This window comes from Micromonospora sp. NPDC000089 (assembly GCF_042899365.1).
Lineage (GTDB): Bacteria > Actinomycetota > Actinomycetes > Mycobacteriales > Micromonosporaceae > Micromonospora.
On the sequence record NZ_JBIAZT010000001.1, the window covers coordinates 409704 to 464310 of the forward strand.

Here is a 54607-nt window from a genome sequence, read left to right on the forward strand (position 1 = left end):
GCTGGCCCCGCGTCGAGCACCCGGCGCAGGTCCGCCAGCAGCCCGAGCCGCTCGGCGGAGTTGTGGTCGGACTCGGCGGCGTACACGGCCACGGTGTCGTTGCGGTGCTTGGCGTCGTACATCGCCACGTCGGCGTGGCGCATCAGGGTGGCGTAGTCCTCGCCGTGCTCGGGGAAGAGGGCGATGCCGATCGACCCGCCGACGTCCAGCGGCAACCCGTCCAGCGACACCGGCTCGGCGAGCGCGGCGACCATCCGGTCGGCCAGCTCCCGCGCCTCCTCGACGCCGGTGAGTCCACCCGCGACGATCGCGAACTCGTCCCCGCCCAGCCGGGCCAGCAGGTCCCGCCCGTCGAGCACGTGCGCCAACCGGGCGCTCACCTCGACCAGCAGCCGGTCGCCCACCGCGTGGCCGAGCGCGTCGTTGACGTTCTTGAACCGGTCCAGGTCGATCAGCAGCAGCGCCAGGTGGGCGCGCGGCTCGTCGCGGGCGACCCGTTCGGCGTGCAGGTGCACCTGCTCGGCGACCTCGGCCAGCAGCGCCTTGCGGTTGGCCAACCCGGTGAGCGGGTCGAGCGAGGCGAGCTGCTCCTGCTCGGCGGAGAGCCGGGCCATCCGGTACACGGCGAACAGCGGCACCAGCACCAGCGGCACCAGCGCGGCGCTGGCCCGGGCGGCGGTCACCAGCACCGGGGCGAGCAGCAGCAGCGACCCGGTGGAGAGCAGCTCGTAGGGCAGGCCCTGCCGTGCGCTCGGCCACCACCGGCCGCCGAAGCGCAGCCGCAGCGCGGTGCTGACCAGGCCGTAGTTGACCGCGAACCAGGTGATCGTGGCCGCGGCGACCACCGCCACGTCGGTCCAACGCAGCCGGCCGCCGGCGAACAGCGTGCCCGGCCCGGCCCGCAGCACCAGGCACGCGGCGGCCAACGCGCAGGCGTACTGGCCCGCGTTGAAGGCGGTCCGCCAGACCGAGTGGCGCATCCGCCAGCCGGAGACGGCCACCGCCGCCGCCTGCACGGCCACCGCCGGTCCCAGCCCCCAGCCCAGCAGGATGGCGAAGGTGAAGCAGGTGGAGGGGAACACCGCCGAGGTCTGCCGGCGTCCGGGCGGGACGAAGGGGCGGGCGTCGCAGGCGACGGCGAGCGCCGCCATCGCCCAGAAGGCCGGGGGCAGGTCGGGCAGCCGGTCCGGCAGCCGGATCAGCGGGACCACGGAGACCAGCGCCGCCAGGACGACGACGGCGGCCACGAAGCCGGCGAAGGACCGTTCGCGACCGGGTGGCACGGCGTTGCGGGGGTCGGCGGTCTCCAACGCACCTCCCGGCGGCTGATCGGGCGCGCGCCGCTCGCACGCCGTGCCCCCCATGAAACGCCCTCCGCACCGCCGCACCCGCACGACAGCCACGAATCGGTCGTAGTCGTAATTAAGTTGGTATACGACGCGGAGGCCGCGTACGGGCCACGGGCGCCATCACTCCTGCGTCCGGGCCACCGCCCGGGCCGCCTCCGGGCCGTCGTCCAGCAGCACCCGGAAGCCGTCCTCGTCGAGCATCGGCACCTTCAGGGTGGCCGCCTTGTCGGCCTTGCTGCCCGGGTTGTCGCCCACCACCACGAACCCGGTCTTCTTCGACACCGAGCCGCTGACCTTGCCGCCCCGGCTCTGGATCGCCTCGGCGGCCTGGTCCCGGCTGAATCCGGCCAGCGTGCCGGTGACCACCACGGTCAGCCCCTCCAGCGGGCGCGGACCCTCGTCGACCGCCTCCTCGGTCATCCGTACGCCCGCCTCGCCCCACTTGCGGACCACCTCGCGGTGCCAGTCGACGGCGAACCACTCCTTGAGGCTCGCCGCGATGGTCGGCCCGACCCCGTCCACGGAGGACAGCTCCTCCTCCGACGCCCGGTCGATCGCCTCGATCGACCGGAAGTGCCGGGCCAGCGCCTGCGCGGCGGTCGGGCCGACGTGCCGGATGCTCAGCGCGACCAGCACCCGCCACAGGTCCCGTTCGCGGGCCACGGCGAGGTTGTCCAGCAGCTTGGTGGCGTTGCTGCCGAGGGTGCCATCCTTGTTGACGAAGAACGGCGAGGCGGCGAGCCGGTCGGCGTCCAGCGCGAAGAGGTCCCCCTCGTCGTGCACGATCTCGGCGTCGAGCAGGGCCGCGGCGCCCTTGTAGCCCAGCGCCTCGATGTCGAAGGCGCCCCGGCCGGCCAGGTGGAACACCCGTTCCCGCAGCTGCGCCGGGCAGCTGCGGGTGTTCGGGCAGCGGATGTCGACGTCGCCCTCCTTGGCGGGCGCGAGCGGGGTGCCGCAGGACGGGCAGCTGGTCGGCATGACGAACGCGCGGGCGTCGGCCGGGCGCAGGTCGACCACCGGGCCGAGCACCTCGGGGATGACGTCGCCGGCCTTGCGCAGCACCACCGTGTCGCCGATCAGCAACCCCTTGCGCTCGACCTCGCGAGCGTTGTGCAACGTGGCCAGCGCGACCGTGGAGCCGGCCACCCGCACCGGCTCCAGGACGGCGAACGGGGTGACCCGACCGGTCCGCCCGACGTTGACGTCGATGTCGAGCAGCTTGGTGGTGACCTCCTCGGGCGGGTACTTGAAGGCGATCGCCCAGCGGGGCGCCCGGCTGGTCGAGCCGAGCCGGCCCTGGATGGAGACCGGGTCGACCTTGACCACCACGCCGTCGATCTCGTGCTCGACGTCGTGCCGGTGCGCGCCGTAGTGGGCGATGTACTCCGCGACGCCGGCCAGGTCGGGCACCACCCGGACCCGGTCGCTGGTGGGCAGCCCCCACGCCTTCAGCGCCGCGTACGCCTCGGACTGCGCGGCCGGCTGGAAGCCCTTGCGGGCGCCGATGCCGTGCACCACCAGGCGCAGCGGTCGGGACGCGGTGACCCGCGGATCCTTCTGCCGCAGGCTGCCGGCGGCGGCGTTGCGCGGGTTGGCGAACGGCGCCTTGCCCTGCTCGACCAGGCCGGCGTTGAGGTCGGCGAAGCCGGCCACCGGGAAGTAGATCTCGCCGCGCACCTCGAGCAGGGCCGGCGGGTCGCCGAACTCGTCCGACGGGGTGAGCCGGTTGGGCACGTCCCGGATGCTCCGCACGTTGGGGGTGACGTCCTCGCCGGTACGCCCGTCGCCCCGGGTGGCGGCGCGGACCAGCCGCCCCTTCTCGTAGGTCAGGTTGATGGCCAGGCCGTCGACCTTGAGCTCGCACAGGTAGGGCACCGGGCCGCCGGCGTCCCGCTCGACCCGCTCGGCCCAGGCCGCCAGCTCCTCGTCGGTGAAGGCGTTGTCGAGCGAGAGCATCCGCTCGGCGTGGGTGACCGCGGCGAAGTCGGTGGAGAAGGTGCCGCCCACCCGCTGGGTCGGCGAGTCCGGCGTGCGCAGCGCGGGGAACTCGGCCTCCAGCGCCTCCAGCTCGCGCAGCTGTCCGTCGAACTCGGCGTCGGCGATGATCGGCGCGTCGAGGACGTAGTAGCGGTACTGGTGCTCGGTGAGCTCCTGGCTCAGCGTGGCGTGCCGCTCCCGCGCCGCCGGGGTCGGCTCGGCGCCGGCCGCCGCCTCCTGCGCGGCGCTGACCCGCTGGGGGATGACTTCCTCGGACACCCTGCCGCCTCCGCACACTGTCAGGTCTCCCCGTGATCGGGTATCCCCAGATCACGCTACCGAAGCACGGTAACCGGCCGGTGGGACAATCCTCCGCCTCCCGGCGACGTCGCCGACGAGCGGTGGGCGGCCGGCCGTGCGAGGATCGCCGCACGCCGGCACCGCGCCGGTGCCGAGAGGCAGGGGTACGGATGCCTGAGTGGGTGCTCTGGGCGGTGCTGGTGGCGCTGGCCGTCATCGCCGGTTGGGCCTGGAACGAGTGGCGGCGCCGCGCCGGCCGGCCGGCCGGTGGCGAGCGCGTCCGCCCCGAGCGGGGCACACCGCCACGGGACCGGGCCCGTCCGACCGCGCCGCCCCGCCCCCGCACCCCCACCGGTACGCCCCGCCCGGGCGACATCTGGTGGGCCGACGTGCCGTACCACGACGGCAGCGGCTCCAAGGTGCGGCCGGCGCTGGTGCTGCGCGCCGACGACCGGGGCGCCGAGGTGCTCAAGATCACCAGTCAGGACAAGAGCAACCGGGACGACCACGTCCGCATCCCCACCCGGGAGTGGGACCCGGACGCCGAGCACGACAGCTGGCTCGACCTCGCCGAGCCGGTCCGGATCCCGCTGGACGCGTTCAGCGACCGGGCGGGCAGCTGCGACCCGGAGCTCTGGCGCCAGGTCCGCCAACTGCACGGCCGCCGCAGCCCCGCCTGACTGCGGCCGCCGAGTCCGGCATGCCGGCCTGGGCGGTCCCGTGCCGTGCTCTCGTCAGGACGAGGGCGGCTCACCGGGCGCTCGGTCCCAGGCGGCGCCGAGGGCGGTGAGCTGGTCGGCGTACTCGATCCGGCCGGCCCACTCCGCCGGCCAGGCCGGCATCCCGTACGCGGCGCCGAGGAACGCGCCGGCCAGCGCGGCGATGGAGTCCGAGTCGCCGGCCGTGGTGGCGCCCCGGGCCAGCGCGGCCACCGGGTCGTCGACGTGCCGCAGCGTGCAGAGCAACGCGGTGGCCAGCGCCTCCTCGGCGATCCAGCCCTCGCCGGTGAGCCGGCACGGGTCACCGCCGTCGTCCGGCGCGGCGAGCGCCGCGTCGAGCCGGCCCAGCGCGTGCAGGCACTCGTCCCAGCCCCGGGCGATGAACTCGGTCGCGCTGCCCGCGTCGGACCGCCGCCACAGGTCGCCGAGCCAGTCCGCACGGTAGACCGGCCGTTGCTCGCGGGCCCGGTCGGTGAGCAGGCCGGGCAGCCGCGGTAGCGTGACGCCGTCGCGCAGCAGCCGCACCGCGTACGCGGTCAGCTCGCTCGCGGCCAGCCCGGTCGGGTGGCCGTGGGTCAGGCCGGCCTGCAGCTGGGCCAGCCCGGCCAGGGTGTCCAGGTCGACGTCGAGCAGGCCGACCGGGGTGACCCGCATGTTGGCGCCGCAGCCCTTGGAGTCGGCCACGGTGGCCTCCTGCCAGCGCCGGCCCAGGCTCAGCTCGGCGCAGGCCCGCAGGCAGGTCATGCCGGGGGCGCGGTTGTTCTCCGGGCTGACCGCCCAGTCGGCGAAGCGCCGCCGCAGCAGCGGCTCGACCACCTCCGGGGCGTACGCCGACGCGTCGCGCAGCGCCCAGGCCACGGCGAGCGCCATCTGGGTGTCGTCGGTGACGAGGGCAGGGTCGCCGGTCAGGTCGCGCGGGCCGGTCGGGCCGTACCGGCGGACGATCTCGGCGACGGTGAGGAACTCGGTCGGCTTGCCCAGCGCGTCACCGTAGGCGAGACCGAAGAGCGAGCCGGAGGCCCGCCGGAGCGAGGAGTCGATCACGATCGCGATCATGCCGCCCGCGCGCAACCCCCGCCACCGGCGGCCGACAGCTCCCCCCGCGACCGGCGGCCGACAGCTCCGCCCGCGACCGCCGAGGCGTGGCGGCCGGTCAGGGGGTGGGCCGGTCAGCCCCAGCAGAGGCAGAACGGGTGGCCGGCCGGGTCGGCGTAGACCCGGAAGCTCTCCTCCCCGCCCGGCAGCCGGGTGGCGCCCAACGCGAGCGCCGCCTTCTCGGCGGTCTCGATGTCGTCGACCGTGACGTCCAGATGGAACTGCTGGGGACGCTCGGGATCCGGCCAGGCCGGCGGGCGCAGGTCGAGCGCCTTCTGGAAGGCGATCCGGGGCAGGTGGCCGGGCGGGCCGCCGAGCACCACCCAGTCGTCGCCGTCGGAGTTGTCCTCGATCAGCGGGAGCCCGAGCAGCTCGGCGTAGAAGCCGGCCAGGGCGCGCGGATCGGGGCAGTCGATCACCACGGAACGCAGCTGTCCAATCATGCCGGCCATCGTCCCCCGCCGGTACGACAGGAAAACCTCACTCCTCGGCCAGCCGCCGCCCGGCGTCCAGGCAGGCGGCCAGCGCCGCCCGGGCGTACTGCGGGGTGACGCCGGCCAGCCCGCAGGCCGGGGCGACCACCACCTGCTCGGCCAACCGGCGACGCGGGAAGCCGAGCCGGTCCCAGAGCGTGCGTACCCGGTCGGCGACCTCGGCGGAGGTCGGCGCGCGGGCGGGCAGCGGAGTGAGCGTGGGCACCGCGCCGGCCAGCAGCCCGAACCCGGCGTCCAGCGCCTCGCCGAGCGGGTCCAGGTCCTTGACCAGGCCGAGGTCGAGCGCCACCCCGACCGCCCCGGCGGAGCGGATCAGCTCCAGCGGCACGTCCGGCGCGCAGCAGTGCACCACGGTCGGCACCCCGGCGGTGGTGATCACCGATTGGATCAGCGCGCGGGCCGTCTCGGTCTCGACCGGCCGGTAGGCGCCCAGGCCGCTCTCGGTGCGGACCCGGCCGGCCAGCACCGCGGGCAGCGCCGGCTCGTCGAGCTGGAGCAGCACCGAGGCGCGGGGCAGCCGACGGGTGACCGCCTCGACGTGCCCGCGCAGCCCGTCGGCGAGCGAGCCGGCCAGGTCGCGCACCGCGCCGGGGTCGCGCAGCAGCTTGCCGCCGATCGGCAGCTCCACCGCGGCGGCCAGGGTGAACGGGCCAGCGGCCTGGATCTTCACCGGACCGGCGTACGCCTCGGCCTGCTCGGCGAGCTGGTCCAGGTCTCGTTCCATCAGGTCCCGGGCCCGGCGCAGGTCCCGCCCCGGGCGCGGGGCGATCCGCCACCGGGCCGCATACAGCTCGACCGGCAACTCCACCAGCAGCCCGCCGGTCCGGCCGATCATGTCGGCGCCGGGCCCGCGGGCGGGCAGCTCGGGCAGGTGGGGCAGGTCGGGCAGCTCACCGAGGACGATCCGCTGCGCCTCGGCGATGTCGGTGCCGGGCAGCGAACCGATGCCGGTCGCCGCGCCGGTGGGCCAGGGCCAGGACTGATCGGTCACGGCCGAAGGCTACCCGCCGGTGGTCGGTCAGCCGGTGATGGTGGCGGAGCCGAGCACCACGTCGCCGGCCGGGTCCGGCCGGTACGCCACGATCGCCTGCCCGGCGGCCACCCCGCGCACCGGGCGGCGCAGCTCGGCGTGCAGCGTGTCGCCGTCGAGCGCGACGGCGGCGGGCACCCCGTCGCCGTGCGCCCGCAGCTGCACCTCGCACTCGATCGGGGCGGTCGGCCGCTCGCCGCCGGTCCACACCAGGCGGGTGGCGCGCACCTGGGACGCCTCCAGCGCCTCGGCCGGCCCGACCGTGACGGTGTTGGTGACCGGGGTGATCGACAGTACGTAGCGCGGGCGCCCGTCCGGCGCCGGCCGGTCCAGGTGCAGGCCGCGTCGCTGGCCGACGGTGTACGCGTACGCGCCGGTGTGGCTGCCGACCACCGCGCCGGTGGCCGCGTCGACCACGTCGCCGGGCGTCTCGCCGAGCCGGGCGGCGAGGAAGCCGCGGGTGTCGCCGTCGGCGATGAAGCAGATGTCGTGCGAGTCGGGCTTGTCGGCGACGGCCAGCCCGCGCCGGGCGGCCTCCGCGCGCACCTGCGCCTTGGTCGAGTCGCCGAGCGGGAAGATCGACCGGTCGAGCTGCGCCCGGGTCAGCACGGCGAGCACGTACGACTGGTCCTTGGCCTCATCGACGCTGCGCCGCAGCAGGCCGTCCGGGCCGAGCCGGGCGTGGTGGCCGGTGACCACCGCGTCGAACCCCAGGGCCACCGCCCGGTCCAGCACCGCGGCGAACTTGATCTTCTCGTTGCAGCGCAGGCACGGGTTCGGGGTACGACCGGCCGCGTACTCGGCGACGAAGTCGTCCACCACGTCGGAGTGGAACCGCTCGGCCATGTCCCAGACGTAGAACGGGATGCCGATCACGTCGGCGGCCCGGCGGGCGTCCCGGGAGTCCTCCAGGGTGCAGCAGCCGCGGGCCCCGGTGCGGTAGGTCTGCGGATTGCGGGCCAGCGCCAGGTGCACCCCGGTCACGTCGTGCCCCGCCTCGACGGCGCGCGCCGCCGCCACGGCCGAGTCCACCCCGCCCGACATCGCCGCCAACACCCTCACCGCCACACCCCCTTCACACCCCCAGCCTAGCCACCCCGCCGCGCCCCCTCCCCCGCCGCCGCTCCCCACGCGCGATCTTGCACTTGCTGACCCGGCATATTGGACGTATAGGGCAAGAGGAGGGCCGAAAGTGCAAGATCGCGGGGGTGGGGGTGGGGGCGCGGGGTGGGGGTGGGTCAGCGGGGGGTGCGGAGGGCGGCGGCGCGGCGGGCGCGGGTGACGGCGGCGGGGAGGGCCTCGATCAGGGCGTCGACGTCGGCGGGGGTGCTGGTGTGGCCGAGGGAGAAGCGCAGCGAGGAGCGGGCGCGGTCGTGGTCGGCGCCCATCGCGATCAGCACGTGCGACGGCTGCGCCACCCCCGCCGAGCACGCCGAGCCGGTGGAGCAGGCGAGGCCCTGGGCGTCGAGCAGCAACAGCAGCGCGTCGCCCTCGCAGCCGGGGAAGGAGAAGTGCGCGTTGCCGGGCAGCCGGTCGTCCGGGTCGCCGTTGAACACCACCTCGGGCACCGCCTCGCGGACCCGGCGGACCAGGTCGTCGCGGAGCGCGGCGACCCGGGCGGCGTACTCCTGCTGGCCCTTGACCGCGGCCTCCACGGCGACCGCGAAGGCCACGATGCCGGCGGTGTCCAGGGTGCCCGAGCGGACGTCCCGCTCCTGGCCGCCGCCGTGCAGCAGCGGGGTGGCGGCGACGTCCCGGGCCAGCAGCAGCGCGCCGACCCCGGTCGGGCCGCCGAGCTTGTGCCCGGTCACGGTGAGCGCGGAGACGCCGCTGGCCGCGAAGTCCACCGGCACCTGGCCGACCGCCTGGATCGCGTCGGTGTGGAACGGCACCCCGTGCTCGGCGGCGACGGCGGCCAGCTCCGCCACCGGCTGGACGGTGCCCACCTCGTTGTTGGCCCACATGGCGGTGACCACGGCGACCCGGTCGGCGTGTGCGGTCAGCTCCCCGCGCAGCCGCTCGGGGTCGAGCCGGCCGGCCGCGTCCACCGGCAGCCAGCCCACCGCGGCGCCCTCGTGCGCGACCAGCCAGTCCACCGCGTCCAGCACCGCATGGTGCTCGACACTGCTGGAGACCACCCTGGTCCGCCCAGCGGCCGCGCCGCGGCGGGCCCAGAAGATGCCCTTGACCGCGAGGTTGTCGCTCTCGGTGCCGCCACCGGTGAAGATCACTTCGGAGGGGCGGGCGCCCAGCACCGCGGCCACCCGCTCGCGCGACTCCTCCACCCGCCGCCGGGCGCGCCGGCCCGCCGCGTGCAGCGACGACGGGTTACCGACCTCGCGGGCGGTGGCGACGTACGCCGCCAACGCCTCGTCGAGCATCGGGGTGGTCGCCGCGTGATCCAGGTATGCCATCACCATTCAGCGTAACGGCCGCTCGTCGGACCGCCGGACGCCGGACCGCCGCCCGGGGCGGGGAGGTCGCCTCCCCGCCCCGGCGGTCGTGACCCGGCGGATGTCCGAGCCGGTCGGGGTGTCCGGGCCGGGCCGGACACCCCGTCGGTGACGGTCACCGCCACGCCGCTCAGGCCGGTACGGCGGTGACGACGATGTTGTCCCGGTAGTGCCGGGTCTTCGCGTCGAACGGTCCACCGCAGGTGATCAGGGTCAGCCGCGGCTTGCCGTCCCGGGCGAAGTACCGCTCCAGCGGGATCTTCGTCTTGACGTACTCCTCCCGGGCCACCACCCGGTACGCCCGCGGCTTCCCGTCGGCGCCGGTGGCGGTCAGGGTGTCCCCCTGGCCCACCTCGCGCAGCCGGAAGAACGCCCCCTTGCCCTGCTCGGCGCTGTCCACGTGGCCGGCGATGACCACCGAGCCGGCGGTCGCCTCCAGCCCCGGCCCGTACCGGTACCAGCCGATCGTGTCGACGCTGGGCGGCACCTCGAACTCGTTGGTCCGCTGGTTGATGCCGACCGGGTTCACCGTGGCGGTGACGTCGATCGACGGGATGGCCAGCTTCACCGGTGGCACGGTCTCCGCGCCGTTCGGCAGGTCACCCGTGGTCACCGGCACCCCGGAGCCGCCGGCGGCCGTCGCCGTCGGCGTCGGGGCGGCACTCGGGCTGGCCAGCGCCGCCGCCTCGTCGGTGCCGACGTCCTCTGCCGGCTGGGAGCCGCACGCCACCAGGGCGGCGACGGTGAGCGCGGCGGCGCCGGCGGCCATCGCCGCCAGCGCCCCGCGGTTGCGCACCGTCACTTGCGACCGGTCCGGGCGGTGGCCACCCGCGCCCCGCCGCCGACCAGCAGCAGCGCGCCGGCGCCGGCCAGCACGTACCACCAGGTGTCCACGCCGGTGCCGGCCTGGCCGCCGGTGCCGCTCGGCACACCGTGCGGCGCGGAGTGCAGCCCGGTGATGGTCTGCGCGACCAGGGACAGGTTCTTGTCCTTGGCGGAGCCGATCGCGTAGACGATGGTGGCGGTGCCCTCCTTGAGGTTCAGGTCGGCCGGGCCGATCGCCACGGTGTCCGTGCCGGCCAGCACCACGTCGGCCTTCACGGTGCCCGCGTCGACGTCCGCCTTGACCTCCTTCGGGTTGGTCAGACCCTTGAAGACGGGCTTGCCGCCGGCCCGCACGTCCACCGCCGGGGCGGCGGCGGTGTGCCGGACGATCAGCCGGGCCTTGCCGGCGCCGACCTTGGAGGTGTCGTTCACGAACGGGGTGATCTCCGGCTTGCCGTCGGCGCTCAGGTGCGCGGCGAGGCTGATGTTGGCGCCGCCGGGCACCTTGGCGTCGTCGACCTTGAGGATCGCCTTGCCCACCGGGTCGCCCGGCTTGGTCAGCGCGATGTCGTAGTCACCGGCCGCGAGGCTCAGCGGGCCGGCCACGTCGCCCGGCTTGAAGTTGTCCAGCGTCTTCTTGCCGTTGACGTAGACGTCGACCGGGGTGTTCGGAATGCCGTGCACGACGGAGACCTTGGACGACGCGGCGTACGCCGGGCTCACGGTCGCCGCGCCGACGCCGGCGAAGGTCAGGGCGGCGACCGCGCCGCCCACGGCGACCCGACGGAAAAGGGAAAGCTGCATGACTGCCTCCTGCTGGTTCGTGCTGATTCGTCAGGCCTGGCTTGCAGAACGGGATACGCCGCGCCGGATTCCCACGGATGCAGTCGGACCAAGTTTCTTTTTTTGGGTTCTGGGCGCATCCGGAAGCCCCCGTGGCGACGAAGAAAGGACAGAAGAGGGGCGGCACACACCGGCCGGGGGAGTGAAGCGATGACGGCGGGAGTTACAGTCGGGCATGCCCCACGGAAGGCGATCAGCCTCATGACGGCGATACGGCAGGAACCCGATCCCCCGCCGCCGGACGACCTGGCGGATCGGTTCCGCGCAGGCGACGAGCGCGCGTTGCGGGAGGCTTACGAGCGGTTCGGCAGGGCGGTGCTCCATCTGGCCACGAGTACGCTGGCCAACCGCAGCGACGCGGAGGACGTCACCCAGGCGACCTTCGTGGCGGCCTGGGTCGGACGGGACACCTTCGACCCGACCAAGGGGTCGCTGATCGGCTGGCTGCTCGGCATCGGGCGGCGCAAGGTCATCGACCGGATGCGTGCCGCGGCCCGGGAGACCCGGGTGGTCGAGACGGTGCGTCAGCTACCCGAGCCGGTGTCCACCGGCCCCGACCCGGACGCGGTGGTCGACCGGCTGGTGGTGGCCGACGAGCTGGCCCGGCTCCCCGACGACCAGCGACGCATGTTGGAGCTGGCCTTCTACGACGACCTGACACACCAGCAGATAGCCGCGGTGACCGGGGTCCCGCTGGGCACGGTGAAGAGTCACATCCGGCGCGGCATGGCGAGTCTGAAACGCAGATGGGAGGTGGACGGTGCAGCACCTGGAGCACGACCGGCTGGTCTTTCTGGCGCTCGGTGAGAGCGAGGCGGACCTGGGCGAGACCGACCACCTCGGCGCGTGTGCCCTCTGTCGCGGCGAGATGGTGACCCTTCAGCACGTCGCCGGCATCGGTGCCGGCACGCAGGGACTGGACGAGTTGCCCGCCCCGCCGGAGCACATCTGGCAGGGCATCGTGGCGGAGCTCGACGCCGCCCGGGAGCTGCCGTCGCTGGCCGACGCCCGCCGGCAGCAGCCGCCGGACCAACGCGCCGGGTCGGGCGACGGCGCCGGGCAGGCCCCGGTTGGGCGGGCGGTGCGGACCGGCCGGTCCGGCCACCGGCGGCGCTGGCCCCGCTGGGCCACCACGGCCGTCACCGCCACGGCCGCCGCGGCGGTCGCGGTGGCCGGCACGGTGGCGCTGCTCGGCGGTACGGACCGGAGCGCGCCGCAGCAGGTGCTCGCCGCCGCCCCGCTGGCCGCGTACGGCACGACGCCGAAGGACGCCAGCGGCGACGCCCGGATCCTCTCCGACGGGCGGTTGCACCTGCACGTCGCGAATCTCCCGAGCGTTCCGGGGTACTACGAGGTCTGGCTGATCAATCCGAAGACGATGAAGATGTTCTCGGTGGGCGTGCTGGGCAACAGTTCGGGCGATGCTCTGCTGCCGTTGCCACCGAACGTCGATCTTCGGTCATACTCGGTTGTCGACGTCTCCGCCGAGGCGTACGACAACAAGCCCGCCCACTCCGGCGACAGCCTGCTGAGGGGCGCCCTGACGGGCTGATCGGCGGGCCGGCTCAGCTCCCCGGCCCGCCGATCAGCTCCCTTCTTGGCAACGAACGAGGCCGCCATCCGGATCCGGATGGCGGCCTCGTTCGTGGCACGACGGTTCACTTGCGCTTGCGGATCTCCTCGGCGGCCTGCGGGACGATCTTGAACAGGTCGCCCACCACGCCGAAGTCGGCCAGCTCGAAGATCGGGGCCTCGCCGTCCTTGTTCACGGCGACGATCGTCTTCGAGGTCTGCATCCCGGCCCGGTGCTGGATCGCGCCGGAGATGCCCAGCGCGACGTAGAGCTGCGGGGAGACGGTCTTGCCGGTCTGACCCACCTGGAACTGGTGCGGGTAGTAGCCGGAGTCGACCGCCGCGCGGGACGCGCCGACCGCGCCGCCGAGCAGGTCGGCGATCTCCTCGACCAGCTTGAAGTTGTCCGCGTTGCCGACGCCGCGACCACCGGAGACCACGATGCCGGCCTCGGTCAGCTCGGGGCGGGAGCCCTTCTGCTCGGCGACCCGCTCGACGACCTTGGCCAGCTTGTCCGCGTCGGTGACCGAGACGGTGAGCTGCTCGACGGCCGGGGTGGCCGGCGCCGGGGTCGGGTTGACCGAGTTCGGCCGGACGGTGACCAGCGGCAGGCCCTTGGTGACCTTGGACTTGACGATGGTGGAGCCGGCGAACGCGACCTGGGTGGCGGTGCCGTCGGCGGCCAGGCCGACCACGTCGGTCAGGATGCCGTTGTCCAGCTTGACGGCCAGCCGGGCGGCGATCTCCTTGCCCTCCTGGGCGGAGGCCAGCAGCACGGCGGCGGGCTGGACCCGCTTGACCAGCTCGGCCAGCACGGTGGCCTTGGGCGCAACCAGGTAGCCGTCGATCTCCTCGCCCTCGGCGGCGTAGATCTTCTCCGCGCCGTACTCGCCGAGCTTGCCGCTCAGCGCCTCGGCCGCGCCGGCGCCACCGAGCACGACCGCGCTCGGGGTGCCCAGCTCGCGGGCGAGGGTGAGCATTTCCAGGGTGACCTTCTTGACGCCGAATTCCTTGGTGGCTTCGACGACGACGAGAACCTCAGCCATGTCCAGACCCCTCACACGAACTTCTCGGTGGCGAGGAACTCGACCAGCTGCACGCCGCCGGAGCCCTCGTCGGTGATCTTGGCGCCGCCGGAACGCGGCGGGCGCTTGGTGTGCTCGACCACGGCGCTGGTCGCGCCGTCGAAGCCCACCTCGGTCGGGGCGACGCCCAGGTCGCCCAGGGAGAGCGTCTGCACCGGCTTCTTCTTCGCCGCCATGATGCCCTTGAAGGACGGGTAGCGCGGCTCGTTGATGGTGTCCCAGACGGAGACCACGGCCGGGGTCGAGGCGGTGACCACCTCGTAGCCCTCCTCGGTCTGCCGCTCGACGGTCAGCGTGCCGCCGTCGACGGTGAGCTTGCGGGCGCCGGTCAGCGCCGCCACGCCCAGCCGCTCGGCGATCATGTGCGGCATGACCTGGACCCGGCCGTCGGTCGACTCGGCGCCGCAGATCACCAGGTCGGCGCCCAGCTGCCCGAGCGCGGCGGCGAGCACCTTCGAGGTGGCCACGGCGCAGGACCCGTGCAGCGCGTCGTCCACGATGTGCACGGCCTTGTCCGGGCCCATGGAGAGCGCCTTGCGGATCGACTCGGTCGCCCGGTCCGGACCCATGGTCAGGACGGTCACCTCGCCGCCGTGCGCCTCCTTGATCTTCAACGCCTCCTCGATGGCGTACTCGTCCATCTCGTTGATGACGTTGTTCGCCGAACCGCGGTCGACGGTGTTGTCGTCAGCACGCAGGTTGCGGTCCGCGCCCGAATCGGGCACCTGCTTGACGAGTACGACGATGTTCATCGCGCTTCGACGACCCTCCTGTATTGGTGGTGCGATTCCTCGCCCGGTCTCGGGCGCAGCCTCCCGCGTACTTAACGGTCGGTCAACCGCGGGCTGCTGTGCACTTCCCCACGAGGCAATGTTACCTGCCAGTAGCTTGGCCTTCCCGGGCACCCGCAGTGACACAGGTCACCGCCGATTGTGCCGGCCGGAAGCGGCCCGCGCCGCACCGGCTCGGCGGCCGGAAGTACGCGCGGGCGGACGGCTGACGGGCGAACAGCGCACTGGCGAACGAACCACGGGCGACCGGCCGGGCCGCGGTCAGGTCAGGCCGCGGTCAGGTCAGGCCGCGGTCAGGCCGGGCCGCGGTCAGGTCAGGCCGGCTCGGCCAGCGCACCCCTGATCCGGTCGAGCATCGCCGCCTCGGCCGGCAGCACCTCGCGGCTGGCCTGGGCCACCCGGTCCGCGGCGGCCAGCACCAGCGCCCGGTACGCGGCCACCTCGTCGGGCGACTTCTCCCGCAGGATGTCGACCGCCCGGCCCAGCGCCGGCAGCACCACCGACTCCACCTCCAGGGCGGAGTCGCGCGGCAACTGCGGCAGCGGGCCGGTGGTCAGCGCCTCTTTCACCAGTCCACTGGCGCCGGCGAGGGCGTCGGACGCGGCGATGCTCTCCCGGATCAACGCGAACATCCCGGGATCGGCGTTGGAGACCAGGAACACCGCGCCGAAGGCGCCGGTCTTCAGGGTGAGCCGCTCGTCGTCCGACAACCGCTGCATGATTACGGAGTGTAGATGTACGGGGTCGTCGTGGTGACCGCTACCAGGCCGAGCCGCTCCAGGATGGGCCGGCTGTCCGGCGAGCAGTCCACCTGCAGCAGGCTCTTGCCCCGCTGCTGCGCCAGCCGCGCCCGGTACGCCACCAGCGCCCGGTAGATCCCCTTGCGCCGCCACTGCGGCAGGGTCGAGCCGCCCCACAGGCTGGCGAAGCCGGTGCCGCGCTGGTAACGGATCCAGCCGGCGCTGACCACCTCGTCCTCGGCCTCCGCCACCACCACGGTGATCGACTGCGGGTCCGCCTCGATCTCACGGCTCAGCCCGGCGACGAGGTGACCGCGGTCGTCGTGCCAGACCTGCTCCTCCATGGCGGCGATCCGGGCCAGGTCCTCCGGCGTGGTCACCTCGCGCAGGCGTACCCCCTCGGGTGGCACCGGCACGGCGGCGGCGAGGGCCGCGACCGGGCCGACCACGACGGTCTCCTGGTCCTCCGGCACGAAGCCGGCGGCGCGCAACCGGTCGGCCAGGTCGACCGGCTGGTCGTGGCCGGTGAGCTTCCACTCGACCGCCTCGCCCCGAACGCGGAAGAACTCGACCTGCCGAGCGATCAGGGCGTCCACCTCGTCGGCGGGCAGCTCGCCCAGGTCGCGGTAGGTGAGGAAGCCGCGCCGGTCCAGGCCCAGGACGCGGAACAGCGGACCGTCCCGCTCGACGGTCACCCCCGCCGGCAGCGGGTCGGGAAGCTCGGGACGGACCTGCTGGTCGTAGGCGTCGCGCAGGGTGGTGGCATCAAGATCGGTCATCGCCTCAGCCTAGGCCGCGGGTAAAGCGGATAATGACCGCCGTGTGGCAGGGGATCAGGCGGTGGTTCGACCCGTCCGAGGTGCGATCGGTCGGTGACCAGCCGGACTACCGGTTCTCGCTGGCCAACGAGCGGACGTTCCTGGCCTGGCTGCGCACCGGGCTGGCGCTGATCGCCGGCGGGCTGGCCGCGGCGCAGTTCCTGCCCCCGCTGCCGCTGCGCCACCTGCGCGAGGTGATCGCCGTCGCGCTGCTGCTGCTCGGCGGCACGGTGGCGATCCGGGCGGTGGACCACTGGGCCCGTACCGAACGGGCCATCCGGCTCGGCGACGAGCTGCCGGTGTCCCGCTTCCCGGCCGTCCTCGCCCTGCTGGTGGCGCTGGGCGCGGTGCTGCTGGTGATCGCGGTCGTGGCCCGGGCCGCCGGCCGATGACCCGGGATCCCGGGCTGCAGCCGGAGCGGACCCGGCTGGCCTGGCGGCGGACCGCCCTCGCGCTCACCGTGGTGACCGTGCTCGCGATCCGGCTGGCGCTGACCGGCGACACCCACCGGGCACTCCTCGCCGTCGCCGCGCTGATCCTCTGGCTGGCGGCCCTGGCGGTCTCCTGGGAGCGGGCCACCGGCCGGGATCCGCTGCGGGCCGGGTCCCGCGCGATGCCGGTGGTCGCCCTGGCCGCCGCCGCGATGGCCCTGCTCGCCGTGCCGCTGGTGCTGCACGCCCCGCACTGACCGACCGCCACCCCGCCCCGCCGGCACCCGTCGGGCCGCCTTCCCGCCTCGCGCCTTGATCGTTTACACCTGACCGACTCGACACGCCGCGCGGCCGCCGGTGAGGCGTATCCGATCACCGTGGACCCGCCGGTGGACGCGCGGGTGCGCCGGATGCCCTCCCGGGTGGACGGTGCGGGCTGCGGCGGAGGGCATCGGTAGGCCATGATGTCCGGCATGGTGCGGCTCTACGGGCTTCTCTTCCTGGTCGAGATCGTTCTCGGCATCTGTGCGTTGATCAGCTGTCTCTCCGCCGAGGAGGGGCAGATCCGCGCGCTGCCCCGGGTCGCCTGGGTGCTGATCATCCTGCTCTTCCCGCTGGTCGGCTCCGTCGTCTGGTTCGCCGCCGGGCGGGAGCCCGGGCCGGCCCGGCCGCGCACCGCCTGGCCGATGGGCGACGGCTTCTCGGAGCGGGACCGGGCCAACCGGGTCGCGCCGGACGACGATCCCGAGTTCCTGCGCTCGGTCGCGGAACGCTCCCGCCGGCAGGACGAGGAGATGTTCCGCCGCTGGGAGGACGACCTGCGCCGGCGCGAGGACGACCTGCGCCGTCGGGCCGGCGACGCGCCGCGCGAGGAGGACCGGCCCGACGCCAGGTGACCGGGTTCGGGCGGCGGCGCGGCAGAATCGGGCCGTGCGGATCTGCCTGCTCGGGCCCTTGGAGGTCCACGCCGACGACGGGTCACCCGTCGAGGTCGGCGGCGCCCGGCTGCGCCGGCTGCTGATCCTGCTCGCGCTGGAACCCGGGCGCTGGGTGCCGGCGCCCCGACTGGTGGACCTGCTCTGGAGCGGTCAGCCCCCGGCCGGCGCGGCGAACGCGTTGCAGGCGCTGGTGTCGCGGCTGCGTCGGGCCGTACCGGGGCTGCCGGTGGAGGCCGGGGCCGGCGGGTACCGGCTGGTCCTCGGGCCGGACGCGGTGGACCTGCACCGGTTCGAGGCGGCGGCGGCGCGGGGCCGGGCGCTGCTGCCCACGGACCCGGCGCAGGCGTGCCACCGGCTCGACACGGCGCTGGCGCTCTGGCGGGGGCCGGCGCTGGCGGACGTCGCCGACGCCGACTTCGCGGCCGGCCCGGTGGCCCGGCTGGAGGAGCTGCGGCTCGCCGCCACCGAGGACCTCGTCGAAGCCCGGCTGACCCTGGAGGATCCCGCCGCCCTGCTGCCCCGGCTGCGCGAGCTCGTCGCCGCCCATCCATTGCGGGAGCGGTTCACCGGCCAGCTGATGCGGGCGCTGCACGCCGATGGCCGCTCGGCCGAGGCGCTCGCCGAGTACGAGCGGCTGCGGGGCACCCTCGCCGGGACGCTCGGCGTCGACCCCGGCCCGGAACTCGCCGCGCTGCACCTGGCCGTGCTGCGCGGCGACGGCCGCCCGCCCGATCCCGGCCCCGCCGCGCCCGCCCATCATCGACCGGCTACGACCGGGCCCGGCCAGCCTCGGCCGGTCACGACCGGAACCGGCCCGACCGGCCCGGCCAGGATCGGAACCGGCCCGACCGTCCGGCGCCGAGCGGTCCCGACGGATGCGGCGGCCGGCCCGGTGGGCGGGCGGCGGGACAACCTGCCCGCCGGGCTGACCAGCTTCGTCGGGCGAGCGGAGTCGGTCGACCAGGTACGCGAACTCCTGGCCGTGGCCCGGCTGGCCACCCTCACCGGCCCCGGCGGGGCGGGCAAGACCCGACTGGCGGTGGAGTCCGGCCGGGCCGTGATCGACCGGTTCCCGGAGGGGGTCTGGCTGGTCCAGCTCGCCCCGGTGACCGATCCCGGCGAGGTCGTCCAGACGGTGCTGTCCACCCTGGGGCTGCGCGAGCGGGCGCTCGTCGTGTCCCGGACGACGCCCGCCGAGGCCACCGACCCGCTCGACCGGCTTCTCGGCGGGCTCGCCTCCCGGCGGGCGCTGCTGGTGCTGGACAACTGCGAGCACCTGCTGGACGCCGCCGCCGACCTGGTCGACCGGCTGCTGGCGGGCTGCCCCGACCTGCGGGTGCTGGCCACCAGCCGGGAGCCGCTGGGCATCACCGGCGAGGTGGTCCGCCCGGTCGGCTCGCTCGCCCTGCCGCCGCCGGACGCGACGCCGACGGTCGCGCTGGCGTACCCGGCGGTGCGGTTGCTCGCGGACCGGGCCGCCGCGGTCCGACCCGACTTCACCGTGGACGCCGACACGGTGGGCCCGGTGGTCCGGATCTGCCGGGCGCTGGACGGCATGCCGCTCGCCATCGAGCTGGCCGCGGCCCGGCTGCGGGCGATGACCGCGGCCCAGGTCGCCGCCCGGCTGGACGACCGGTTCCGGCTGTTGACCGGGGGCAGCCGGACCGCCCTGCCCCGGCACCAGACGCTGCGCGCGGTGGTGGACTGGAGCTGGGAGCTGCTCACCGACGGCGAGCGTGCGCTGTGGCGGCGGATGTCGGTCTTCGCCGGCGGCGCCACCCTGGCGGCGGTGGAGCACGTCTGCGCCGGGCCCGACCTCGCCGACGCGGACGTCCTCGACGTGCTCTCCGCGCTGGTGGAGAAGTCGCTGGTGCTGGCCGGCGGGGACGGCGAGCCGCGCTACCGGATGCTGGAGACCATCCGGGAGTACGGGTTGGACCGGCTGGTCGAGGCCGGCGAGGCCGAGCCGCTGCGCCGGGCGCACGCCGCCTGGTGTCTCGCCCTCGCCGAGCGGGCCGACCCCGAGCTGCGCGGCCGGGACCAGTTGCCCTGGCTGGGCCGGCTCGCCGCCGAGCAGGACAATCTGCACGCCGCCCTGCGCTGGGCGATCGGTGGGCAGGACGCGCCGACCGCCGTCCGGCTCACCGCCGCGCTCGGCTGGTACTGGTGGCTGCGCGGGCAGCGGGCCGACGGGGCGAACCTGGCCGAGGAGGTGCTCGCGCTGGCCGACCGGGCCGGGCTGCCGGCGAGCCGGTCGCTGGTGGTCGCGCACACCGTCGGCGCGATGAACGTGCTCAGCGCGCGGGCCGATCTGGAGTTGAGCGGGCGCTGGGTCACCCGTGGCGCCGACCTCGCCGCCGGCCTCGACGACGACGACCCGTTCCTGCGCCTGGTCCGCCCGATCGCCGGGATGACCAGTCTGGACCGGATGGCCGAGGCGCTGCCGGTGATGGCCGAGCGCTTCGCCGACCCGGATCCGTGGGTGGCCGCGGTGGCCCGGGTGATGCACGCGCACATGGAGCTGAACACCGGCCGTCCCCCGGCCGGCGCCCTGGCCCGGTTCGGTGAGGCGCTGGAGCTGTTCGCCTCGGTCGGCGACCGGTGGGGCACATCGACCTCGCTGTCCGCGCTGGCCGACCTGCTCACCCGCGACGGCGACCACCGGGCAGCCGTGGACCACCTGCACCGGGCCGTGGCGGCGGTACGCGAGCTCGGCTCCGCCGAGGACCTGCCGCAGATGCAGTCCCGGCTGGCCCACCAGCACTGGCTGCTCGGCGAGCGGGAGCGGGCCGTGGAGCTGCTGGCCGAGGCGGAGCGGGAGGCCGAGCGCACCGGCGCGGAGGAGGCGCTGGCAGTCGTCGCCGCGACCTGGTGCGAGGTGCTGCGGGACGCGGCCGACTGGCCGGCGGCGCTGCGCTGGGCCGAGCGGGCCCGGCGGCTCACCGGCGCGCGCACCGTCGTCCCACAGTGGCGGGCGATGGTCGAGGCCGCGATCGGGCACGTCGAGATCGGCGTCGGAGAGCTGCCCGCCGCCCGGGCCCACCTGGATCGCGCCCTCGACCTGGCGATCGGGTCGATGGACGCGCCGGTGGTGGCGATGGTGGTGGTCGGCTACGCCGACCACGCGCTGGGGGCCGGGCGGCCGGACGCGGCGGCCCGGCTGCTCGGGGCCGCCGACAGCATCCGGGGTGGGCCGGACCTGAGCGCGTTGGACGCGCTGCGGGTGGCCCGGGACGCCCGCGGGGCGCTCGGCGAAACCGGGTTCGCCGAGGCCCACGCGAGCGGCCGGGACACCCGGCTGGACGACGTGCGCGAGCTGGTCCGGGTCACAGCCGACGGGTGAGCGCCCGCAACGACAGCGGAGCGAAGATCACCAGCAGCGCCGCCCCCCAGAGCACGGTCTGCAGCACCGGCCCGGCGACCGGGCCGCCGACCAGCAGCCCGCGCACCGCGTCGGCGACGATGGTCACCGGGTTGACCTCCACCCAGTGCTGCAGCCAGCCGGGCATCCGGTCGGTGGGCACGAAGATGTTGCTGGTGAAGGTGAGCGGGAAGAACACCATGAAGCCGAAGATCTGCACCTTCTCCGGCTCGCTGACCAGCACGCCGACCAGCACCGAGATCCACGACGCGGCCAGCGCGAAGGCCAGCAGCAGGGCGAACGCCGCCAGCACACCGAGCAGCCCGTTGCCGACCCGGAAGCCGAGGACCATCCCCACGGCGAGCAGCAGGGCGATCGACCAGGCCTGCTTGACGGTGTCGGCCACGATCCGGCCGGCGAGCGGCGCCCAGCGGGCGATCGGCAGCGTCCGCAGCCGGTCGAAGACCCCCTTGGTGAGGTCGTTGTTCAGCCCGAAGCCGGTGGTCATGGTGGCGAAGAGCATGTTCTGCACCATGATGCCGGGCAGCATGAACCGCAGGTAGTCACCGGACGAGCCGGCGATCGCGGTGCCGAAGACGTACGTGAACAGCAGCACGAACATCACCGGCTGGATGCTCAGGTCGAGCAGCTCCATCGGGTTGTGCTTGATCTGCACCAGACTGCGCCAGGCGAGGGTGAGGGTGTGCCGCAGCCCGGCGCCCGGCCCGAGTCGGCGGGCCGGCGCGAGCGGCGCGGCGGCGTTGGCGGTGGCGGCGGTCATGCCGGGCTCCCTTCCAGGACGGGGTCGGCGGCGGTCTCCTGCTCGGCCCGGTGCCCGGTCAGCGAGAGGAAGACCTCGTCCAGGCTGGAGCCGCGCAACGCCAACTCGGCGACCGCGACCTCGGCGTCGTCGAGCCGGCGCACCACGGCGGGCAGCACCGCCGGGTCGTTCACCGGCACGGTGACGGTGGTCTGGGCCACCTCGGGGGCGGCGCCGGCCACCTCCCCGGCGACCTGGACCACGGTCGGCAGGTCGGTCGGGTCGACCGGCCGCACGGTGAGCACCTGGCCGCCGATCTTGGCCTTCAGCTCGTCGGGCGTGCCCTGGGCGATCACCCGCCCGTGGTCGACCACGGCGATCTCGTTGGCGAGCTGGTCGGCCTCGTCGAGGTACTGCGTGGTCAGCAGCACGGTCACCCCGCCGGCGACCAGGCCCCGGACGATGTCCCACAGCTCGTTGCGGCTGCGCGGGTCCAGGCCGGTGGTCGGCTCGTCGAGGAAGAGCACCTGCGGCCGGCCCACCAGGCTGGCGGCCAGGTCGAGCCGGCGCCGCATGCCACCGGAGTACGTCTTCGCCGCTCGACCGGCGGCGTCGGTGAGCTGGAAGTCGGCGAGCAGCTGCGCCGCCCGGCTGCGGGCGTCCGCCCGGCTCATCCCCAGCAGCCGCCCGATGAGCAGCAGGTTCTCGGTGCCGGTCAGGGTCTCGTCGACCGAGGCGTACTGGCCGGTGAGGCCGATCAGTTGGCGCACCTGGTGCGCCTCGCGGCGCACGTCGTACCCGCCGACCTCGGCGTGCCCCTCGTCGGCGGCGAGCAGGGTGGCGAGCACCCGTACCGCGGTGGTCTTGCCGGCGCCGTTCGGCCCGAGCAGCCCGAAGACCGTCCCGGCGGGGACCGTCAGGTCGACTCCGGCGAGGGCGGTGGTGGCGCCGAACCGGCGCACCAGCCCCTCGGCGCGGATCGCGTGTGTCATCTCGAAAGAACTCCCGTCGTTCTCGCTGGTCACCCCACGATGAGCGACGGGTCTGACGGTACGGCGACGGCCGCTGACATGCCGCTGATTTTGGCTGCGGGAAGAAGCGCGCGCCGCCGCCGGTCGGCGGGCGCCGGCGCGCGGTCGGCTCAGGCCAGGTTCGACGACCGGGGGTACGCGTCCGTCGGGTCGGTCAGCACGTTCACCAGGTACGGCACCCCGGCGTCGAACGCCCGGGCCAGGGCGGGGCCGAGGTCGGCGGCCTTAGCCACCGTCTCGCCGGCGCCGCCGAGCGCCTCGACCACCTTGTCGTAGCGCAGCTCGGGCTGCAGGTCGGCGGCCACGTCGTAGCCGTACATGGCCCGCATCGGGTGCTTCTCCAGCCCCCAGATGCCGTTGTTGCCGACCACGATCACCACCGGCAGCTTCTGCCGCACCAGCGATTCCACGTCCATCAGGGAGAAGCCGGCCGCGCCGTCGCCCATCAGCACGCAGATCTGCCGGCCGGGGTGGGTGACCCGGGCCCCCATGGCGTAGCCCATCCCGGTGCCGAGGCAGCCGTACGGGCCGGGGTCGAGCCAGGTGCCGGGCTGGGCCGGCTCCAGGTAGCGCCCGGCGTACGAGACGAAGTCGCCGCCGTCGCCGATGGTGATCGCGTCGGCGGCGAGCACCCGGCGCAGCTCGCCGTAGACCCGGGCCGGGCGGATCGGGTCGGTCTCGGCGGCCATCTCTTCGGCGTCCCGAGCCTTCGCCGCGTCCTCGGCGAGCCGCAGCTGGGCGATCCAGTCGGCGTGGTCGGCCCGGTCGCCGGCGTGGTCGGCCAGGGCGGAGAGGATCAGCCGCAGGTCGCCGGCGGGGCTGGCGGCCGGCGCGACGTGCCCGGCGCGCTGGGTCGGGGCGTCCACGATGTGCACCACGGCGGCCTCGCCGAAGTCCCCGAAGCTCAGCCGGAAGTCGAGCGGGGTGCCGATCACCACCACCACGTCGGCGCCGCCCAAGGCGGGCCGGCGGGCCTTGGCGAAGGCGAGCGGGTGCCCGGGGGGCAGCGCGCCGCGCCCCATGCCGTTGGTGAAGACCGGCACCTGCAGGGCCTCGGCCGCCTCGCGCAGGGCGGCGACCGCGTCCCCGGCGTACACGTCGGAGCCGGCGATGATCACCGGGCGTTCGGCGGCGGCGATCAGCCGGGCGGCGCGGGCGACCTCGTCCGGGTCCGGCTCGATCGGGTCGAGCGCGGCCGGCGCGGGCACCTCGGCGTCGCCGACGGAGAAGATCGCCTCCAGCGGGAAGTCGAGGAAGGCCGGCCCGCGGTGCGGGGTGAGCGCGGCGGTCAGCGCGGCGCCGATCGCGCGCGGGATGTCGTCGGCGGCGAACACCGTCTCGGCGTGCTTGGTGACCGGGGCGACCAGCGGCAGGTGGTCCATCTCCTGCAGGCTGCCCGAGCCCCAGCGGAACTGCGGTGCCCGCCCGCCCAGCACCAGCACCGGCGAGGCGTTGAAGTACGCGCTGGTCAGCCCGGAGATGCCGTTGGTGACGCCGGGCCCGGCGGTGAGCACCGCCAGGCCGGGGCGGCGCTGCAGCTTGGCCACCGCCTCGGCGGCGAAGACGGCCGACTGCTCGTGCCGGACGTCGTAGATCGGGAAGCCGGTCTTGTGGGCGGCGTCGTAGAGCGGGAAGACGTGCCCGCCGGAGAGCGTGAACATCTCCCGTACGCCGTGCGCGCGCAGGGCGGCCAGCGCCAGCTCACCGCCGTGGCCCTCGACCCGTTCCGTCATCGCCGCTCCCCTCGCCGCCTGACCATCGTCGCCCGGCCGGAGTCACACGCTACTGGCCGGTACGGGCAATGTGAACCGCTCTCGGGTCACCGCCCGGTGAAGCCCGGCTTCCGCTTCGCCACGAAGGCGGCCATGCCCTCGCGCCGGTCGTCGGTGGCGAACAGCGCCGCGAAGAGCTGGCTCTCCCAGGCCAGGCCGGAGGTCAGGTCCATGTCCAGGCCGGCGTCCACCGCCAGCTTGGCCGCGCGCAGCGCCTGCGCCGGGCCGGTCAGGAACGGCGTCACCAGCTCGACCGCGGCGGTGTACACATCCGTGGCCGGCACCACCCGGTCGGCCAGGCCGATCCGCAGCGCCTCCTGGGCGTCGACCATCCGGCCGGTCATGATCAGATCCTTGGCGCGGGCCGGCCCGACCAGCCGGGCCAGCCGCTGGGTGCCGCCGGCGCCGGGGATGATGCCCAGCTTGATCTCGGGCTGGCCGAGCTTGGCGTCCTCGGCGACGATCCGCCAGTCGCAGGCCAGCGCCAGCTCGCAGCCGCCGCCGAGGGCGTACCCGGTGATCGCGGCGACCACCGGCTTTCCGATCCGGGCGATCGCGCCGAGCGCGCTGGACAGGTCGGCCGCCCGCTCCGCCATGTCCACGTAGGACATGTCGGCCATCTCCTTGATGTCCGCGCCGGCGGCGAAGACCTTCTCCCCGCCGTACACGATCACGGCGCGGACGCCCGGGTCGGCGGTGGCCGCCGCCGCGGCGGCGCGCAACTCCTCCTGCACCTGGGTGTTGAGCGCGTTCATCGGCGGCCGCTCCAGCCGGATGGTGCCGATGCCGTCCCTGGATTCCAGCCGCACGAACTCGCTCACGCTGCCCTCACTTCCTCGTCGAAGTCGCGTGCCAACCTTACGGGCGGTCTCGTTGGGGTACACAGTCGAGGTGTCCGCCCCCGGGCCGGGAGTGCAGCGATGATCACGTACTACGACGACCGGACCGTCCAGGTCACCTCCGCCGCGATCGAGGTCGACGGGCGGCGCTTCCTGGTGACCGAGATCGGCGCGGTGTGGCACCAGCGGGGCAGCCGCTCCTGGCGGGTGCTGGCCGGTCGGGGCGCGATCGGCGCCGCGCTGGCCGGGCCGCTGGTCGCCGCCGTGCTCGGCGTGGCACTGGCCTGGTGGCTGCGCCCCTCGACCACCGTCACGATCGCCATCGTCGGCGGGTCGGTGCTGGTCGGGTTGGCCGTCGGCCCGCTCGCCGACCTGCTCTTCGAGCACCTGGACCGCTCGTACGCCCGGGGCAGCCGGCAGTGGGAGATGTGGGCCCGCTGGCGGGGCCGGTCGGTGCTGCTGCTGCGCACCGGCGACGCGCTGCGCTTCGGGCAGATCTACCGGGCCGTGCAGCGCGCGGTCGACGGCGCCCCGACGCCCGCGCCGGGCCGCCGCGGGGCGCCGGGCCGCCCCGGCTGACGCGGACCGATTCCGGCGTCGCGCGGTGGGCGTTCCTTGCCCGCGGGTGGTTAAGCTTAATGATGACCCTCTATTACCGGGACGACCGCGTCCAGGTGACCTCGGAGTCGATCACCGCCGGCGGCCAGGCGGTCAGGATCGCCGACGTGTCGTACGTCTGGCACGCTCGGGGCGCCACCACGCTGGCCGTCCGGGGTCGGGTGCTGGGGCGGGGCGTCCTGGTGCTGCTGCTCTCGCTGCCGCCGCTGGTGGCGCTGATCTGCGTGATCTCGCTGGCCTGGTCGGCACAGGACCGGGGCAACTGGAAGCTGGCACTGATCATCCTGGCCGCCTGCGCGGTCGCCGCGCTGGCGCTCAGCCCGTTCCTGGAGCTGCCGCTGAGCTGGCTGGACCGCTCCTACGAGCGCGGCAACCGGGTGCACGAGCTGTGGGTGCAGCACCGCGGCCAAGAGGTGATGCTGCTGCGCACGCCCGACGCGCTACGGTTCGGGCAGATCTACCGGGCCGTGCAACGCGCCGTCGAGCAGCAGGGAGACCATCGGTGAAGACCCGTGGCGGGAACGCCCTCGCACTGGCCGGCCTGCTGGCGTCGGCCGGCGTCACGCACTTCGCCCGGCCCCGCTACTACGACGCGATCGTGCCGCGCGCGCTGCCCGGGCCGGCCCGCTTCTGGACGTACGCCAGCGGGGTCGCCGAGCTGGCGGTCGCCGCGGCCGTCGCCCATCCGGCCACCCGGCGGCGCGGTGGGCTGGCCGCCGCCGCGCTCTTCGTCGCGGTGCTGCCGGCCAACGTGCAGATGGCGGTGGACTGGCGCGACGCCGGGCCCGCCCGTCGGGCCGTCGCCTACGGCCGGCTCCCGGTGCAGGCGCCGCTGATCTGGTGGGGGCTGCGGGTCGCCCGCGGCCGCGGCTAGCGGGCTCGCCCCTGGGCGTGCCGGTGGTCATCGGCACGCGGGGTCAACCCAGCGGCAGGGTGGTGGCGACCGGCCAGGCGAGCAGGGCCGCGCCGACCAGGGCCGGCAGCCAGGGCGGCGCCCCGGCCCGGCGCAGCACCGCCGCCCAGGCCGCCTGCCAGCCGACCAGCACCGCGAACAGCGGCACCACCAGCAGCACGAAGCCGGGGGCCCGCCCGAGCACCGCGGCGGCGGCGAGGACCAGCACGGCGATCCCACCCACCGCGGCGTACCGCCAGCTGCGCCCGTCGGCCGCCCGCTCCGCGCCGAGCAGGAAGACCAGGCAGCCGGCGGCCACCACCGGCAGCAGCCACCATCGGGCGCCGACCGGCGCCGCCGAGGTCAGTCCCAGGTGGATCGGCACGGCGACGGCGACCAGCGCGTACCCGGTGAGCAGAGCCGCCGCGACCGGAGCCGGCACCGGGGCGCGGACCGGCTCCGGGGCGCGGACCGGCTCCGGGGCGCGGACCGGCCGCGGCGTACGGAGGACGGTCGGCGCGGCGGCCAGCAGCACGCCGGTGAGCAGCAGGAAACCGGTGACGTAGCCGCCGACGGCCAGCGGCAGCCGGGTGGTCGGCAGGACGCCGGCGACGGCCACGCCGAGCACCGCCGCGGCGGACGCCACCAGTGGCCACCGCCAGCGGGGCCCCGCCCGGGCCCGATCCCGTCGGCCCGGGCGCAGGAGCACCCCGGCCAGCGGGACGAAGCCCACCATGAGACCGAGCAGCAGCAGCCCCGCCGCGGTGAGCCGGTCGGTCGGCCGGGGCGGCGGCCCGTGCGCCCCGGGCACCGCGCCGGCGGCCGTCTCGTGGGTCCGGCGGGCGAAGAGCACCGAGATGTGCTCGGTGGCCGGGACGACCACCACCGTCCGCTCCCCCGCCGGCGCCGCCCGCGCCGCCGCCTCGGCCGCCGCGCGGAAATCCGGAAACTCGGCGCCGCCGACCACCAGCACCAGCGACCGGGGGCGCCCGTACGGCAGGTCGCCCGCGTCGGGCAGCGAGATGGCGACGGTACGGGCGATCTCCGGGTGCCCGGCGGCGTACCGGGTGACGGCGCCGGCACCCATCGAGTGGCCGACCAGCACGATCCGTGACGGGTCGACGTCGGGCAGGGCGCGCAGGTGGGCGACGGCGACGTCCAGGTCGTGCTCCAGGGTGGCCCGGGATGAGCCGGAGTCGCGCCCCGCGCCCGGCAGCCGCGCCGGGTTGGCGCCGTGCCCGGCGAAGTCGAGCAGCAGCGCCACGGCGCCCTGCCGGGCCACGGTGTCGGCCAGCGGGCGCATCAGCCGGGCCGACCCGGCGAAACCGTGCGCGATCACCACCCCTGGCCGGCGCCCGGTCGCCGGTCCACCGCGTACCTCGGTCAGCGGGACGCCGTCGACGGTCAGGTGCCGGGTGGTCAGCCCCGAGCCGGCCCGGGCCAGGCCGAAGCCGCCCAGCGCCAGCGCGAGGGCCGCCACCACGGCGAGCACCGTCGTCCTACGGACGGACGGCGCGACGCCGAGGGGGCGGACCGACATGCCGACACCCTACCGACCGGGTCCGACAGCGGGTGCTCGACGACGGCCCCGACCCGACCGGGACGTGACCGCCACCGCGCCACCCGGCAACCCTGGCGCACCCGACGCACACTGGGTGACATGGCTATTCCGCTGCCCCGCCCGACCGCCGTCCTCGGCGCCACCCGATCCGCCGTCGACCAGGCGTTCGGCTCGGCCGCCTCGTTCGCCGCCGTGCCCGCCCGCGCGTTCGCGCTGCTGGACGGGGTGGAGGCGCTGCTCGGCCGGATCAACGGCGTGGTGGACCGGATCGAGACGACGCTGGACCGCACCGACCGGGTGCTCACCGACGCCGAGGCGGCGGTCCGCGAGGTCGCGGTGATCAGTGCCGCCGCCACCGACGCGATCGACACCGCCACCGAGGTCGCCGCCGCGGCGGCCCGGGTGGTCGGTGAGGCCGAACGGGTCTCCGCCGCCGCCGCGGTGGTGGTCGGCGAGGCCGAGCGGGTGTCCGGCGCCGCGGCCGTGGTGGTGGGCGAGGCCGACAAGGTGGCCCGGGCCGCCGGCGCGGTGGTCGCCGAGGCGGACGCGGTGGCCGGCCGGGCCGCCGGCACGGTGGTCGTCGCCCAGGGCGCCGCCGCCACCGCCGGCGAGCTGCTCGAGGCGTACGAGCCGGCGCTGCGGCGGGGCGCGCCGATGGCCGCCCGGTTCGTCGCCGAGCTCAGCCAGGAGGAGGTCACCGCGGCGATCCGGCTGGTCGACGAGCTGCCGAAGCTCAAGGAGCACCTGACCGGCGACATCCTGCCGATCCTGGCCACCCTGGACCGGGTCGGCCCCGACCTGCACGACCTGCTGGACGTCACCCGGGATCTCAATCTCGCCGTGGCCGGCATCCCCGGCCTGGGCATGCTGCGCCGGCGCGGCGAGCGGCTCAGCGACGACGCGGCGGAGTGAGCCGGGTCAGCGGGAGTACAGCTCGTCGATCTCGGCCCGCCGAGGCAGCGCCACCGAGGCGCCGAGCCGGCGTACGCAGGCCGCGCCGGCCGCCGCGGCCCAGCGCACCGCGTCGCGTACCTCCCGGCCCTCGCCCCAGCCGACTGCCAGCGCGGCGGTGAAGGCGTCGCCGGCCGCGGTGGTGTCGACCACCTCGACCGGCACGGCCGGGACGTGCAGCCGCTCGCCGTCCCGCTCGACGTACCAGGCGCCCTCGCCGCCGAGGGTCAGCACCGCCCGGGGCACCAGCCCGAGCAGCGCCGCGGGGTCGTCCCGGCCCCGCCCGGTCAGCGCCTGCGCCTCGGGCTCGTTGACCACCAGCAGGTCCACCGCGGCGAGCAGCTCGGCCGGCACCGGCCGGGCCGGCGCCGCGTTGAGGATCACCCGGGTGCCCGCCGCGCGGGCGGCCACCGCCGCGGCGGTCACCGTCTCCACCGGGATCTCCAGCTGCGCGACCAGCACGTCCGCCTCGCGTACGGCGTGCAGCTCGCCCTCGGTGAGCCCGGTGAACGCCGCGTTGGCGCCCGGGGTGACCAGGATCGCGTTCTCGCCCCGCTCGTTGACCAGCACCAGGGCCACCCCGGAGTCGCCGTAGACCACCCGCAGCTGGCCGGTGTCCACCCCGGCGGCGGTGATCCGGGCCCGCAGGGTGACGCCGAAGGAGTCGGAGCCGAGCGCCCCGAGGAACGCGCAGGAGGCCCCGGCGCGGACGGCGGCGACCGCCTGGTTGGCGCCCTTGCCACCGGGCACCATCACGAACTGGCTGCCCAGCACCGTCTCGCCCGGCCGGGGCAGGGTGGGCCCGGTGCCGACCAGATCCATGTTCGCGCTGCCCACCACGACCACCCGGGTCTGCGACACCGCCACCTCCTGCACGTTGCGGCCGGTCCGCGGGACCGCGCCGGTGAGCTCGACCGCGTCAGGCGGCGCGGGCGGTGAAGCGGTCGCCGCGGCGCTCGACCACCAGCGGCAGGCCGAAGGTCTTGGCGAGGTTGTCGCCGGTCAGCGTGTCGGCGAGCAGCCCCTGCGCGACGACACCGCCCTCGCGCAGCAGCAGCGCGTGGGTGAAGCCGGGCGGGATCTCCTCGACGTGGTGGGTGACCAGCACCATGGCCGGGGCGTCCGGGTCGTACGCCAGGTCGGCCAGCCGGGCCACCAGGTCCTCGCGACCGCCCAGGTCGAGCCCGGCGGCTGGCTCGTCCAGCAGCAGCAGCTCGGGGTCGGTCATCAGCGCCCGGGCGATCTGCACCCGCTTGCGCTCACCCTCGGAGAGGGTGCCGTACGTCCGCTCGGCGAGGTGCCCGACGCCGAGCTGCCCGAGCAGGGCGCGGGCGCGCGCCTCGTCGCCGCGGTCGTAGCTCTCCCGCCAGCGGCCGACCACCGACCAGGCGGCGGTGACCACCACGTCGGACACCCGCTCCTCGGCGGGCACCCGCTCGGCCAGCGCGGCGGTGGAGAGGCCGATCCTGGTCCGCAGCTCGTTGACGTCGGTCCGGCCGATCCGCTCGCCGAGCACATGGGCGGTGCCGGTGGTGGGGTGCAGCCGCCCGGCCGCCAGGTTGAGCAGGGTCGTCTTGCCCGCGCCGTTGGGCCCCAGCACGACCCAGCGCTCGTCCAGCTCGACCTGCCAGCGCAGGTCGTGCAGGAGCGCCGTGCCGGCGCGCCGGACGCCGACGTCGTCCAGGCTGACCACCAGATCCGCGTCCACGGGGGCTTCGGCGGTGGCGCGCGCGGCGCCGGGGATCAGGTCACCAGTCACGGGCCCATCCAATCACGCGCCCCGCGAGGTGCCCCCCACGGGCAGCGGCGGCGTCCTAGGGTGGGGCACCGTGTCGTTGGTCACCAGCCCCGGAGGACGCATGCCCGACCGTACCCACCAGGATCGTCGCGGATGAGCGCGGTCATCGAGATCGAGGGGCTGCGCAAGACGTTCCACACGCTGCGGCGCGGGCGCCGGGTGGCGGTGGACGGCTTCGACATGCTGGTCGAGTCCGGCCAGGTGCACGGCTTCCTCGGCCCGAACGGGTCGGGCAAGACCACCACGCTGCGCGCCCTGCTCGGCCTGGTTCGCGCCGACGCCGGCCGGATGAGCGTGCTCGGCGCCGCCGCGCCGGAGCAGCTGCCGACGGTGTCCGCCCGGCTCGGCGCGATCGTGGAGAGCCCGCAGTTCTTCGGCAACTTCTCCGGCCACCGGACGCTGCACCTGCTCGCGGTGGCCGGCGGCGTGCCGACCGCCCGGGTGGACGAGGTGCTGGAGCAGGTCGGCCTGGGTGACCGTGCCGACGATCGGGTGAAGGGCTACTCGCTCGGCATGAAGCAGCGGCTGGCGGTGGCCTCGGCCCTGCTGAAGTCCCCCGAGCTGCTGATCCTGGACGAGCCGGCGAACGGGCTGGACCCGGCCGGCATCCGGGAGATGCGGGACCTGATGCGCTCGCTGGCCTCAGCCGGCGTGACCGTGCTGGTCTCCAGCCACATCCTGGCCGAGATCGAGCTGATCTGCGACCACGTGACGATCATCTCGCGCGGGCGCCGGGTGGCGGCCGGCCCGGTGAGCGAGGTGCTGGCCGGCTTCGACCAGCACGAGTGGCGGGTCGGGGTGGCCGAGCCCGCTCGCGCCGGCGAGCTGCTGCGCGCGGCCGGCCTGCGGGTGGCCGACCACGACGGGACGCTGGTGGTCGGCGGCGCGCAGGAGCCCGAGCTGATCAGCCGCACGCTCGGCGAGCAGGGGCTCTGGGTACGCGAGCTGACCGCCATCCGGCCGGATCTGGAGAGCGTCTTCCTGGAGCTGACCGGCGGCGCGGCGCAGTCCACGCTGCCCCGACAGGGCGGCGGGCCGCTCGGGCCCGGGGAGGAGACCGACCAGCAGATGATCGACCTCGACGTGTGGGCGGGCCGGGGGGCGGACGCGTGAACCTGATCCGGGCCGAGCTGGAGCGGCTGGCCGCCCGTCGCTTCGTCCAGCTGATGGTGGTGCTGCTGGCGTTGGCCTTCACCGTCACCGCCGCGACCACCCTGGGCGGGTCGCACCGCCCGTCGCCGGTCGAGGTGACGCGGGCCCAGTCCCTGGCCGCCGAGGAGGTCAGCCGGATGGCGGCCGACCACGACCGCTGCCTGCGGATCAAGGCCGGCGAGGTGCCGGTCACCGAGGCCACCGGGTACGTCCCGGCGGACTGCAGCGAGCTGGACCCGGTGCTGAAGGACCGGCTGCCGATCGCCTCGGACTACCTGCAGAACGTGTTCGTCTTCGAGCGACAGGCCCGCCCGCTGGTCTACTTCCTGATCGCCTTCCTGGCGCTGTTCGGCTTCCTGGTGGGCGCCTCGTACATCGGCGCGGACCTGAACTCCGGCGGGGTGGTGAACCTGCTGCTCTGGCGGCCGCGCCGGCTCACCGTGCTCGGGGCGAAGCTCGGCACGCTGCTCACCGTGGTGGCGGCCCTGTCGGTGGTGGCGACGCTGGTCTACCTGCTGACCTTCTGGACCATCGGGCAGAGCGCCGGCCTGCCCGGGGCGCTGACCGGTCAGTACTGGCGGGATCTGGGCGCCATCTGGGGCCGGGGCATGCTGGTGGTGCTGCTGGCCACGGCGGCCGGCTTCGCGATCGCCACCCTGGGCCGGCACACCTCGGCGGCGCTCGGCGTGCTGGCCGCGTACGCGGTGGTCTGGGAGCTGGGCGCCCGGTTGGTGCTGGAGATCCTCCAGGTGGCCCGGCCGGACCAGCTGATGCTCTCCAGCTACCTGACCGCGTGGCTGCGCGGGCGGACGGAGTTCTGGGACGACAGCCTGCCCTGCCCGGGCAGCTCGGCGCAGTTCTGCAGCGGTGGCAGCTACGCGATCACCTGGGCGCCGGCGCTGGCGGTGCTGGTGCTGCTGACCGGCGCGGTCACCGTGGCCGCGTTCGGGGTGTTCCGCCGGCGCGACCTGATCTGACCGCCGTCCGGTGCCCCGCTCCCCCGCGGGCGGGGCGCCGGACGAGGCGAGCCGGCGACGGGATCTTGCGGCGTTCGACTCGGTCGTGAAAGATTCCTTCACATGGGGGACGGCGGCGGCAACCGGTCAGCCGACGGTCGACCCGAAGACCTCGTCCCGGACGGCGTCCAGCGCGGTGCGCAGCGCCCCGCGCAGGATCGGCTCCTCGGTCAGCCCGGTGGGCACCACCCGCGGCCGGACCAGGGTGATCGCGGCGACCTCGTGCTGGACCCGGTCGGCCAGCGCCGCCCCGCCGGCCTGCCCGACCTCGCCGGCCAGCACCACCAGCGGCGGGTCAAGCACCACGCAGGTGCTGGCCACCCCGAGGGCGAGCCGTCGGGCCAGCTCGTCGAGCAGCGGGCCGCCGGCGGTGCCGGCCGCAATCGCCGCCCGCACCGCGTCCGCCGCCGTGTCGGCCCCGAAGCCGTGCTCGGCCGCCACCTCGCGGACCGCGTCCGCCCCGGCCAGGCGCTGGAAGGCCGGCTTGGCCCGGCGGGAGACGTCCCGCGGGATCGGCACCCCGGGCACCGGCAGATAGCCGATCTCGCCGGCCGCGCCGCTGCTGCCGTGGTGCAACCGGCCGCCGAGCACGATCGCCAGGCCCACGCCGGCGCCCACCCAGACCAGCACGAAGTCGGCCACCTGCTGGGCGGCGCCCGACTGCGCCTCGGCCACCGCCGCCAGGTTGACGTCGTTCTCGAAGACCACCGGGGTGTGCAGGTCCTCGCGCAGCGCGGCGAGCAGCCCCCGGTGCCAGCGCGGCAGGTTGAAGGCGAAGGTGATGTCACCGGTCGCCGGGTCCACCAGGCCGGGGGTGCCGAGCACCACCCGTCGTACGCTGTCCAGCCGGGCGCCGGCGCTGCTGGCCGCCCGGACCACCGCGTTGTGCACCACGCCGACCGGGTCGTCGGTGTCCCTGGTGGACTGCTCGACCCGGCCGATCACCGCGCCGGTGATGTCGGCGCACGCGGCCACCACCCGCTCCGCGCCCACGTCCACCCCGACCACGTGCGCGCTGCCCGGCCGGACGGCGTAGAGCTGGGCGTTCGGCCCGCGCCCGCCGGCCTGCTCGCCGACCCGGGTGACCAGACCGCGCTCCTCCAGCCGCTCGACCAGCTGGGACGCGGTGACCTTGGACAGGCCGGTCAGCTCGCCGAGCCGGGCCCGGGTCAGCGGGCCGCGTTCCAGCAGCAGCTCCAGCGCGGCACGGTCGTTGAGCGCCCGCAACAGGCGGGGCGTGCCGGGCAACCGGGTCGCACTCATGCCACGTCCTTCGCTGTCCATGAACGTCGTCAACCGACTCGACCAGATGACGGGTGTCCGTAGCGTATCGGCCACCCGGTGGCGCGAAATCTCCGACGACCGGACGGACGCGCTGCCACACTCGCCAGAGGGGGAAACACCATGGGGCTCGATCCGGGGCTGCGCCGGTTGGCGCTGGGCACGCTGCTGGCCGCGTACCCGGGGCCGGTGCCGCCCGACTGGGCCGTCGACCTGGTCGCCGAGGGGCTGGCCGGGCACACCCTGTTCGGCACCAACGTGCACGACCCGGGGCAGGTGGCGGCCGGCACCGCCGCGCTGCGGGCCGCCCGGCCGGACGTGCTGGTCGCCATCGACGAGGAGGGCGGCGACGTCACCCGGCTGGCGCACGCCACCGGCAGCCCGTACCCGGGCAACGCCGCGCTCGGCGCGGTGGACGACCCGGCGCTGACCCGGACGGTGTACGCGGCGATCGGCGCCGAGCTGGCCGCCCTCGGCATCACGGTGAATCTGGCCCCGACCGTCGACGTGAACACCGCCGACGAGAACCCGGTGATCGGCACCCGCTCGTTCGGCGCCGACCCGTCCCGGGTGGCCGCGCACACGGCGGCTGCCGTGGCGGGCCTCCAGTCGGTCGGGGTGGCCGCCTGCGCCAAGCACTTCCCCGGGCACGGCGCCACGGTCGCCGACTCGCACTACGAACTGCCCACCGTGGACGCCTCGCCGGCCCTGCTGCGCGAGCGCGACCTGCCGCCGTTCGCCGCGGCGATCGAGGCGGGCACCCGGGCGATCATGACCGCGCACATCCGGGTGCCGGCGCTGACCGGCGACGGGCCGGCCACCTTCAGCCGGGCCGTCCTGGTCGGCCTGCTCCGCCGGGAGTACGGCTTCACCGGCGCGGTGGTCACCGACGCGCTGGAGATGCGGGGCGCCGCGCTCGCCGCCGGCGGCGTCGGCCCGGCCGCGGTCCGCGCGCTGGCCGCCGGCGCCGACCTGCTCTGCGTGGGCGCGAAGGTGGACGCCGAGCTGGTCGAGCGGGTGGTCGCCGACATCGTCGGGGCGCTCGCCGACGGCCGGCTGGACCGGGCGCGGGTCGAGGAGGCGGCCGGTCGGGCCGCCGCGCTCGCCGCCTGGACCCGGGCCTCCGCGCCGGCCACCCCCGGCCCCGCCGGCCTCGGGTACGACGCCGCCCGCCGGGCGGTCCGCGTGGAGGGCGACCTGACCGGCCTGGACCGGCCCCTGGTGGTACGGCTGCAGGCCACCACCACGATCGCGCAGGGTCGGGTGCCGTGGGGGCTCGGCCCGCACCTCGCCGACGCCGAGGAGCTTCAGGTGGTGGCCGCGGAGGCGGACCCGGCGGCGCTCGGCTCGCTGGCCGCGGGCCGCCCGATCGTGCTGGTCGCCCGGCACCTGCACCGGTTGCCCGGCGGCCCGGCGCTGGTCGACGCGCTGGCCACGGCGTACCCGGTGGTCGTGGTGGAGATGGGCTGGCCGGGAAGTTGGCGCCCGGCCGGCGTGCGGGCCTTCGTGGTCACCTACGGCGCGAGTCACGCCAACGGGCGGGCCGCGGCGCAGGCGCTGGGCCTGGCCGGCTGAGGCGTCCTCACCAGCGGCGACGGTCAGCGGCGGCGGCCAGGGCGACAGGGGGTCGCAGCGGCGGCGACGGTCAGCGGCGGCGACCGGGGCCGCCGGGCCAGGTGCCCTCGACGCCGCCGTCCGGGAGCCCGAGCAGGGAACCGACCGCGGTGATCCGCAGCACCCGGGCCACCACCGGCTGCGGGTGGACGATCCGCAGCGACGCCCCCCGACCGACCGCCTCGGCGGCGCCGCGCAGCAGCGCGGCCACTCCGGTGGAGTCGACGAAGGTCACCTCGGCCAGGTCGACGACGATCTCGACCAGGCCCGGCCGGGCCAGGACGGCGTCGAGCACGGTGTCGAAGGTGCCGACGGTGGCCATGTCGAGCTCGCCCACCGGCCCGAGCACCACGTGGCCGCGATCCGCGTCCGGCGTCTCCACCTGTCTGCCGCCCCCACCGTCCGGCCGTGCCGGCGTCTCTCGCCGCGGCCCGACGATACCGGTAACGCGCCACTCCGCTCGGTGACGATGACCGGCGGGTCGGGCGGCGGCACACGCTGCGTCACCTCGCGGCGCACCCGCCCGGATTCGCTTCTCCGCAGCTCAAGTCCACTATTGGACAGTGCGAAACGGCTCGTCGACCCTTGCCCGGAGGACCAACCGTACGTAGCGTGACCATCGGCACCTGCCGGCGTGTGCCGGCTCACTCAAGGGGCCTGGGGGAGAGGCTGCGGACCGTGGCATCCGGCCCGGGATCCACGGTCCGCGCCCCGCCGTCCCCGAGCCGCGCGTCGCGTGGCTCGGGGACGGCGTCGTGTTTCAGCGGGGGGCGGGGACCCGGGCCGCCGGCTCGGCGACCCGGGCGTCGGCCTCGGTGCCGTCGTCCGGCGCGCCGTGCGCCTCGTCGTCGAGCATGGTGGCCTCGTCGAACGGGTGGTCGCCGGCGAGCACCGCGCGGGCCCGGTCCCGGTCGAACTGGTTGGTCCAGGTGCCGACCAGGACGGTGGCGACCGCGTTGCCCGCGAAGTTGGTCAGCGCCCGGGCCTCGGACATGAAGCGGTCGATGCCGACGATCAGACCGACGCCGTCGACCAGGTCGGGCCGGTGCGACTGCAGGCCGCCGGCGAGGGTGGCCAGCCCGGCGCCGGTCACGCCGGCCGCGCCCTTGGACGCGATCACCATGAACACCAGCAGCGAGATCTGCTCGCCGATCGCCAGCGGCTTGCCCAGCGCGTCGGCGATGAACAGCGACGCCATGGTCAGGTAGATCGCGGTGCCGTCGAGGTTGAACGAGTAGCCCGTGGGCACCGTGATGCCGACCACCGGGCGGGCGACGCCGACGTGCTGCATCTTGGCGATCAGCCGGGGCAGCGCCGACTCCGACGACGACGTGGACAGGATGAGCAGGAACTCCCGCCCGAGGTAGCGCAGCAGCGAGAAGATCGAGATCCGGGCCACCAGCCAGAGCAGCGTGCCGAGCACCAGGAAGACGAAGATCAGGCAGGTGGCGTAGAAGCCGAGCATGATCTGGGCGAGGCTCTTCAGCGCGTCCACGCCCGTCGCGCCGACCACCGCGGCGATGGCGCCGAACGCGCCGATCGGTGCCAGCCACATGATCATCGCCAGCACCTTGAAGACCACCCGCTGCAGCACCGCGATCGCGTTGATCACCGGCTCGCCGCGCCGGCCCAGGCTCTGCACCGCGAAGCCGACCAGGAGCGCCACCAGCAGCGCCTGCAGCACGTCACCCTCGGTCAGCGAGGAGAAGAGCGTGGTCGGGATGATGCCGAGCAGGAAGGCGACGGTGCCCTCCCCCTCGCCGGAGGCCGCCTTCTGGCCGGCTCCGGCCAACGCCTCGTTGAGGTGCAGGCCCGATCCCGGGTGGATCAGGTTGCCGACCACCAGGCCGATCGCCAGCGCGACGGTCGACATGAGCAGGAAGTAGCCCAGGGCCAGCCCGCCGACCTTGCCGACCTGGGCGGCCTTCCGTACCGACCCGACGCCGAGCACGATGGTGCAGAAGATCACCGGGCCGATCATCATCTTGATCAGCGCGACGAAGCCGTCGCCGAGCGGCTTGAGGGACTTGCCGAAATCCGGAAAGAGCAGGCCGACGGCGATGCCGGCGAGCACCGCCAGGATGACCGCGAGGTACAGGTAGCGCGTCCGGTCCCGCCGGCCGCTCGGCTCGGCGGCCGGGTCCGCGCCCGGCGGGTCGCCGTCGGCCCCGCTCGCCCGCCGGCCGGGCGGGGCGGCGGGGATCGGGCCGGCGGGGGCGCCGGGCTGGGGATCCGGTTCGGGAAGGTCGCGCTCTGCCATGGCGGGTACCCCTACCCCGCCGCGTCACCCGCCACACCCACCCCGCCCGATCAGGGCGGATAGACCCCGAACGATCGCCAGCCGCGGTCCGGGAAGCCGGCCGCCTCCGCCACCCGGGCCGAGGCGGCGTTGCCCTCGTCGTGCCGGTACGTCGGCACGGCGCCCTCGTCGAGCACCCGGCGCGCCGCCCGGGCGACCAGCCGGCGGGCCAGCCCGCGACCCCGGGCGTGCGGCACCGTGCCGACCGCGAGCTCGTGCCCGTGGGCGTCGTGCCGCTTGATGCCCACCCCGGCCAGGTAGCCGCCGCCGTCGTCCCGCACCACCAGCACCTCCCGGTCGAACAGGCGCAGCCAGGGCGGCAGCCCCGGCCCGGTGGGGTCGACCCACTCCCCCGCCTCGGGCAGCGGCGCCGGGGACAGGCACCACCGGAAGACGTCCCGGTGGGTTTCCCAGTCCGGCTGGCCGACGGCGATCGGCAGCGCCCGGAACAGATCGGCCCGGGGGCCGCGGGCCAGCGCCCGGACCGGCTGCACCCGTTCCGGGGGCACCGAGAGCACGGTGCTGCGTTCCGCGGCGGCACCCCCCGGGGCGGCCACCGCGACGGCCGGGCGCAGCCGCCCGTCCCAGGCCGGCAAGCCACGCCGTCGGGAGCCCACCACGTGCAGGCCGGGGCCGGCCGGCCACTGGCCGAGCCAGGTGACCAGGTGCCGGTAGAGCCGCCGGTCGAGCACCGGTTCGCACCTCCTGTCGCCCGCGTGGGCACGGCGGTTCCGTCGTGATCACCGTACGCCGGGACGGCCCGCGTCACCCGCGCTTCCGGCGGTGGATTGGATCACCGCGGCGAGGGGTAGACATACCGACGGGCACCGATGGCTTGACCGGCAGCCGCCGCCCACCGGCGGGAACCGCGGACAGGGATCGAGCGTCATATGTATTTCCATACCTCGACACCTTTGTCTGGGACGGTGGTTGCCATGGCGAATCAACCGAGTGACCGGTATCAGCAGGACACCGCGCGGGCCTGGCGGGCGGCGGAGGCGGCCGGCCGCTTTCCGGCCCAACCGGCGTACCGCGGGGGGCGCGGCGGACGGGACGCGGACGCCCCCTCCTGGGGCGAGCTGAACAGCCTGCCCGCCGGCAGCTCCTCCCCGCGCGGCCTGACCGCCCACTGACGCACCAGCCGGCAGGTGACCGCCGCGGCGGGGTGTCCAGCCGGGGGTTCGCACACCTGTCGGGTAACGTCTTGTGGTCCGAAACCGGTCCACGACAGGAGCAGCTCCGCGCATGGGCAAGAAGACGATCCACGTCTCCGACTTCACCGGCACCGTGCTGGGCACCGACGACGAGGTGGTCAAGGTCGTCGTGCTGGAGCACCCTGACCTGGTCGCCGGTCCCGTGCAGTTGGACGCCACCGCCACCGAGGTGGAGGCGATCGACGACGCCTCCCTGGACGTGGCCGTGGTGGAGATCCACGACCGGCACGGCGACGGTGAGCCGCGCCGGGTGGTGCTGACCGCCAGCGAGTTCGACGCGATGGCCACCGACGTGCCGATGGCGCAGCTGCTGCGGACGGCCGAGCGGGTCCGCCCGCCGAAGGCCCGCCGGGGCCCCGAGAAGGTCGACTACGGCACCATCGAGCACGCCGGCCGGCCGCACCGGGGCCGGGTCACCGAGCAGGAGGCCCAGCTGGTCCGCGACCGGCTCGACGAGGTCAACAAGCGGCTCGCCGACGCGGGCGTACGCCAGGTGGACCCGGCCGACCCGGAGCACGCCGCCCGGTACGGCTTTCCCACCGCCTGACCGACCCGCTGGCCGGCGGGGTCGGGACGCACCCCCGTGCCGCGCCCCGCCCCCGACGGCGTAACCGCCGACGACGCCGGTACGCCACGGGACAACGCGGCTCGTTCGGTCCAGCGAGGGCACCGATCGGCATGGCCATCAGGCTCCTCGCGGTCGTCGGTACACCCACGACCCTGCCGACCGGAGCCGCCGCGCTCATCCCCGGCGCGGGGGAGGCGCCTCCCCCGCCGGGGTCACCGCACTGCGCTGATCTGCGCCAGCACGGCGACCAGTTTCTCCTCGACGACGTCCTTGGCCAGGCCGAGGCCGGAGAGCAGGCCGTCGCCGTCCTCCTGCTCCAGCAGCGCGAGCAGGATGTGCTCGGTGCCGACGTAGTTGTGCCCGAGCCGCAGCGCCTCGCGGAAGGTGAGCTCGAGGGCCTTCTTCGCCTGAGCGTCGAACGGGATCAGGGCGGGCACCTGGCCGGCCGGCTGCGGCAGCGCGGCGACGGCCGCCTCCCGCACCCGCTCCAGCGGCACGCCCTCGTCGACGATCGCCCGGGCGGCGAGCCCCTCCGGCTCGGCGAGCAGGCCGAGCACCAGGTGCTCCGGCCGGATCTCGGCGTGCTGGCGGGCCCGGGCCTCCTCCTGGGAGGCGACCACCACGTTCCTGGCGCGCGGGGTGAACTTGGCGAAGCCGGCGCTGGGGTCGAGGGCGGCGGCCGCGTCGGCCTTGGCCGCGGAGCGCTTCTGGGCGGCCTGCTTGCTCACCCCCATGCTGCTGCCGATCTCCGTCCAGGACGCGCCGGAGCGGCGGGCCTGGTCGACGAAGTGGCCGATCAGGTGGTCGGCGAGCTCGCCGAGGTGGTCGGCCGCGATCACCGCGTCGGTGAGCTGGTCGAGGGCGTCGGTGTGGGCCTTCTTGATCCCCTGGATCAGGTCGTCGAGGCGTACCTGGCCGGTGATCCTGCTGGGTTCCGTCATGCGTCAACCATAGGTTGACGGCCAGCCAGCGTCAACCATTAGTTGACGCCGGCTGGCCGTCGAGCAGGACGAGGGTCAGCGGCCGATCGGGACCGGCGCCAGCTCGCGTACCGGCTCGGGGGTCACCGTCGGCCCCGCGGCCGGCCGGCGACCGGCGGACCCGCGCCGGGGCGACGGGACCGCGAGAGCGGCGATCGCGGCGGCCAGCGCGATGCCGGTGAGCACCAGGAAGCCCAGCGTGAAGCCGGCCTCCCGGGGCAGGCCGCCGGCCTGCGGGTGGGCGGTGATCACCCCACTGACCACGGCGGCGCCGACCGCGCCGCCGATGGTGCGGATGTTGGCGTTCATCCCGGTCGCCACGCCGGTCTGGCCGGCCGGCACGGCGCCCACGATCAGGTTCGCCATCGACGCGAAGGCCAGGCCGATGCCCAGGCCGACCAGGCCGCCGGCGACGCCGACCTCCCAGCGGGTGTCGTGCGCGACGGTCAGCATGGCCGAGGCGAGCACGTTGAAGGCGGCGCCGGTGGCCAACTGCGCCTTGGCGCCGAACCCGCGGGACTCCAGCCGACCGGCGAGCAGCCCGGCCACGAACATGGCCACCAGCATGGGCAGCATCAGCAGGCCGGCCTGGGTGACGCTGGCGCCGAAGCCGTAGCCGGCCGCCGTCGGGATCTGGGCGAACTGCGGCAGGAAGGCGTACACCGAGAACATCGAGGCGCCGTAGAGCAGGGCGACCAGGTTGGTGGTCCAGACGCCGGGCAGGCGCATCATCCGCATGTCGATCAGCGGGTTCGTCGACCGCAGCTCGACCACCAGCCAGCCGGCCAGCAGCACCACGGCCAACGCCAGCAGGGCCAGCACGCGACCGGAGGTCCAGCCCCAGGTGGCGCCCTTGCTGACCGGCAGCAGCAGCGCCACCAGCCAGCCGGAGAGCAGCAGGGTCGCCCGCCAGTCGATCCGGCCGGCCGTACGCACCGGCGACTCCGGCACGAACAGCTTGGCGGCCACGGCGGTCAGCCCGACCACCACCATCGGGATCCAGAACAGCCAGCGGTAGTCCAGGGCGGTGACGATCGGCCCGGCGAGCACCACGCCCAAGCCGCCGCCGACGGCGACCACGGCGGAGATGCCGGCGACCGCCGAGGAGACCCGGGCGGCGGGGAACTCGTCCCGGATGATCCCGAAAGAGAGCGGGAAGACGGCGCCGCCGATGCCCTGCACCGCCCGGGCGACGATCAGCACGCCGATGTTCGGCGCGACGGCGGCCAGCAGGCAGCCGAGCGCGAGCGCGGCGAGCGCCACGACCAGGGTGCGTTCCTTGCCGATCATGTCGCCGACCCGCCCGAGGATGGGCGTGAAGATGGACGCGGACAGCAGGTACGCGGTAAGCACCCAGGTCACGGTGTTCTGTGAGGTGTGCAGGTCATGCGCGATGGTGGGCAGCACCGGGGCGATCAGCGACTGCAGCAGCGAGAAGAAGCCGGCGCCGGCCGCCAGCACCCCGAAGGTGAGGCGGCGGGAGCCGCGTCGGAACGACATTGCGGGAACTCCAGGATCGCGTCCGAACGGACGAGGCGTGGCGGTGGCGCGGGTGGACTGGGCGACGTCGGGCATGAAAGAGCTCCTCGGTCGAGATCGGGCGGAGGCTCCGGAGGCCCGCTCTTGGGGCCGGCGTCGGAGACCGGGGTAAGCTAACCGGAGGCAAGGCTCCGTACGGAGGGGTGCCTCCACCAAGCTAGCGGAGGGGTGCCTCCGGTTGCAACCGAGGTGAGGTGACGTAGGTCATGACGGGCGCGGGACAACCCACCGACGTCTTCGCCCGCCGGCCGAAGCGGGCCGACGCCCGGCGGAACTACGAGGCGCTGATCGCGGCCGCCCGGGAGGTCTTCGCCGAGGCCGGCGCCACCGCCTCGCTGGAGGAGGTGGCCCGGCGGGCCGGCGTCGGCATCGGCACCCTCTACCGCAACTTCCCCACCCGGCGGGATCTCTTCGAGGCGCTCTACGTGGAGGAGGTCCGCGCGCTCAGCCAGTCCGCCGGCGACCTCTCCGGCCTGCCTCCGTGGGACGCCCTGGTGGCCTGGCTGCACCGGTTCGTCGGCTACGTGGCCACCAAGCGCGCCCTGGCCGAGGAGCTGGTGCACGACTCCGAGGTGTTCCGCAGCTGCCGGACGGAGATCTACGCCGCCGGCGAGCCGATGATGCGGCGCGCCCAGTCGGCCGGGGCGGTCCGCGACGACATCGGCTTCGACGACGTGATCCGGCTGATCAGCGGCCTCACCATGGCGCAGTTCCCCGACCCCGCCCAGCGGGACCGGGTGCTCGGCGTCGCCCTCGACGGCCTGCGCCCACCGGCGGCACGCTGACGCCCGAGGCGTCCCCGGCCGCCGGCCCGATCAGCGGCGCAGGGTGAGGGTCACCGCACCGGTCGCGGTGTCGCGCGGGTCGACCACCAGGGTGTACGTGCCGGTGACCGGCAGCACGGTCGCCCCGATGTCGCCGACCCCGTTGATCACGCAGCCCTCCGCCAGCAGCCGACCGCCCGAATCCCGCAGCTCCAGCGGCCCGCACTGGTCGGGCAGGGTCGCCGCGGTGGCCGCCACGGTCACCGACGTTCCCGCGGTGCCGGTGAACCGGTAGCGGACGACCCCGCCGGCCCGGTCGACGGTCGCGACGACCGGCGGCCCGCCCACGGCGATCTCGCCGGTCACGTCCCGGCCGACGGACAGCCGCAGCGCGACGTCGCCGACCGTCCGGTCCTTCGGGTCCACCAGGACGGTGTACGTCCCGTCCGCGGGCAGCAGGGTGCCGTCGACCTCACCGGCGCCGTTGATGACGCAGCCGGTGTTCAGCAGCCTGCCGTCCGGGGCGCGCAGGTCCAGCGGCGAGCACTGGTCGCTCAGCGTGCTCTCCGGCACCTCGACGAACACCCGCTCGTCGGCGTGGCCGGGAAACGAGTAGCGGGCCACGGACCCGGGCCGGTCGAGCGTCGCGGACAGCGTCGGCCCGTTCGGCTCCAGGGTGCCGGCGACGTCCCGGGCGGCGTAGACCCGCACGGTCGCGCTGCCCGTGCCGCCGATCGCGTCGACCAGCACCGCGTACGTGCCGGCCACGGTCAGCTCGGTGCGGTCGACGTAGCCGACGCCGTTGACGTTGCAGCCGTTGGCGACCTCCTGCCCGGCCGGGTCGAGCAGCCGGTACGGCGAGCAGCGGTCGGGCAGCCCCGGCGCGGTCACGTCGACGAACACGGCGTCGCCGGCGCGGCCGGGGAAGGTCAGCCGGCCCCCGGGAGCCACCGCGCCGGCGGCCAGCGGTGGCACGGCGATCGGCGTGGCGGGGGGCGGGGCGATCCGCTCGGTGGCGGCGCCGCTGACCGCGAACTCGGGCCGGCCGGTGGCCCCGACGTCCAGCACGCACTCGGCGAGCGCGAAGGCGTCGGTGAGGCCGGCCCACCGGCACACCTGTTCGGCCTGCGCGCGCCGGTTCGCGTCCAGGTCCGCCACGGTCGCCGGCTTGTCGGGGAAGGTGCGGTCGGTGAACGATCGGGTGTCCTGGCCGTCGGCGTAGCTGAACAGCGAGTCGCCCTGGCCGATCCGCCAGGCGTCCGCGTACGCCGGGTAGAGCTTCTCGAACGGCACCGGCTGGGCCAGCGCGGTGCCGGCCGGCGGGGCGATGTCGTCGGCCGGGTCGCCGTCGAAGTCGCCGAGCAGGCCGTGCACCTTGCCGGCCCGGCCGGGCGCCAGCTTCAGCAGCAGCCGGTAGCCGTAGTGGCCGATCTGGTCGACCGCGGCGGCGGAGCCGTCGGGCCAGGTCAGGTCGTACCCGTCGGCGGCGCCGGTGTCGGAGGGCCGCCGGTCGAGGGCCCCACCGCCGGGCAGGCCGGTCCGCTCGGGCGGTGCCGGCACGACCGTGCCGTCGACGCGTACCTCGGTGCCGCCGGGAGTCAGGGTGAGGCCGACCCGGTGGGCACCGAGCCGGAACGCGACCGCCGAGTTGACCGACACGTTCCGGGCGGTGCCCATCGGCGTCTGCCGGACCTGCACCGCGAGGGGGTCACCCGAGGTCGAGGCGACCAGCACGAACTCGCCCACCGCCTGGAAGTCGTAGTACGCCCGGTCGAACGTCACCAGGTGCGGGTCGCCGTTGGAGCCGCCGCAGCTCGCCGAGTCCTCGCAGAGCTTCACCGGACCCTTCGGCGGGGGTGTCTTCTTGGCCGGCTTCTTGCACTCGTCGAGGCTCTTCGGCAGCTTCTTGCCGTTGTACTCGGTGCGCGGATTCAGGCCCTTGGCCACCCGGTAGCGGTTCTCCGCGAACGTGGCCTTGACCTCGGCGGTCCTGATGCCGGTGCTGCCGCAATCGCCCTGCGGCACGGCGTCGCGGGAGATGTCGTCGGCGTGGTTGAGCTCATGGTAGAGCGCCGCGCAGGGATCCCGCGGCACGCCCGGCTCGTACGGCTCGGTGGAGGTCGGGTTCCAGGTCACCGTGGACGAGCCCTTGCCGTCCCGGCCGGTCGGCGTCTCGAAGGCCCCGGACCCGCCCGGCGTCGGGATGATCCGCACCCGGGGTGTCTTCTTGTCCTTCAGCCGGGGCAGGATGCCGGCCGGGTCGCCGCCGGGCGCGGCGAACCCGGCCAGGCAGCTCTCGACCAGCGCCGGGAAGTCCACCCCGTCGATCGGCACGCCCGCGTTCGGGTCCACCGTGTAGTCCGCGCGGGCCGGCCGGGCTCCCCCGCCGAACAGGCCGGCGCCGACCAGCAGCAGGGCGACGGCCGCGGCGCCGCCACGGCGACCCCGTAGCAGGAGCAGCACCACCAGCGCGACGACCGCGAGCGCCAGCACCGCGCCGCCCAGCAGCCACGGCCACCACCGGCGACCCCCGGTCGCGTCCCCGACGGTGAACGTGGTGGTCCGCAGGGCCGTCGCCCCCGGGCAGAGGGTGGCGGCGCCGGTGACCGGCAGCGCCGCGTAGCCGGCGGTGACCTCGTACCGGCCGGGGGCACCGACCGGCCAGAGGCTGTCCAGGCCGCCGCCGTCCGGGGTGGCGGCCACCGATCGCAGCACCACGTCACCCGGCTCGGCGCCGTCGGCCAACCGGATGCTGGTCAGCGACACGGTCGCGCTCGCCCCGGGCGCGACGGTCGTCAGCCCGGCGGTCGCGGCCGCGCCGATGCCGTCGTCGTGGAAGCTGCGGCCGAGCGCCGGCACCAGATCCTGCCCGTCCCGGCGGACGGCGGCGATCTGCACGGTGCCCTCGGCGGCCGTGGCCAGGCCGCACGCCGCGCCGGTGGAGTTGGTGACCGCGAGCGTCAGCCGGACCGGCCCGCCCGCCGGGTGGCTCGCCTGGGTGGTGCGCAGGTCCAGGCCGAGGCCGCCGTCGGCCGGCGCGGCGGACGCCGCCGCCGGCCACGCCACCAACACCGCCGCCAGTACGGCGAGGCCACCGCCGAGTCGCGTGCACAGCTTCATGGACCGGACTCTAGGGCGGCGGTACGCGGATTCCGCTGCACTGTCGTGGACCGGTCGCAGCGGGCCCGGGGCGACAGCGTTCACCTGCCGCCCGGACCGGCCGCGCGGCCGTGGGGGTCAGGATCCGCCCGCCCGGTACCTGCGGACGGCGGCTTCGGCGAGTCGGGAGAGATATCCGTCGCCGCCCGAGTCGTCGCCCATCTCCTGCGCGACCAGCAGGGTGGTGCCGAGCCGGACCAGAATGGTGTCGCAACCCAGCGTGCCCGATCCGGAGGTCATCCGGCAGCTCAGGTGAAGACTCTCGTCGCCCAGCCGGGGTCCCGGGCCCACCGCGTAGCGATAGCTGGCGCGGCCGCCGATGGACGCCACGGCGGTGGGACACCGACCGACGAAGGTTCGCAGGTCGTCGATCGCCCGGCGGGCGCCGTCATCGGCGTAGGTCCGGAGGACCTCGTTTCCCACCCAGAGCTGATCGGGACCCGCGTCGTGGCTGACGGTGGCCGCGGCTATCGCCGACGGGGTCCCGGTCAGCCGGGTGGCCGACAACAGCGGGATCATGTCGTCCGAACAGGACGCTCCGGCACCCGGTCGTCGATCACCGGCGTCCGGTGCCATGACCGTCGCCACGTCCACCCTGGAGCCCGATGGCAACAGGCCGGTGGACACCAGACGCGCGGACAACGTCGCGGAGTAGCCGGCTCCGCCGGTCGCCGGGACCGAAGGCAGAGACGGCCCGATGGCCGAGCTCGTGGCCGGCGCGGCGGAGGGGCGGGCGTCGGCCGTGGACCGATCGGCGGTCGGGGCGGACGGCGAACCGCACCCGGTCATCGCACAGACGGCTGCCAGCGCGACCCAACCACGCAGCCCCATCACTCCACCTCTCAAGCGAGGCGTCAGGATATCGCGCGTCCCACCCTGGCCATGTGCCCTGCTGACCGGCCTCATCGTGATCGACCTGCCCGGACAGCACTGGCGGCCTGGCGCGGGGGGCCCGAAACCCGGCTGCTGCGCCGGAAACGTTGAGTTACCGTGCTCCGATGCAGGCGTACGCGGCCCGGCGGGCAACCCAGGCAGCCATGGTGAGCGCCAGGTCGCTCGGCCTGACCGCCGACGACGCCGTCGTCCTGCAGAACTCGAACAAGCTCACCCTGCGGCTGCGGCCCTGCGACGTGCTGGCCCAGGTGGCACCGACGGCACACCAGTGCGCCCAGCTCGAAGTGGACATGGCACGGCGACTGTTCGAGGTCGGGAGCCCGGTGGCCGCGCTGGAAGCGCCCGAGGTCTTCGTCCGGGACGACCACGTGGTCACCCTGTGGACCTACTACGAACCGGTGACCACCCAGGCGGTCCCGCCCGCGGACTACGCCAGAGCGCTCGAACGTCTGCACGCCGGAATGCGCCGGGTCGACCTGCCCACTCCGCACGTCACGGACCGGGTCTCCGAGGCCCGGGCGCTCGTGGCCGACCAAGACCGGACGCCGAGGCTGGCCGACACGGACCGCGCCCTTCTCGCCGACACACTGGACCGCCTACGCCGGGCGGTCGGCGACAGCGGCCGACCCGAACAGGTCCTGCACGGCGAACCGCACCCGGGCAACCTGCTCGCGACCCGGATCGGCCCGCTCTTCATCGACTTCGAGACGTGCTGCCGAGGGCCGATCGAGTTCGACCTGGCCCACGCCCCCGACGAGGTCGCAGACCACTACCCGGGCGTCGATCACCACCTGCTTCGAGACTGCCGGACTCTCATGCTGGCGATGATCACCACGTGGCGCTGGGATCGCGACGACCAGTTCCCCGACGGCCACCGGCTCGGCATCGAGTGGCTGAGCGAACTCCGGCAGGCGGTGGAAGGCCCCCTACGGGGACGGAACGTTCGGTAGCCGGTCGTCGTCGCGTCCGGTCTGGGGTAGCCCGGCGACAGCGGCGATGGCCTGGACGGCCTCGTCCAGTCCGGTGGTCTCGGGGAGGACGAGTTCGTCGGGCCAGCCCAGGACGTCGTGCGCGGCGTACCAGCCGCTCATGTGCTCGGCGGTGAACTCGGTGGCCTTCGGGCGGGTGAGGTGCCGGCGCAGGGTCTCGGCCAGGGACACGTCGAGGTAGCAGAACAGGGACCGGCCGCGGTGACCGTCCCGCAGGGCGGTCAGCATGCTGCGATAGCGATTGGTGTGCAGGATGCCTTCCAGCACCACGTGGTAGCCGTGATCGAGGGCGAACCGGACGGTCTGCCCGATCAGCGCGGGCGCGGCGCCGCCGGGCTTGTCCCGCTCGCGCAGCAGGATGCGGCGCAGGTAGTCCTGCTCGACCAGGGCGCAGCCCCGGCCGTGCCGGCGTCGTAGTTCGCGGGCGATGCTGCTCTTACCCGAGCCGGAGTTGCCCCTGATGCAGACGAGGATCGTGTCCGGGCTGCCGGTAGGTTCAGCGGCCACAATGCCTCCTCCGATTTCAGTCGTTGCGGACGGTGAGGTCGAGGGCGGCGACGGTCAGCCGGGTGAGGTCAGGAAGCTGGTCCTCGCCGAGGATGACGCCGCGCAGGTTGTCCAGCGGTGTCTTGAGGCCGTGGATGCGGCTGCCCCGCAGGTCGGCGCCGTCGAGGTGGCAGGAGTCCAGCTCCAGACCGCTCAGGTCGCAGGATCGCAGTGCCATGCGCGCCAGTCGGCAGAAAGACCACGCGCCGTTGGTGAGAGTGCAGTCGGTGAACGCGACCGAGCCGGAGGCGGTGACACGCCGAAGGGTGGCGTAGTCGAAGCGGCAGCCGTCGAACAGGACGTCCTTGAGGCGTACGTCGGTGAGTCTGGTGCCGGTGAACCGGGAGCCGGTGATGGCGCACCGTTCGATGGTGATGCCGGTCAGGGTGGCGCCGGAGAAGTCGGTGCGGGTGATCTCGCAGCCGTAGAGGCTGCCGGCCTCCCATGTGCTCTCGCTCAGGTCTACGCCGGTGATCAGGCTGCTGCGGATGCTGGCGTCCTCAAGGTGCGAGCCGCGCCACGCGGCGCCCTCGACGAGGGCCTCGGTGAGTCCGTCGGCGAGGTTCGTGGTGGTGTCGAGGTCGTCCGGTTCGAGGTCCGGCAGTAGGACCTTTACGTCGCCGATCGTGGTCGTGCGCATGTGTCCTCAACCTCTGTGGGCGCGGGGTGGGCACGCCACCCCGCGCGTCCCGTCGCGGGGGCTACTTCTTCTTGTTCCAGTTGTCCCAGCCGGGTCGGCTGTCGAACTTACCCTTGTTGGCCCAAGTGGGGCGGTTGTCGAACTTCGCCGCGTCGATTGACGCTACCGACCGTTCCGGGTCGACGCCGAGGCGGGCGAGTTGCTCGGGTGCGGCGTTGATGAGGGTCGCGAGGGCGTTGGTCATGGTGCTTCTCCTTGAGGGGTGAGGTGGTCCGCGGCGGCGCGGACGAGGGCCTGTCGGGTGGTGCGGCAGTAGGTCGTTTCTCGGGCGGTGAATGTCGCGTGCTCGAAGTAGCGGTTGCCGGCCTGGGCGCCATGGCAGAAGTCGTAGAAGGCGCAGTGGTCGGCGCAATCGTTGAGGGCTGTTACGAACTCGGCGACGTAGTCCAGGTCGCTGGCGCGGGCGAGCATGGCGCTGATGGGTTGCTGTAGGACGTTGCCGGCGATGAAGTCGCCGTATCGCGGCTCGGTGATGCCGAGGAGCTCCGGTGAGAGGAGAACCACCTGCCCATCCCAGGAGACCGTCGGGATAGGCTCGTACGGCGCATGGTCGACGTGTCCGGCGCGGGTGGCGGCAAGGTAGTAGGCCAGCCGGTCCACGTCGCGGATCCGCAGCGGGCTGCCGTCGACGCGACGTGCGATGAGCTGCTGCCAGAACCGGTACGCGGCATCCTCGGACACCGGTGCCCGGTCGGCGCCCTCCTGCTCTTCGATGTTGAAGCCCACCGACTCGCAGCCGGGCAGGCCGGTGAAGAAGTCGACGAGGGCGCCAGCGTGGTCGATGGTTTCCGGGGTGACCACACAGATCACCGAGTACCTCAGCCCTGCATCGGCCAGGGCCTGCATGCCGCGCAGGGTCCGGGCATCGGTCGGGTTGCCGGCCCGGTCAAGGCGGTTCCGGTTCAACGCGCCCGGTCCGTCGATGCTGACCCCGACCTCGAACCCGTAAGCGGTGAACAGCTCGCACCACTGTCGGTTGATCAGCGTCGCGTTCGTCTGAATCTCGTGACGCACCATCCCCGCGCCTCGCAGCTCCTCGAACGGGGTCAGTAGATCCCGGAACAGCCCGATGGGTGTGGCGGTGGGTTCGCCCCCGTGCCACACGACGCTCACCGGATGACCGCTGTTCTGCCGAGCGATCGACTCCGCGCAGGCCCACGCGACCGCGCCGCTCATCAAGCGGCGGGATCTCCGGTCGGGCAGGTAGCAGTAGGTGCAATCGAGGTTGCAGAAGCTCGTCGGCTGCACGACCAGGGTATGGAAGCTTCCGGCGACCGCCGGCTGGCCGGTGGTGTTAATGAGGCCGATGCCGTTCACGACAAGGTCTCCTTGGAGCCGGCGGCCGTGGTGGTGTTCACGCGGTAGGCGTGGGTGTGGCGGGCAGGCAAACCGAGGAACCGGTCGAACATGTCGGCGACGCTGCCTGTCACGCTGGGGTTGAGCCGGTGCAAGTCGTCGATCGCGTCGTGCAGACAGCCGGCCAGGTAGAGGAACAGGCTCCCCGGCACTTCGCGGTACTCGGCCAAGAGCGCGAGCTTCGCCGCGCTGCAGGGCCAGGGATGCCCGCAGCGCCGACACAACCACAGCGGACGCAGCGGCAGATGCTCCGGCGGCCAAGGCCAGTCCGGTGCGGCAGGGCGGGTGCCGTCGCCGGTCATCGGGGGTCGGGCTTCCGCAGCTGCTGCTCGAACACGACCCGCCATACATGCGTCTGCAGCGGCAAGTCGGCCACCGGCCGCTCCATCGGCTCGGCCCGCTCCGTAAAGTCGCGGGGGAGCTCACCGGTGGCGGCGTACCGCGATACGTACACCGTCACGGCCGACCCCCAGCCGGTTCTAACGCCGGTAGGCGGTGGGTTTGCCGGTGCACCGGCAAACCCATCGCCGTCGGCCAGCGGCAGGGAGCAGACCGCCGGTCACTCGCCCCCGCAGCCCCGATGGCAGTACGGAAACGAGGAGCCGCCCGCACGGTCGACGGAACGCCTGGTGCGCGCACTTGCCGGTGCGTCGGGTCGCCTTCCGACCTGCCGCCCATTGGCACATCCATCTGGATCTCCCTGGCGTGAGGATGTCGCTGGCCCGTCGGTACAGCGTCGAGTCCAGTGATCTTGGACCGGCTGTGCCGATGTGTTCCTGGCGTTCACGATCGCGGGAGTGACGGAGCGGATACAGACCCAGCGTGGTGGGTCACCGTGTGCATCGTCGTGTCTGGCGTGGCCCTGGGCAGGTGGCGCAGGATGGCTGCCCGTCCGGTCCCCTACTCGGTAGAGATCAAAGGATGTGCCATCGAGTCAGTTCCGCCCCTTCATCGCGCAGGCCCGCGATCCGGCGGTGTACCTCGTCGGCAGCCTCGGTGCCGGGACGGGACTTCCGCGCATTGGTGGCGATCATCTGCAGCTCGCGCAGCCGGCACAGCTCCTCGAACTGCGGCCAGGAATCGATGTCCCAGCCGTAAGCGGTCGTGAAGTCGGCAAAGGCTGTGTAGCCGGGCGGGTCGAATCGGCGGCAGTGAACAGCGACCGTAGCGATGTCCCATTCGCGGGGCCCGAGGGCGGCGCCGTCCCAGTCAGCAAGTACCGGAGCACCGTCGAAGCGCCGCAGCGCGTTGCGTGTCTGCGGGTCGGACTGAATTAGGCTGATACCCCGCGGGAACCTCATCGCGTCCCAGCTGGCTGCTAGCGCCTTGAGCCCACCCATCAGTAGATCCCGCTCTTTCCGGTCCAGGATCGTCGAGCGGGCGACGGACCGCTCGATGCTGTGGATCGGCCGCAGGACAGGCAGCGGCATCGGCGGAGTCGGCAGCGCATGCAGTTGACGAAGCAGTACTCCCAGTTCGGCGACGCTGATGGGTTGATCGTGTGCCGGGTCGAGACGCTGCCAGACCGTGACAGCGTGACCATCAACCTGCAACGGCTGTACAAGGGCTGGCTGGAGCCCCACCGTCGGAAACCTCTGGGCCTCCAGCCAGTCGACCACAGCCACCATGGCCCGCACTCGCTCCATGTCGAAGGAGAAAGGAGCAATCTTGATCACGACATTGCTGACGGCGTAGACGGCGTTGGTGTGGTGCCGTAGCAGGGCGGCATCCGAGTCGGGGTAGCCGAGCCGACGGCACACCTCGGTGAGCACCGGACGGGTGCGCGCCTCGACAAACATGCGGCTCCTAGGGACCGAGCGCGGCGGTGGCCCCCAGCCTAAGGGCGCGCTCGCGGCAGGCCCGCACGTACTCAGTCAACGCCGCCACCTCGCCGTGCCGATCTCGCTCGGGAACCGCCGAGATGACGTCCGTGGCTCTGGTAAGGATGATCTCCGTCTGCTGTATCTCCGGCAGGTCGGCGATGGCGTCGTGGGCGGTGACTGCCGCTTCGGCCGCCCGTCGGTCCCGCGCGAGGCACACTGACCTGTCCAGGGCAATCAGGGCCACGTCGATCGGTACGGCCGGCGCCTCGCCGTACAGGCGTAACGCCTCCTCCTGAACCCGGTACGCACCCCCGGTGTCCCCGAGACAGGTGTACGTCCCCGAGAGGTAGAACAGAAAACGCTTCGCGGGAAACCGGAACGCCACATCAGTGTCGTCGTCACCGGCCTGGTCGAACATCTGCCGGGCCTGGGCGATAGCCGACCGCGCCTGCTCGGTTGCGCCGAGCCTGGCCAACGCACGTGCCCGGCCGGCCGCAGCCAGGGCAGCCGGTGATGATGCGGTCGAGGTGAGGGCCAGCGCCGCGTCGGCCAGCGCGACGGTCTGGCCAGGGTCTCCGAAGTAGTACGGCAGCATCGCCGCTTGAGCCCGCACCAGCACCCTCAACCGGTGCTGCCCGCTGTCATCCGCCGCACGGATCGCCGTGCCGTACCACCGCCGCGCCTCGGCAACCTCCCCGAGCCGCATCAACGCATCCGCGCACATCGTCGCCAACAGCGCCGCCACCCCCGACAGCCGAGCCTGGACCGCCGCCGGCTGCCGCCGCCCTGACAGAACCTGCACCTCCCGGCAGTCACTCGCCAGCAGCGACAGCATCACCCGTGGGGAGGCCGACGGGTATATCCGCGTGTGCTCGCCCGCGGACTCCTCTATCAGCTCGAGATGCCGTGGAGCGACGCTCGACGATGCCAGGGCCTCGTCCAGGCCCAGACGCAGCTGTGCCAAGACGTCGACCTTCGCGCGGTCCCCGACTCCGATAACCGGCTGATTCGCGATGTCACCTACAGCCGAGAGCTGGCGCGGCTCCTCGACGACATGCCCGTCCTCGTCCCGGCCGAGACCCATGGCCGGACGGGGGATGCTCAGGCCGACCGCGATCCGCTCGAGGACCTCGTAGGCCGTGACCTGCCGGACGCCCTTGGCGATCTCTGCCGCGCGATTGGGCGAGACGTCAACGAGCGTCGCGATCCTGCCGTAGGACACGCCACGGGCGTGTAGGAAGCGGAAGACGGCACTCACATCCCGGCGCCGCAGGAACTCACCTATCGGCTGGCCGTTCCAGACGCCCGAGCTCCACCACTCGGGGTTCACCTGCACGCTCATCATCACCCCTGACCGAACCACGACCAGTTGCCAGCACAGCGCATCCGCGCCGTCACATCAAGTCAATGGGCAGGCCGAGTCGCCAGTATCGAGACGCGCGATGCTATCCAGTACCCCCACGGTGAGCCCTCACGATGTGGGGCCGATGGTTCTCGTCAAGAGCGCTGCCACTAGACCGGCTCCCTCGATGGGGCTGGGCGAGGGCAGCAGGACGACGGCCGGTTCTAAGCCGCCTGATATGGGTGGGGTAGTACTCATGTCCAATCTGGCCGTGACGGCGCGCCTGGGAGGACTTGAGATCCGCTCGCATTGGCCTCCCGTCACACCG

At 74.2% G+C, this 54607-nt stretch carries 54 protein-coding genes (1 of these 54 running past the window's edge); 18 read left to right on the plus strand and 36 right to left on the minus strand.

Annotated elements, in window-relative coordinates; translation table 11 throughout:
• On the minus strand, positions 1-1310 hold the 5' portion of the coding sequence (locus tag ACFY3U_RS01885; RefSeq protein ID WP_387193238.1) for a putative bifunctional diguanylate cyclase/phosphodiesterase. The gene continues 1144 nt to the left of window position 1, outside the view; 1310 of the gene's 2454 nt are visible here — the first part of the coding sequence; its start codon is at positions 1308-1310; its stop codon lies off the left edge, out of view.
• 159 nt (positions 1311-1469) lie between these two features.
• Complete coding sequence (gene ligA / locus ACFY3U_RS01890) at positions 1470-3605, minus strand: NAD-dependent DNA ligase LigA (RefSeq protein WP_387193241.1); 2136 nt, start codon at positions 3603-3605, stop codon at positions 1470-1472.
• A 191-nt stretch (positions 3606-3796) separates the two neighbouring features.
• Between ligA and ACFY3U_RS01895 the strand changes: the two genes are divergently transcribed.
• Positions 3797-4306, plus strand: a complete 510-nt coding sequence (locus tag ACFY3U_RS01895) for a type II toxin-antitoxin system PemK/MazF family toxin (protein ID WP_387193244.1) — start codon at positions 3797-3799, stop codon at positions 4304-4306.
• 54 nt (positions 4307-4360) lie between these two features.
• Here the strand turns inward: ACFY3U_RS01895 and ACFY3U_RS01900 are convergent, their stop codons facing one another.
• From ACFY3U_RS01900 to ACFY3U_RS01930, 7 genes are all read right to left on the minus strand, one after another.
• Entirely contained in the window at positions 4361-5401 is a 1041-nt protein-coding gene (locus ACFY3U_RS01900) for an ADP-ribosylglycohydrolase family protein (protein ID WP_387193247.1), read from the minus strand.
• Between the two features lie 113 nt (positions 5402-5514).
• The gene (locus tag ACFY3U_RS01905) at positions 5515-5883 is read right to left on the minus strand and encodes a VOC family protein (protein WP_387193250.1); all 369 of its coding nucleotides are present in this window, start codon (positions 5881-5883) and stop codon (positions 5515-5517) included.
• A 37-nt stretch (positions 5884-5920) separates the two neighbouring features.
• Positions 5921-6925, minus strand: coding sequence for a methionine synthase (locus tag ACFY3U_RS01910; protein WP_387193253.1), 1005 nt, complete (start codon positions 6923-6925; stop codon positions 5921-5923).
• A 27-nt stretch (positions 6926-6952) separates the two neighbouring features.
• On the minus strand, positions 6953-8026 hold the full coding sequence (gene mnmA / locus ACFY3U_RS01915) for a tRNA 2-thiouridine(34) synthase MnmA (RefSeq protein ID WP_387193256.1): 1074 nt from the start codon (positions 8024-8026) through the stop codon (positions 6953-6955).
• 176 nt (positions 8027-8202) lie between these two features.
• Positions 8203-9378 carry a cysteine desulfurase family protein gene (locus tag ACFY3U_RS01920; protein WP_387193259.1) on the minus strand — a complete coding sequence of 392 codons (1176 nt, stop codon included), beginning with the start codon at positions 9376-9378 and terminating at the stop codon, positions 8203-8205.
• A gap of 169 nt (positions 9379-9547) precedes the next feature.
• Positions 9548-10219 carry a class F sortase gene (locus tag ACFY3U_RS01925; protein WP_387193262.1) on the minus strand — a complete coding sequence of 224 codons (672 nt, stop codon included), beginning with the start codon at positions 10217-10219 and terminating at the stop codon, positions 9548-9550.
• A complete protein-coding gene (locus ACFY3U_RS01930; protein ID WP_387193264.1) occupies positions 10216-11046 on the minus strand; it encodes a DUF4397 domain-containing protein in 831 nt (276 codons plus the stop codon). The genes ACFY3U_RS01925 and ACFY3U_RS01930 overlap by 4 nt, the downstream gene beginning before the upstream one ends.
• Positions 11047-11286: 240 nt before the next feature.
• On the opposite strand from ACFY3U_RS01930, the gene ACFY3U_RS01935 reads away from it, so the two are divergent.
• Entirely contained in the window at positions 11287-11892 is a 606-nt protein-coding gene (locus ACFY3U_RS01935) for an RNA polymerase sigma factor (RefSeq protein ID WP_387193267.1), read from the plus strand.
• Positions 11846-12637, plus strand: a complete 792-nt coding sequence (locus tag ACFY3U_RS01940) for an anti-sigma factor (RefSeq protein WP_387193270.1) — start codon at positions 11846-11848, stop codon at positions 12635-12637. Before ACFY3U_RS01935 ends, ACFY3U_RS01940 begins: the two co-directional genes overlap by 47 nt.
• A gap of 106 nt (positions 12638-12743) precedes the next feature.
• On the opposite strand, the gene ACFY3U_RS01945 is transcribed toward ACFY3U_RS01940, so the two are convergent.
• The 4 genes from ACFY3U_RS01945 to ACFY3U_RS01960 form a co-directional block, all read right to left on the minus strand.
• Positions 12744-13703, minus strand: coding sequence for an electron transfer flavoprotein subunit alpha/FixB family protein (locus tag ACFY3U_RS01945; RefSeq protein WP_387193272.1), 960 nt, complete (start codon positions 13701-13703; stop codon positions 12744-12746).
• 11 nt (positions 13704-13714) lie between these two features.
• Positions 13715-14494 carry an electron transfer flavoprotein subunit beta/FixA family protein gene (locus ACFY3U_RS01950; protein WP_387193275.1) on the minus strand — a complete coding sequence of 260 codons (780 nt, stop codon included), beginning with the start codon at positions 14492-14494 and terminating at the stop codon, positions 13715-13717.
• Positions 14495-14847: 353 nt separating this feature from the next.
• The gene (locus tag ACFY3U_RS01955; RefSeq protein ID WP_387193278.1) at positions 14848-15252 is read right to left on the minus strand and encodes a hypothetical protein; all 405 of its coding nucleotides are present in this window, start codon (positions 15250-15252) and stop codon (positions 14848-14850) included.
• A 2-nt stretch (positions 15253-15254) separates the two neighbouring features.
• Positions 15255-16052, minus strand: a complete 798-nt coding sequence (locus tag ACFY3U_RS01960; protein WP_387193281.1) for a GNAT family N-acetyltransferase — start codon at positions 16050-16052, stop codon at positions 15255-15257.
• A gap of 32 nt (positions 16053-16084) precedes the next feature.
• Here ACFY3U_RS01960 and ACFY3U_RS01965 point away from each other — a divergent pair, with 32 nt between their 5' ends.
• The 4 genes from ACFY3U_RS01965 to ACFY3U_RS01980 all read left to right on the plus strand — a co-directional run bounded on the left by ACFY3U_RS01965 (position 16085) and on the right by ACFY3U_RS01980 (position 20803).
• Positions 16085-16483, plus strand: a complete 399-nt coding sequence (locus ACFY3U_RS01965; protein WP_387193284.1) for a YidH family protein — start codon at positions 16085-16087, stop codon at positions 16481-16483.
• Positions 16480-16779, plus strand: coding sequence for a DUF202 domain-containing protein (locus tag ACFY3U_RS01970; protein ID WP_387193287.1), 300 nt, complete (start codon positions 16480-16482; stop codon positions 16777-16779). Before ACFY3U_RS01965 ends, ACFY3U_RS01970 begins: the two co-directional genes overlap by 4 nt.
• 216 nt (positions 16780-16995) lie before the next feature.
• Positions 16996-17418, plus strand: a complete 423-nt coding sequence (locus tag ACFY3U_RS01975) for a PLD nuclease N-terminal domain-containing protein (protein WP_387193290.1) — start codon at positions 16996-16998, stop codon at positions 17416-17418.
• A gap of 34 nt (positions 17419-17452) precedes the next feature.
• Positions 17453-20803 carry a BTAD domain-containing putative transcriptional regulator gene (locus ACFY3U_RS01980; RefSeq protein ID WP_387193293.1) on the plus strand — a complete coding sequence of 1117 codons (3351 nt, stop codon included), beginning with the start codon at positions 17453-17455 and terminating at the stop codon, positions 20801-20803.
• Here the strand turns inward: ACFY3U_RS01980 and ACFY3U_RS01985 are convergent.
• The 4 genes from ACFY3U_RS01985 to ACFY3U_RS02000 all read right to left on the minus strand — a co-directional run bounded on the left by ACFY3U_RS01985 (position 20787) and on the right by ACFY3U_RS02000 (position 25205).
• Positions 20787-21602, minus strand: coding sequence for an ABC transporter permease (locus ACFY3U_RS01985; protein ID WP_387193296.1), 816 nt, complete (start codon positions 21600-21602; stop codon positions 20787-20789). The two genes, ACFY3U_RS01980 and ACFY3U_RS01985, sit on opposite strands and share 17 nt — an antisense overlap.
• On the minus strand, positions 21599-22573 hold the full coding sequence (locus ACFY3U_RS01990) for an ATP-binding cassette domain-containing protein (protein WP_387194122.1): 975 nt from the start codon (positions 22571-22573) through the stop codon (positions 21599-21601). Before ACFY3U_RS01990 ends, ACFY3U_RS01985 begins: the two co-directional genes overlap by 4 nt.
• 149 nt (positions 22574-22722) lie before the next feature.
• Complete coding sequence (locus ACFY3U_RS01995) at positions 22723-24345, minus strand: acetolactate synthase (protein ID WP_387193299.1); 1623 nt, start codon at positions 24343-24345, stop codon at positions 22723-22725.
• Positions 24346-24431: 86 nt separating this feature from the next.
• Positions 24432-25205 (minus strand): enoyl-CoA hydratase-related protein, encoded by a 774-nt coding sequence (locus ACFY3U_RS02000; protein WP_387193302.1) that lies wholly within the window; start codon positions 25203-25205, stop codon positions 24432-24434.
• 99 nt (positions 25206-25304) lie between these two features.
• Here ACFY3U_RS02000 and ACFY3U_RS02005 point away from each other — a divergent pair, with 99 nt between their 5' ends.
• The 3 genes from ACFY3U_RS02005 to ACFY3U_RS02015 all read left to right on the plus strand — a co-directional run bounded on the left by ACFY3U_RS02005 (position 25305) and on the right by ACFY3U_RS02015 (position 26715).
• Positions 25305-25802, plus strand: a complete 498-nt coding sequence (locus ACFY3U_RS02005) for a DUF6232 family protein (RefSeq protein ID WP_387193305.1) — start codon at positions 25305-25307, stop codon at positions 25800-25802.
• 62 nt (positions 25803-25864) lie between these two features.
• Positions 25865-26347 carry a DUF6232 family protein gene (locus tag ACFY3U_RS02010; protein WP_387194125.1) on the plus strand — a complete coding sequence of 161 codons (483 nt, stop codon included), beginning with the start codon at positions 25865-25867 and terminating at the stop codon, positions 26345-26347.
• On the plus strand, positions 26344-26715 hold the full coding sequence (locus tag ACFY3U_RS02015) for a hypothetical protein (protein ID WP_387193308.1): 372 nt from the start codon (positions 26344-26346) through the stop codon (positions 26713-26715). Before ACFY3U_RS02010 ends, ACFY3U_RS02015 begins: the two co-directional genes overlap by 4 nt.
• A gap of 43 nt (positions 26716-26758) precedes the next feature.
• Here ACFY3U_RS02015 and ACFY3U_RS02020 read toward each other — a convergent pair whose 3' ends face one another.
• Positions 26759-28273 (minus strand): alpha/beta hydrolase, encoded by a 1515-nt coding sequence (locus tag ACFY3U_RS02020; RefSeq protein WP_387193311.1) that lies wholly within the window; start codon positions 28271-28273, stop codon positions 26759-26761.
• 120 nt (positions 28274-28393) lie between these two features.
• On the opposite strand from ACFY3U_RS02020, the gene ACFY3U_RS02025 reads away from it, so the two are divergent.
• Complete coding sequence (locus ACFY3U_RS02025; protein WP_387193314.1) at positions 28394-29206, plus strand: hypothetical protein; 813 nt, start codon at positions 28394-28396, stop codon at positions 29204-29206.
• A gap of 6 nt (positions 29207-29212) precedes the next feature.
• Here the strand turns inward: ACFY3U_RS02025 and ACFY3U_RS02030 are convergent, their stop codons facing one another.
• Positions 29213-30106: a ribokinase gene (locus ACFY3U_RS02030; RefSeq protein WP_387193317.1), complete on the minus strand. Its 894-nt coding sequence runs from the start codon at positions 30104-30106 to the stop codon at positions 29213-29215.
• Between the two features lie 58 nt (positions 30107-30164).
• A complete protein-coding gene (locus ACFY3U_RS02035; protein WP_387193320.1) occupies positions 30165-31004 on the minus strand; it encodes an ABC transporter ATP-binding protein in 840 nt (279 codons plus the stop codon).
• Between the two features lie 132 nt (positions 31005-31136).
• Between ACFY3U_RS02035 and ACFY3U_RS02040 the strand changes: the two genes are divergently transcribed.
• Together ACFY3U_RS02040 and ACFY3U_RS02045 are read left to right on the plus strand one after the other, a co-directional pair.
• On the plus strand, positions 31137-32156 hold the full coding sequence (locus ACFY3U_RS02040; protein ID WP_387193323.1) for an ABC transporter ATP-binding protein: 1020 nt from the start codon (positions 31137-31139) through the stop codon (positions 32154-32156).
• A complete protein-coding gene (locus tag ACFY3U_RS02045; protein WP_387193326.1) occupies positions 32153-33172 on the plus strand; it encodes an ABC transporter permease subunit in 1020 nt (339 codons plus the stop codon). Before ACFY3U_RS02040 ends, ACFY3U_RS02045 begins: the two co-directional genes overlap by 4 nt.
• 126 nt (positions 33173-33298) lie before the next feature.
• Here ACFY3U_RS02045 and ACFY3U_RS02050 read toward each other — a convergent pair whose 3' ends face one another.
• On the minus strand, positions 33299-34474 hold the full coding sequence (locus ACFY3U_RS02050; RefSeq protein ID WP_387193329.1) for an ROK family protein: 1176 nt from the start codon (positions 34472-34474) through the stop codon (positions 33299-33301).
• Between the two features lie 141 nt (positions 34475-34615).
• Between ACFY3U_RS02050 and ACFY3U_RS02055 the strand changes: the two genes are divergently transcribed.
• The gene (locus ACFY3U_RS02055; RefSeq protein ID WP_387193332.1) at positions 34616-36067 is read left to right on the plus strand and encodes a glycoside hydrolase family 3 N-terminal domain-containing protein; all 1452 of its coding nucleotides are present in this window, start codon (positions 34616-34618) and stop codon (positions 36065-36067) included.
• A gap of 70 nt (positions 36068-36137) precedes the next feature.
• Here the strand turns inward: ACFY3U_RS02055 and ACFY3U_RS02060 are convergent, their stop codons facing one another.
• The 3 genes from ACFY3U_RS02060 to ACFY3U_RS02070 form a co-directional block, all read right to left on the minus strand.
• Positions 36138-36488 (minus strand): STAS domain-containing protein, encoded by a 351-nt coding sequence (locus ACFY3U_RS02060; RefSeq protein ID WP_387193336.1) that lies wholly within the window; start codon positions 36486-36488, stop codon positions 36138-36140.
• A 378-nt stretch (positions 36489-36866) separates the two neighbouring features.
• On the minus strand, positions 36867-38366 hold the full coding sequence (locus ACFY3U_RS02065; protein ID WP_387193339.1) for a cation:dicarboxylate symporter family transporter: 1500 nt from the start codon (positions 38364-38366) through the stop codon (positions 36867-36869).
• 50 nt (positions 38367-38416) lie between these two features.
• Positions 38417-39097, minus strand: coding sequence for a GNAT family N-acetyltransferase (locus ACFY3U_RS02070; RefSeq protein ID WP_387193342.1), 681 nt, complete (start codon positions 39095-39097; stop codon positions 38417-38419).
• A gap of 243 nt (positions 39098-39340) precedes the next feature.
• Here ACFY3U_RS02070 and ACFY3U_RS02075 point away from each other — a divergent pair, with 243 nt between their 5' ends.
• Positions 39341-39538 carry a DNA repair protein gene (locus ACFY3U_RS02075; protein ID WP_387193345.1) on the plus strand — a complete coding sequence of 66 codons (198 nt, stop codon included), beginning with the start codon at positions 39341-39343 and terminating at the stop codon, positions 39536-39538.
• Between the two features lie 112 nt (positions 39539-39650).
• Positions 39651-40166, plus strand: coding sequence for a hypothetical protein (locus tag ACFY3U_RS02080; RefSeq protein WP_387193348.1), 516 nt, complete (start codon positions 39651-39653; stop codon positions 40164-40166).
• Between the two features lie 233 nt (positions 40167-40399).
• Here the strand turns inward: ACFY3U_RS02080 and ACFY3U_RS02085 are convergent, their stop codons facing one another.
• Together ACFY3U_RS02085 and ACFY3U_RS02090 are read right to left on the minus strand one after the other, a co-directional pair.
• A complete protein-coding gene (locus ACFY3U_RS02085) occupies positions 40400-41128 on the minus strand; it encodes a Clp protease N-terminal domain-containing protein (RefSeq protein ID WP_387193353.1) in 729 nt (242 codons plus the stop codon).
• Positions 41129-41203: 75 nt separating this feature from the next.
• Entirely contained in the window at positions 41204-42667 is a 1464-nt protein-coding gene (locus tag ACFY3U_RS02090; RefSeq protein WP_387193356.1) for an MFS transporter, read from the minus strand.
• Positions 42668-42912: 245 nt separating this feature from the next.
• On the opposite strand from ACFY3U_RS02090, the gene ACFY3U_RS02095 reads away from it, so the two are divergent.
• On the plus strand, positions 42913-43491 hold the full coding sequence (locus tag ACFY3U_RS02095) for a TetR/AcrR family transcriptional regulator (protein ID WP_387193359.1): 579 nt from the start codon (positions 42913-42915) through the stop codon (positions 43489-43491).
• Between the two features lie 30 nt (positions 43492-43521).
• On the opposite strand, the gene ACFY3U_RS02100 is transcribed toward ACFY3U_RS02095, so the two are convergent.
• Together ACFY3U_RS02100 and ACFY3U_RS02105 are read right to left on the minus strand one after the other, a co-directional pair.
• Positions 43522-46590 carry a VWD domain-containing protein gene (locus ACFY3U_RS02100; RefSeq protein ID WP_387193362.1) on the minus strand — a complete coding sequence of 1023 codons (3069 nt, stop codon included), beginning with the start codon at positions 46588-46590 and terminating at the stop codon, positions 43522-43524.
• A 117-nt stretch (positions 46591-46707) separates the two neighbouring features.
• Entirely contained in the window at positions 46708-47148 is a 441-nt protein-coding gene (locus ACFY3U_RS02105) for a hypothetical protein (RefSeq protein WP_387193365.1), read from the minus strand.
• A gap of 479 nt (positions 47149-47627) precedes the next feature.
• Between ACFY3U_RS02105 and ACFY3U_RS02110 the strand changes: the two genes are divergently transcribed.
• On the plus strand, positions 47628-48473 hold the full coding sequence (locus ACFY3U_RS02110) for a phosphotransferase family protein (protein ID WP_387193368.1): 846 nt from the start codon (positions 47628-47630) through the stop codon (positions 48471-48473).
• On the opposite strand, the gene ACFY3U_RS02115 is transcribed toward ACFY3U_RS02110, so the two are convergent.
• From ACFY3U_RS02115 to ACFY3U_RS02150, 8 genes are all read right to left on the minus strand, one after another.
• Entirely contained in the window at positions 48450-49019 is a 570-nt protein-coding gene (locus tag ACFY3U_RS02115; RefSeq protein WP_387193371.1) for a kinase, read from the minus strand. The two genes, ACFY3U_RS02110 and ACFY3U_RS02115, sit on opposite strands and share 24 nt — an antisense overlap.
• Positions 49020-49035: 16 nt before the next feature.
• Entirely contained in the window at positions 49036-49698 is a 663-nt protein-coding gene (locus ACFY3U_RS02120) for a pentapeptide repeat-containing protein (protein WP_387193374.1), read from the minus strand.
• Between the two features lie 61 nt (positions 49699-49759).
• A complete protein-coding gene (gene amcA, locus ACFY3U_RS02125; protein ID WP_029126032.1) occupies positions 49760-49942 on the minus strand; it encodes a multiple cyclophane-containing RiPP AmcA in 183 nt (60 codons plus the stop codon).
• On the minus strand, positions 49939-51075 hold the full coding sequence (gene amcB, locus ACFY3U_RS02130) for a cyclophane-forming radical SAM peptide maturase AmcB (protein WP_387193377.1): 1137 nt from the start codon (positions 51073-51075) through the stop codon (positions 49939-49941). Before amcB ends, amcA (ACFY3U_RS02125) begins: the two co-directional genes overlap by 4 nt.
• The gene (locus tag ACFY3U_RS02135) at positions 51072-51416 is read right to left on the minus strand and encodes a hypothetical protein (protein WP_387193380.1); all 345 of its coding nucleotides are present in this window, start codon (positions 51414-51416) and stop codon (positions 51072-51074) included. Before ACFY3U_RS02135 ends, amcB begins: the two co-directional genes overlap by 4 nt.
• Complete coding sequence (gene amcA / locus ACFY3U_RS02140) at positions 51413-51574, minus strand: multiple cyclophane-containing RiPP AmcA (RefSeq protein ID WP_387193383.1); 162 nt, start codon at positions 51572-51574, stop codon at positions 51413-51415. The genes ACFY3U_RS02135 and amcA (ACFY3U_RS02140) overlap by 4 nt, the downstream gene beginning before the upstream one ends.
• Before the next feature lie 454 nt (positions 51575-52028).
• On the minus strand, positions 52029-52913 hold the full coding sequence (locus tag ACFY3U_RS02145; RefSeq protein ID WP_387193386.1) for a phosphotransferase: 885 nt from the start codon (positions 52911-52913) through the stop codon (positions 52029-52031).
• Positions 52914-52920: 7 nt separating this feature from the next.
• A complete protein-coding gene (locus tag ACFY3U_RS02150) occupies positions 52921-54279 on the minus strand; it encodes a hypothetical protein (RefSeq protein WP_387193389.1) in 1359 nt (452 codons plus the stop codon).
• Between the last annotated feature and the right edge of the window lie 328 nt (positions 54280-54607).

Coding starts and splice junctions, on each gene's coding strand:
- ACFY3U_RS02080 (WP_387193348.1), top strand. CDS start 39,651: ATGGGCAAGAAGACGATCCACGTCTCCGACTTCACCGGCACCGTGCTG.
- ACFY3U_RS02020 (WP_387193311.1), bottom strand. CDS start 28,273: ATGTCGGTCCGCCCCCTCGGCGTCGCGCCGTCCGTCCGTAGGACGACG.
- ACFY3U_RS02090 (WP_387193356.1), bottom strand. CDS start 42,667: ATGTCGTTCCGACGCGGCTCCCGCCGCCTCACCTTCGGGGTGCTGGCG.
- ACFY3U_RS02025 (WP_387193314.1), top strand. CDS start 28,394: ATGGCTATTCCGCTGCCCCGCCCGACCGCCGTCCTCGGCGCCACCCGA.
- ACFY3U_RS01985 (WP_387193296.1), bottom strand. CDS start 21,602: ATGACCGCCGCCACCGCCAACGCCGCCGCGCCGCTCGCGCCGGCCCGC.
- ACFY3U_RS01905 (WP_387193250.1), bottom strand. CDS start 5,883: ATGATTGGACAGCTGCGTTCCGTGGTGATCGACTGCCCCGATCCGCGC.
- ACFY3U_RS02095 (WP_387193359.1), top strand. CDS start 42,913: ATGACGGGCGCGGGACAACCCACCGACGTCTTCGCCCGCCGGCCGAAG.
- ACFY3U_RS02150 (WP_387193389.1), bottom strand. CDS start 54,279: ATGAGCGTGCAGGTGAACCCCGAGTGGTGGAGCTCGGGCGTCTGGAAC.
- ACFY3U_RS01920 (WP_387193259.1), bottom strand. CDS start 9,378: ATGGCATACCTGGATCACGCGGCGACCACCCCGATGCTCGACGAGGCG.
- ACFY3U_RS02005 (WP_387193305.1), top strand. CDS start 25,305: ATGATCACGTACTACGACGACCGGACCGTCCAGGTCACCTCCGCCGCG.
- ACFY3U_RS02145 (WP_387193386.1), bottom strand. CDS start 52,913: ATGTTTGTCGAGGCGCGCACCCGTCCGGTGCTCACCGAGGTGTGCCGT.
- ACFY3U_RS01935 (WP_387193267.1), top strand. CDS start 11,287: ATGACGGCGATACGGCAGGAACCCGATCCCCCGCCGCCGGACGACCTG.
- amcA (WP_029126032.1), bottom strand. CDS start 49,942: ATGACCAACGCCCTCGCGACCCTCATCAACGCCGCACCCGAGCAACTC.
- ACFY3U_RS01930 (WP_387193264.1), bottom strand. CDS start 11,046: ATGCAGCTTTCCCTTTTCCGTCGGGTCGCCGTGGGCGGCGCGGTCGCC.
- ACFY3U_RS01900 (WP_387193247.1), bottom strand. CDS start 5,401: ATGATCGCGATCGTGATCGACTCCTCGCTCCGGCGGGCCTCCGGCTCG.
- ACFY3U_RS02110 (WP_387193368.1), top strand. CDS start 47,628: ATGCAGGCGTACGCGGCCCGGCGGGCAACCCAGGCAGCCATGGTGAGC.
- ACFY3U_RS01995 (WP_387193299.1), bottom strand. CDS start 24,345: ATGACGGAACGGGTCGAGGGCCACGGCGGTGAGCTGGCGCTGGCCGCC.
- ACFY3U_RS01945 (WP_387193272.1), bottom strand. CDS start 13,703: ATGGCTGAGGTTCTCGTCGTCGTCGAAGCCACCAAGGAATTCGGCGTC.
- ACFY3U_RS01955 (WP_387193278.1), bottom strand. CDS start 15,252: ATGCAGCGGTTGTCGGACGACGAGCGGCTCACCCTGAAGACCGGCGCC.
- ACFY3U_RS01970 (WP_387193287.1), top strand. CDS start 16,480: ATGACCCGGGATCCCGGGCTGCAGCCGGAGCGGACCCGGCTGGCCTGG.
- ACFY3U_RS02105 (WP_387193365.1), bottom strand. CDS start 47,148: ATGATCCCGCTGTTGTCGGCCACCCGGCTGACCGGGACCCCGTCGGCG.
- ACFY3U_RS01895 (WP_387193244.1), top strand. CDS start 3,797: ATGCCTGAGTGGGTGCTCTGGGCGGTGCTGGTGGCGCTGGCCGTCATC.
- ACFY3U_RS01950 (WP_387193275.1), bottom strand. CDS start 14,494: ATGAACATCGTCGTACTCGTCAAGCAGGTGCCCGATTCGGGCGCGGAC.
- ACFY3U_RS02040 (WP_387193323.1), top strand. CDS start 31,137: ATGAGCGCGGTCATCGAGATCGAGGGGCTGCGCAAGACGTTCCACACG.
- ACFY3U_RS01960 (WP_387193281.1), bottom strand. CDS start 16,052: ATGACCGATCTTGATGCCACCACCCTGCGCGACGCCTACGACCAGCAG.
- ACFY3U_RS02055 (WP_387193332.1), top strand. CDS start 34,616: ATGGGGCTCGATCCGGGGCTGCGCCGGTTGGCGCTGGGCACGCTGCTG.
- ACFY3U_RS01975 (WP_387193290.1), top strand. CDS start 16,996: ATGGTGCGGCTCTACGGGCTTCTCTTCCTGGTCGAGATCGTTCTCGGC.
- ACFY3U_RS02100 (WP_387193362.1), bottom strand. CDS start 46,590: ATGAAGCTGTGCACGCGACTCGGCGGTGGCCTCGCCGTACTGGCGGCG.
- ACFY3U_RS02085 (WP_387193353.1), bottom strand. CDS start 41,128: ATGACGGAACCCAGCAGGATCACCGGCCAGGTACGCCTCGACGACCTG.
- ACFY3U_RS02065 (WP_387193339.1), bottom strand. CDS start 38,366: ATGGCAGAGCGCGACCTTCCCGAACCGGATCCCCAGCCCGGCGCCCCC.
- ACFY3U_RS02075 (WP_387193345.1), top strand. CDS start 39,341: ATGGCGAATCAACCGAGTGACCGGTATCAGCAGGACACCGCGCGGGCC.
- ACFY3U_RS02010 (WP_387194125.1), top strand. CDS start 25,865: ATGACCCTCTATTACCGGGACGACCGCGTCCAGGTGACCTCGGAGTCG.
- ACFY3U_RS01990 (WP_387194122.1), bottom strand. CDS start 22,573: ATGACACACGCGATCCGCGCCGAGGGGCTGGTGCGCCGGTTCGGCGCC.
- ACFY3U_RS02120 (WP_387193374.1), bottom strand. CDS start 49,698: ATGCGCACGACCACGATCGGCGACGTAAAGGTCCTACTGCCGGACCTC.
- ACFY3U_RS02135 (WP_387193380.1), bottom strand. CDS start 51,416: ATGACCGGCGACGGCACCCGCCCTGCCGCACCGGACTGGCCTTGGCCG.
- ACFY3U_RS02050 (WP_387193329.1), bottom strand. CDS start 34,474: ATGAGTGCGACCCGGTTGCCCGGCACGCCCCGCCTGTTGCGGGCGCTC.
- ACFY3U_RS01965 (WP_387193284.1), top strand. CDS start 16,085: ATGACCGCCGTGTGGCAGGGGATCAGGCGGTGGTTCGACCCGTCCGAG.